Raw genomic sequence first — 57,671 nt, forward strand, 5'->3', positions numbered from 1 at the left:
CACGGGGAGTGCAAGATGTGGCAAAAAACAACAAACAAAAACCACCAAACACACTATTGAGTTCTCAAACAACAGACCCGATCTCACCGCGCAGAAATTCAGCGGCTAAAAGCCGCTCTCGTTCCTGCGGGCAGTGAGGAGCCCCACCTTAATGGGTTTCTCTCTCGGACTTTGTCTTCGCTTCCCGGCTCGGCCGTGTCGCTCTGACCTGGAATAAGTTACGTGCTTGGAAACTCCGAGTCAAATCGCCTGGTAGATGGCGGTTTCGGGAGCTTGCCGATCACCAGCGCCCGTCAGCCGACCCGCTGCACGCCGGCCACATTCCGCTTCCCACGGCGCACCACGAGCCAGCGCCCGAAGAGAAAGTCCGAATTGGCGGGCACCCATTCCTCGCTCGAGATCCGGACGTTGTTCACCGACACCCCGCCCTCGGCGATGGTGCGGCGTGCGGCGCCCTTACTGGCGGACAGCCCCGTCGCCACGAGGAGGTCGACAATTCCGTCGGGCCCACCCGGGCTCAGTTCGGCCACCGAGGCCTCGGTGAGCGCGGCGGCGAGCGTGGGCTCGTCCAATTCCGTCAGTTCGCCGCGGCCGAACAGCGCCTGGCTGGCCAGTTCGACCGACCGGGTGGCGGCCTCTCCGTGCACGAGCGTCGTCAACTCCTGCGCGAGCCGGCGCTGCGCGGCGCGTTCGTGAGCGCGTTCGGCGGTCGCTGTCTCGAGCTCGGCGATCTCGTCGGCGGTCAGGAAGGTGAACCAGCGCAGATAACCGATCACGTCGGCGTCCGCGGTGTTGATGAAGTACTGATACCAGGCATACGGGCTGGTGAGCTCGGGGTCGAGCCACAGATTGCCGCCGCCGGTGGACTTGCCGAACTTCTTGCCCTCGGAGTCGGTGACCAGAGGTGTGGTCAGCGCGTGGACCGTGGCACCCAGCTTCTGGCGCACCAGCCGGACCCCGGCGATGATGTTGCCCCACTGGTCGGAGCCGCCGACCTGAAGTGCGCAGCCGTGCCTGCGGTGCAGTTCCACGTAGTCATTGGCCTGCAGCAGCATGTAGCTGAACTCGGTGTAGGAGATCCCCTCCCCCTCGAGGCGGCGCCGCACGGTCTCGCGGTCGAGCATCACGTTGACCGAGAAGTGCTTACCGATGTCACGCAGGAACTCGATCGCCGACAACTCCCCCGTCCACGACAGGTTGTTCTCGACGACGGCGCCGGTCGGTGAGTCGTCGAACTCGACGAAGCGCTCCAACTGACCGCGGATCCGGTCGGCCCAATCGGCGACGGTGTCAGCCGTCTGCATGGTCCGTTCACCACTGTCCCGCGGGTCGCCGATCATGCCGGTGGCGCCCCCGGCCAGCACGATCGGCCGATGTCCGGCCTGCTGGAACCGACGCAGCGTCAACAGCGGCACCAGATGGCCGGCGTGCAGGCTCGGCGCGGTGGGATCGAACCCGGAGTAGACCGTGACCGGCCCGGCGGCCAACTGTTGGGCAAGGGTGTCACGCTCGGTGGACTGCGCGATCAGACCGCGCCAGTCCAACTCGTCGAGGATGGAGACCATGCCTCGATCTTTCCGCACTCGCCGCGCGGTCAGTCGCTGAGGCCATGCGCGGGCGCCCGCGGACTGCGCCGGTACGCCGAGACCTCGGGGTGTTCGGCCAGCCAGTACCGCCACGGCCGGTCGGCGGCCGAACTCACCCCGACCCGGGGGCCGGCGAGCGCCTGCCGCGTCGAGCCGAGTTCGAGCCGGACCGGACTCGACGGATCCAGAAGATCGATCCCGTTGTCGGACAACAGGATTCCCAGCGCGGAGCACAGGTTTCCGGGCCCGCGGCCCAGGGCCCGGTCCGCGACGGCTCCCCGACGCGCCCGCGCGACCTCGACTCCTTCGGTGATCAGGCCGGCCCTGAGAAGCACCGCGGCGGCGGTGCCGTCGGGCCCGCACGAAACGTTGGCGCACACGTGGATGCCGTGACTGCGGTAGGTGTAGAGGCGTCCGGCGGGACCGAACATGACGTCGTTGCGCACGGTGGGGCCGCGGTAGGAGTGCGCCGCGGGATCGGGCCAGGGGCCGTCGGGCGTACCGCCGTAGGCCTCCACCTCGACGATCAGTGCCGCGGCATCGCGCCCCCACAGGGTCGCGCCGAGCAGCAGTCGGGCGGCGGTCTGCGGATCGCTGGCCAGGGCCTTGACGCTCACCGCCGACATTCTGCCTCTTGACCCCGGACCCGCGGCGGCGAAGCATTCCTCACATGGGTTCACCGCGTGGTGAATTATCCCCACCGGCCGGCACCGCGCCCGCAATCTCGACAGACCGTCTCACGGTGATCCGGGGCCGTCGGCCGGCGCTGTCCGATGTCTGCGTCGACATCGCCGCCGGGACCGTCACAGGTCTGCTCGGCCCGTCCGGGTGCGGTAAGACGACGCTCATGCGCTGCATCGTCGGCACCCAGATCATCGCGTCCGGCACCGTCACCGTGCTCGGACAACCCGCCGGGTCGTCAGCCCTGCGGCATCGAGTCGGCTACGTCACCCAGAATCCGACCGTCTATTCCGACCTGCGGGTTCTCGACAACGTCAGGTACTTCGCGGCGCTGTACGGGCGCCCCGCGGCGCGCGCCGGCGAGGTCATCGACGCGGTCGGCCTGCGCAGTCACGCCGACGAGCGGTGCGCCAACCTGTCGAGCGGTCAGCGCAGTCGCGTCTCGCTGGCCTGTGCGCTGGTCGGCGACCCCGAACTGCTCATCCTCGACGAACCGACCGTGGGTCTGGACCCCGTGCTGCGGGTCGAGTTGTGGCAGCAGTTCGATGCACTCGCTCGCCGGGGCACCACCCTGCTGATCTCCAGCCACGTCATGGATGAAGCCGACCACTGCGCCGATCTGCTGCTCATGAGGCAGGGCCGCGTGCTGACCCAGACCACCCCCACCCGACTCCGAGAGGAGACCCGATGCGACTCGTTGGAGCAGGCGTTCCTGTCGGTCATTCGGCACAGCACCGCCGAGGGCCAGAACGCGACGGACTGACCCTGCGCCCCTACATCGCCACGACAGCGCGGATTCTGCGCCAGCTCGGCAACGACCATCGCAGTGTCGCGATGATCCTGATCGTCCCGGGCGCGGTGATCACGTTGATGTTCTTCATGTTTCAGGACGCACCCGGCCCGCCGGGCGGCCTTTCGCCGTTCAACAACGCGTGCCTGATCCTGTTGGGACTGCTGCCGCTGGTGGTGATGTTCCTCATCACGTCGATCTCGATGCAGCGCGAGCGCGTGTCGGGCACCCTCGAACGCATCCTGACCACGCCGCTGCGCCGCCTCGACCTGCTCGGCGGATACGGCACGGCGTTCTCGCTGGCGGCCGCGGCGCAGGCGACCGTCGCCTGCCTGGTCGCGTTCTGGGCGCTGGGTCTGACCACCGCGGGCAGCCCCGCCTGGGTGTTCCTGATCGCCATCATCAACGCCACACTGGGCGTCGGCCTGGGCCTGCTGTGCAGCGCATTCGCGCGCACCGAGTTCCAGGCAGTGCAGTTCATGCCGCTGGTGATCGTCCCGCAACTGCTCCTGTGCGGGATCATCGTGCCGCGAGCCGCGTTGCCCGGTTGGCTGCAGTGGGTCAGCGACCTGCTGCCCGCAACCTATGCGCTGGAGGCGCTGCAGGAGGTGGCCCGGCATCCCGCGCTGACCGCCACCGCGATCAGAGACATGGCGATCGTCATCGGGTTCGCGGCGGTGGCGATGATCCTGGCCGCCGCAACCCTGCGGCGACGGACCGCGTGATCACGTGACGAAGGTCGACGGCCGCAGACGCCGTGGCCGCCCCGCAGGTGCGTCGAACACCCGCGACCGGATCCTGCTCAGTGCTCGGGAGCTGTTCGCCCGCGACGGCACCACCGCCACCTCCGTCCGCGCCATCGCGGCCGAGGCCGGAGTCGATCCGGCCCTGGTGCATCACTACTTCGGCACGAAGGCTCAATTGATCGCCGCGGCCATCGACATCCCGATCGACCCGGAGCGGGTGCTGACAGTGCTGCGCGCGACCCCGGTTGAGGACCTCGGCCGCGCCGTGCCCGCGCTGATCCTGCCGTTGTGGGAGTCCGACCTGGGCGCACACCTCAAGGCCACCCTGCGCGCGGCGCTGGCCGGCGATCAGCAGTCGATCTTCGCCGGGTTTCTCCGCGAGATCGTCCTCATGGAGATCGCGCCACGTGTGGACGAGCCGCCCGGATCGGGACTCGTGCGGGCGGAATTCGCCGCCACCCAGATGCTGGGGGTGGTGATGGCGCGCTACATCTTCGAGCTGCAGCCGTTCGCCAGCGTGCCGATCCAAGAGGTCATTGAGACCATCGCGCCGACCCTGCAGCGCTACCTCACCGACGACATCGCCGCCGTCACGGATTAGGCGCCGGCCACCAGCCGGGCATGTTCCTCGTCGTCGACATCGCGCGCCTCGTCGATCAACAGGACGGGGATGTCGTCCTCGATGCGGTAGGCCCGACGCAGCCGGGGGTTGTACAGCACGTCGTCGGCGTGCACGAGCGGACCGCGGTCCTCGGGGCAGACCAGGATCTGCAGCAGTCGGTCGTCGAGCGACAACTCAGCGGCCCGGGATCGGGAAGATCGGATCGTCCTGCTGCATGGGGTTGCCCGGCGCCCAGTTCGGGTTGGAGGTGACACCCAGCTGAATCGGCGACTGACCGCCGGCACCGGCCATCTGCCGCTGCTGCTTGAGCTGATTGTTGACCGCACCCTGCAGGGCCTCGATCAGCGGCGCCTGGTTGGCGTTGCGGTCCATCGCAGCCTTGATGGCCTGATAGTCCGCGGGCTTGGGCTTGTACCCCTGAGCGCGCAGCTGCAACGAGGTGCGCAACAGGTTGGCGACCTGACCGGCGCCGGCTCCCGTGCTGTACTGCTGCGCGAGTTCATCCAGGACGTCCGCGTTCGCCGTGGCGGTGCCGAATCCGAGCGACCCCAGCGCGAGGCTCACCGTCATTGCGACGCCGGCCGCCCCGGCGACCGCCGCGCGGCGCAGGTGTGACGTCAACTTCTCAGTCATGCGATTCCTCCGAAGGGTGTCGTGGCGAGCCTAACAGCGCTGTCGGAGCCCGGCACGATCTCGTTACTGCCCACTGGCCAACTGCGAGCGGACCGCGGCGGTCAACCGTTTGAACTCTCCGCTCTCGGCGTCGAGATACCAGGCCTGCCGGCCAGCCTTCGGGACACCCGCCGCCACCAGGTCGTCCACGACGGGCCGGTACGTCACCGACAGCGGCAGATCCGCAACGACATGGACGATGTCCGGCGCAAGGCCCACGGCCAGGTCTGAGAGCGCATTGGTGAGGTCGGCGCTGGTCACCGTGGCGCCGGGGCGCAGGGTCACCGCGGTCACCGCGACCTGCGTGTCGCCGTCGCCCACCGAAGCCCCGTAGGTGACGGCCAGATCGACCGCTCCGATCAGACCGACGGCGTCGGTGACGGGTTCCGCGAAGACCACACCTCGTTCGGTGTGGATGACGCTGCCGCGGCTGCCGACCAGCCAGAAGTCACCGTCGGCGTCGCGACGGAACAGCGACTCCGTCGACACCCAGGTGTCGGCGGGCGCGAAGACGCCGCGTTTGACCGAGGCCGTCGGATCCACCGGGCCGCGCGGCCGAGCCAGCAGAACCCCGACCTCGTCGGTGCCCGCCACCTGCACGAAGCCCTGCTCGTCCTCGAGGATCAGGTCGCCGTCGGCGTCGTAGGCCGCCAACTCGATCTGGCCGCCGCCCGGCAGCGGGCGGCCCTTGCTGCCCACCTTGGCGCCCGAGACGTTCGCGAGCACCGCCTGCCCGTCCGTGGTGGCGTAGAACTCGACCACGCGGGCCGGCGCGAACGCCTCGGTCACGCGTTGCCACAGACCCGTGGGCATACCCGAACCGATGAACACGCGCACCGGATGGTTGCCGTGCAGCGCGAAGCCGGGATCGTCGATCACCTCGCGCAGCATGGTCCATGTGTAGGAGACCACCGTCACGCCGTAACGCCGCACATCCTGCACGAAGCGGTCGGGTTGCAGGCCCCGCGACAACGCGATGCGGGCGCCGCCGACCACCGCACCGCCCAGGGAGACCAGCAGTCCGGACTGATGGTGCAGCGGGGTGAGGCAGTAGACGGTGTCGCCACGTCCGATCGAGGCGGTCGAGGCCGTGCCGAACGCCGACAGTGCCCACCTGAAGTTGGTGATCTGCTTGGCGACGAGCTTGCCGCTCGACGTGCTGAACGCGATGAACGCGTGGTCACGGGCCAGACCGGGGTTGGGCCGGTACCAACCGGGCAGTTCGACCATGTCCGGGTCGATCTGCTCCATGTCGATGACGTCGGCGTCCTCGGCCAACTGCAGATCCCGCGACTCGCCGCCTCCGAGCACGAGCACCTGCAGCGACAGCCTGCTGGCAGCCTCCAGGTACGTCGGGTCGGTGAGGATCTCCGCCACACCGCCCAGGCGCGCGGCCTCCTCGAGGTCACCGTCGGGCGGCATCAGCACTGCGACGGCACCGAGTCGGGACAGCGCCGCGATCGCGACCAGCGCGCTGGGCCGGGTCTCCATCAGCACACCGACGTGGTCGCCCTGCCGGACACCGACGTTGATCAGGCCGCGAACCACGTTGTTGATGCGGCGGTCGACGGCCTCGTAGGTGTGCACGCGGCCGTCGAACAGCAGGAACTCACCGTCGGGCGCACCCATCGCCTGCTCGGCGATGATGCGTCCCAACGAGATTCGCGTGTGGTCGTTGATCTGACCCAGTCGGGCCAGCCGGGGAAGGGTGCGCGCGGTCTCAACGGCCAACGTGCGCATGGACTTTCCGGCGGCACCCACTGCACCGGCGGCGCCCCGCGCGAGTGACAGCGCAACCTCGGAGGCCTCCCCCACGCCGTGTGCGACGCGGGCGGCCAGCGGGACACCACTGTCGGTCTCGCTGCGGGCGGCGGGCTGGTCCTCCATCGGGCTGACGTTGGACGGCCGGGGGCCCTGACCCGCGTGCCACAGCACCCAGTCGGCCACCGTCGGCCAGGTGATCTCCGACGCCTTCGATCCGACCACGAGGCCGAAATGTCCTGCGCGCAGAAGTGTCTCGTAGACGTCGGCGTTGGGTGCGGCCTTGCGGATACCGCGCACAGAGGCGGGCTGCCCGATGTCGTCGACCTCGCCCACGAAAGCCAGCACCGGGCAGGTGATGTCGGTCAGCGTCACGAGTTGTCCGTTGATCGCGAAGCCGCCGGTCATCATGCGGTTGTGCGCGATGAACTGCTTGAGCAGTTCGGAGATCGCCGGTCCCGACCATGCGATCCAGCCCTCGGAGTCCAGGAACCGGCGCTGCTGTTCGCGCGGCAGAAGCGCCTCGCGGTCGTGCAGTTGGCGCAGGAAGTCCAGCCGGGCCTTGGCGGTCTTGAGCGGGTCCATCATCTGGAAACCTGTCCGCGCCATCCAGCCCTGGATGTCGAGTCGGTTGAAGACGTGGTCGGCCATGAAGTCCGCGGCCACCGCACCGAGGTTCGGCGGGATGCCCATGGGCAGCGCGGCGAGGGTGTCAACGGGGGAACCGAACGCGATGATGCTGGCGATGTCCTTGGACCGCCGGTAGGCCACCGTCTGGTAGCAGAACATGCCGCCCTGCGAGTAGCCGGCGACGTGCACGTCCTTGCCGGTGACCTTCTTGACGGTGTCGATGGCCTCGTTGAGGGCCTCCAGATGGTCGGCCAGCGTGCGCCGCATACCGCCCTCGACCTTGTCGGGTTCGCCGAAGTCGATGACCCACGGATCCAGACCCGCGACGTGCAGGATGCCCACCGCACCGTCCTCGCGGGTGACGTCCCACATGTCCGCCGACATCATCATGGGGTGCACCATCAGCACGGGCTCGCCGACGTGGCTGCGGCCCGGCCGGCTGTCCGGCGGGAAGTACCGGCGCAGCTTGTACATCGGGACGCTCTCGACGATCTGGTACGGCGAGGGCTGGCTGCCCGTCTCGAGCCCGCCGAGCCGCAACACCTCCAGCCCGTTCTGCGCGGTCGCGATCAAGCGCTCAACCGGTTTGGTCACCGCCGACAGATTCAATTCCACCCGCTGCTCCCTGCACTTGGTCGTATGCCCCGACAGGCCTGCACATTCTGGCACACCGCGTTGTCAGGGCCGGCGAATCGCGACGATGGGGTGCCACCGGCTAACGTCGGCGGCGATGGCACATCTACTCGGCGCCGAAGGCCTGCACCTGCAGTACCCGAACAAGGTCGTCTTCGACTCCGTCTCACTGGGAATCGACGACGGCGACCGGATCGGCATCGTCGGCCGCAACGGCGACGGCAAATCCAGCCTGATGGGCATGCTCACGGGTGCGGTGACCCCCGATGGGGGCCGTGTGACACGCCGTTCCGGGCTGCGTGTGGGCGCCTTGGCGCAGGCCGACATCCTCGGCGACGACGACACCGTCGGCCATGTCCTCGTCGGCGACACCCCCGAGCACGAGTGGGCCGGCAACCCCCGCGTGCGAGACGTCACCGCGGGCCTGGTCGCCGACATCGACTGGACCGCCACGGTCTCGACACTGTCGGGCGGGCAGCGCCGCCGGGTCCAGCTCGCCGCCCTGCTGATCGATGACTGGGACGTCATCGCGCTCGACGAACCGACCAACCACCTCGACGTCGAGGGCATCACGTGGCTGGCCGCCAACCTGCGGAACCGCTGGGCACGCAACACCGGCGGACTCCTGCTCGTCACGCACGATCGCTGGTTCCTCGACGAGGTCGCGACCACGACGTGGGAGGTGCACGACGGCATCGTCGAACCGTTCGACGGCGGCTACGCGGCGTATGTGCTGCAGCGCGTGGAACGAGACCGGATCGCCGCCGCCACCGAGGCCAAACGGCAGAACCTGATGCGCAAGGAACTCGCCTGGCTGCGCCGCGGGGCGCCCGCGCGCACCTCCAAACCCAAGTTCCGCATCGACGCCGCCAACGCGCTGATCTCCGATGTGCCGCCCCTGCGCAACAACGTCGAACTGGCCAAGCTCGCCACGGCACGGCTGGGCAAGGACGTCATCGACCTGCTCGACGTGTCGGTGTCATTCGACGGGCGCCCGATTCTGCGGGACGTGGAGTGGCGCATCGGGCCCGGTGAACGCACCGGCATCGTCGGCGCGAACGGCGCGGGCAAGTCCACCCTGCTTGGCCTGATCGCCGGAACCGTCACACCGGACTCCGGACGCGTCAAGCGGGGCAAGACGGTCCAGCTGGCGATGCTGGACCAGCAGGCGGGGATTCTCGCCGAGGTCGAGGGCGACCTGGTGCGCGAGGTGGTCGGGCGGCTGCAGACCAGCTACATGGTGGACGGGCGCGAGATGACACCCACCCAGCTGCTGGAGCGGCTGGGCTTTGCGCGCGACCAACTGTCGACCCGGGTGTCCGACCTCTCCGGCGGCCAGCGGCGCCGCCTGCAGCTGATGCTGACGCTGCTGTCCGAGCCGAACGTTCTGGTGCTCGACGAGCCCACCAACGACGTGGACACCGACATGCTGACCGCCACTGAAGACCTGCTGGACTCCTGGCCCGGGACGCTGATCGTCGTCTCGCACGACCGATACCTGCTCGAGCGCGTCACGGATCAGCAGTACGCGATCCTCGACGGTCGCCTGCGGCATCTGCCCGGCGGTGTCGACGAGTACCTGACCCTTGCCGGACGGCGGCCCGAGACGCCGGCCGCACGCCCCGCACCTGTTGCCGCGCAGGGTCTTTCAGGAGCTCAGCAGCGCGCCGTCGAGAAGGAGATCACCTCGATCGACCGGTCGCTGGCCAAGCTGTCGGACCGTATCGCGGCCAAGCATCAGCAGTTGGCCGACCACGATCAGTCCGACCACGTCGGACTCGGCAGGCTCACCGCCGAACTTCGCGAACTCGAGGATCAGGTCACCGAGCTGGAGTCGCGGTGGATCGAGTTGTCCGAGCAGCTCGAGCAGGCGTAGGCGAGGGTCAGTCCAGCACTCGATCCAGGAACGCGATCTGCTCGGCGAGGACCACTGCCCGCAGTTCCTCGCGGTAGAAGTCGAAATGCGTGGCGTCGTAGCGCCTCAGCTGTCCATGCGGGGCGCGTTGCGCCAGCACGCTCACACTCTCCGGCGACGTCTCGACGTCGTCGGTGCCGACACACACCAGCAGCGGGCACGCCACATGGGACGCGACGGTGTCCGGCCGGTAGCGCATCATGTCCAGCAGTGCCCGCGGTGCGGCTTCATTGCGCCAGGTCGGACTCGCCATACCGGCGATCACGTCCTGGGCGTCGGCGCCGGTCATGACCGCCAACTCCCCCGTCGCACCCACCAGGGGGATGCGGTGCGGCGGAAGGTGCAGGCGGCCGCGAAGCCAGTCGTCACCGAGGACCGCCAGCATTCGCAGTGTCCCGAGGACCGACCGGCCTTCGACGCGACGCGGGAAGCCGTTGAACGGCACCTGGGCGATGACGGCGACGATCCCGGGGTCCTGCGCGGCCGTGAAGATCACGTGTGCACCACCAAGTGAGGTGCCCCACAGGATGATTGACGCCGGATCGACGTCGTCGAGCTCGCGGGCGAAGGCCACCGCCGCGGCGATGTCGGCTCGTTGTGCACCGAGGTCGACGACCTGCCGGGGTGTGCCGTCGCTGAGGCCGAAACTGCGGTAGTCGAACGTCAGCGCGTGATAGCCGGCCGCCGCGAAGGCCTGCGCCGCGGCGGCCAGCGCCGGGGTGTCCTGCGTCCCACCGAATCCGGGGCACAGCACCACGCAGGGGCCGGGCCGGTTCGCGGCGCGGTGCAGATGGCCGACGCAGCGCACGCCGCCCGAATCGAAGGTGACCGCCTCGGCCATACGGCCACGCTACGCGTCGTCGCACTCCGCGGCGGACACCGTCCGCAGAATCACGGCCTGGCGCACCAGGAATCCCCGCTCGTCGAGCTTCTTCCGGCGCAGCCAGCCCGTCACCTCGGAGTTGCACTTGCTGGCGTTGCAGGAGCCGCACGCGGGCACGACGTTGTCGAGGGTGTAGCGCCCGCCCCGGGAGATCGCCAGCATGCAGTCCTTCTGCAGGTCCGCGTCGGCGGCGCCGCAGTAGGCGCAGCCGCCCCACGCCTGCTTCAGCGCGGACCACTGCTGCGGTGTCAGGTCGTGTTCGACCTTGGCCATGCGGCGTTTTCGGCGTCGGGCGTAGACCGCGGCCCGACTGCGGGGAGGCATGCGGAGAAGCCTAAGGCCGAAACGTCGGTGTCCGGGTCAGCGACTCAGCCGGATCCGCAGTTCCTCCGTCGCGGCGCGCACGACACCGAGCTGCCGGGCCACCTGTACCGGTGCGGTGCCGCCGCGCGAGTTGCGGGAGCGCACCGATCCCTCGACCGTGAGCACCTCGCGCACCTGCGGGGTCAACGCCGGGTTGATGGCCGCGAACTCCTCGTCGGTGAGTTCGTCGAGTCCGATCAGGCGCGCTTCGGCCGTCTTCACGGCCGCGCCGGCCGCCTCGTGTGCGACCCGGAACGGAACACCCTGGCGCACCAGCCATTCGGCGATGTCGGTGGCCAGCGTGTATCCGGCTGGGGCGAGCTCGGCCATCCGGGCCTCGTCGAAGGTCAGGGTGCCCACCAGACCGGCCATCGCGGGCAGCAGCAGCTCAAGCTGGGCCACGGAGTCGAACAGCGGCTCCTTGTCCTCCTGCAGGTCCCGGTTGTAGGCCAGCGGCTGCGCCTTGAGGGTGGCCAGCAGGCCGGTGAGGTTGCCGATCAGCCGACCCGACTTGCCGCGCGCCAGCTCGGCGATGTCGGGGTTCTTCTTCTGCGGCATGATCGAGCTGCCGGTCGACCACGAGTCGTGGAGTGTGACGTAGCCGAATTCGGTGGAGCTCCACAGAATGATGTCCTCGGCCAGCCGGGACAGGTCCACGCCGATCTGCGCGAAGACGAACGCGGCTTCGGCGGCGAAATCCCTTGCCGCGGTGGCGTCGACGGAGTTGTCCGCCGCCGACGCGAAGCCCAGGTCTGCCGCGATCGCGTCGGGGTCCAACCCCAGGGAGGAGCCGGCCAGCGCACCGGATCCGTACGGCGACACCGCGGTGCGATCGTCGAAGTCGGCGATGCGGTCGACATCACGCAGTAGCGGGTGAGCATGTGCGAGCAGATGATGCGCGAGCAGGATCGGCTGCGCCGACTGCAGATGCGTCTTGCCCGGCATGATCGCGGTGGGGTGCGCCGCGGCCTGGGTGGCCAGCGCGCCGACTACCTCGAGGACACCGTCGGCGACGCGGCGCACGGCGTCGCGCAGCCACATCCGGAACAGCGTGGCCACCTGGTCGTTACGGGACCGTCCGGCTCGCAGGCGGCCGCCGAGATCCGGCCCGACCCGGTCGATCAGGCCGCGCTCGAGCGCGCCGTGCACGTCCTCGTCGGTCGGGATGGGCCCGAAGCTGCCGTCGGCGACGTCTTGGCCCAGACTGTCGAGACCCGCGAGCAGGCCGTCGCGCTGCTCATCGGTCAGCAGGCCGGCCGCGTGCAGAACCTTGGCGTGCGCCTTGGACGCGGTGATGTCATACGGCGCCAGCGCCCAGTCGAAATGCGTCGACTTGCTGAGTGCGGCCAGCGCTGCGGACGGACCGTCCGCGAAGCGGCCGCCCCACAGCGCGCCCTCGTTGGTGCTCACTCATTGCTCCTCTTGCGCCGAGATCGACGTTTTGGCTGTTTCTACTCGCACTTCTGCGCCCAAACGTTCGTTTGGGCGCCTACAGGCCCAGGTCGCGCTTGGCCGAGATCTTGCTGCTCAACCCGTGCACATGCACGAAGCCCTTGGCCGACGACTGGTCGAAGGAGTCACCCTCGTCATAGGTGGCCAGGTTGAAGTCGTACAGCGAAGTCGGGCTGCGACGGCCGTTGACGGCGATGTGGCCGCCGTGCAGCACCAGCCGGATCTCGCCGGTCACGTGCTCCTGCGTGTGCGCGACGAAGCTCTCCAGCGCCCGCTTGAGCGGAGAGAACCACAGGCCGTCGTAGACCAGCTCGCCCCACTTCTGGTCGGTGTTGCGCTTGAAGCGGCCCAGCTCGCGCTCCAGGGTGACGTGCTCGAGTTCGGTGTGCGCGGTGATGAGCACCATCGCGCCGGGCGCCTCGTAGATCTCGCGGCTCTTGATGCCGACCAGGCGATCCTCGACGACGTCGAGGCGGCCGACCCCCTGCGCGCCGGCGCGCCGGTTGAGCTCGACGATGGCCTCGAGCACCGTGACGGGACGCCCGTCGATCGAGACCGGCACACCCTTCTCGAAGCCCACGATCACCTCGTCGGGGGTGCTCCAGTTGATCGTCGGGTCCTCGGTGTAGTCGTAGACGTCCTTGGTGGGCGCGTTCCACAGGTGCTCGAGGAAGCCGGTCTCGACGGCGCGGCCCCACACGTTCTGATCGATCGAGAACGGCGAGCGCTTGGTGACGTTGATCGGGATCGCGTTCTCCTCGGCGAACGCGATGGCCTTCTCCCGGGTCCAGGCGTAGTCGCGGACCGGGGCCAGCACCTCCAGATCGGGTGCCAGCGAGGCGAAGCCGACCTCGAAGCGCACCTGATCGTTGCCCTTGCCGGTGCAGCCGTGCGCGACGATGCCGCCGTTGTGCTCGCGGGCCGCGGCGACCAGATGCTTGACGATCAGCGGGCGGCTGATCGCCGACACCAGCGGGTAACGGTCCATGTAGAGGGCGTTGGACTGGATGGTCGGCAGGCAGTACTCGTTGGCGAACTCGTCGCGCGCATCGACCACCACGGCCTCGACCGCACCGCAGTCCAGCGCACGCTGACGCACGACCTCCATGTCCTCACCGCCCTGGCCGAGGTCAATGGCCACAGCCACCACTTCGCGGCCGGTCTCCTTGCCGATCCAGCTGATCGCCACGGACGTGTCCAGACCGCCGGAATACGCGAGGATGACACGCTCGGACATGGGTTGATCTCCTTTATTTCTACGGTTCTACTGCAGGTTTTCAAAGGTGTCGGCGAGCTCGGCACCAGTCATGGGCTCGCGCGCGACCACCAGGATCGTGTCGTCTCCGGCCACCGTGCCCACAACGTACGGCAACGACGCACGATCGATTGCGCTGGCCAGGTAGTGCGCCGCCCCCGGCGGGGTGCGCAGCACCGCCAGGTTGCCGCTGGAGTCGGTGGACACCAGCAGGTCGTTGAGCAGCCGAACCACGCGTTCGGTGCCCCCGGACACGCCACGCACGGGGCTGCCGTCCTCCGGGACGACGTAGGCGCCGCTGCCGCCGTCGGCTCCACGGAGTTTCACCGCACCGAGTTCCTCGAGATCGCGCGACAGCGTCGCCTGGGTGACCTCGATCCCCTCGGCGGCCAGCAGCGCGGCCAGTTCGCTCTGGCTGCGCACCGGCTGCGCGGACAGCAGCGCGACGATCCGCGACTGACGGCCCGCCCGGGTGGCGGCCACCTCGGGTGCGGACTTGGGTCCGGCCGTCATTGTGAGTGCTCCAACAACCACACGAGCAGCGCCTTCTGGGCGTGCAGTCGGTTCTCGGCCTCGTCCCACACCGCGCTCTGCGGACCATCGATGACGTCGTCGGTGATCTCGTGGCCGCGGTGCGCCGGGAGGCAGTGCAGCACGATGGCCTGCGGGTCGGCGTAGGAGAGCAGCGTCTCGTTGACCTGGAACGGGCGGAAGGGCCGCACGCGGTCCAGACCGTCGTTCTCCTGGCCCATCGAGGTCCAAGTGTCGGTGACCAGGACGTCGGCACCGTCGGCACCGGCGCGCGCGTCGCTGGTGAGCGTCACCGATCCCCCGGTCTCGGCGGCGCGCTGCTGCGCCGCGGCGACGAACTGCGGGTCGGGGTCGAAACCGGATGGCGCCGCGATCGTGACGTGCAGTCCGGCCGTGACTCCACCGAGCATCAGAGAGTGGGCCATGTTGTTGGCGCCGTCGCCGAGGTAGGTCATCTTCAGGCCCGCGAGTCTGCCGCGGCGCTCGGCCAGGGTCTGCAGATCGGCCAGCACCTGGCACGGGTGGAACTCGTCGGACAGCGCGTTGACGATGGGCACCGTCGATCCGGAGGCCATCGCGGTCAGGCGTTCCTGCGCGAAGGTGCGCCACACGATGGCGTCGACGTAGCGCGACAGCACCTGGCCGGTGTCCTCGAGGGTCTCCTCGCGGCCCAACTGGGTGCTGCGGCCGTCGACGACGATCGCGTGCCCGCCCAACTGCGCGATGCCCATCTCGAAGGAGAACCGGGTGCGCGTGGAGTTCTTCTCGAAGATCACCGCGACACCGCGCGGCCCCTCCAGCGGACGGCGACTGTAGGGCGCGGCCTTGAGGTCGGCGGCCAGTGCGAGGACTTCGGCCTGCTCGTCCGGCGTCAGGTCGTCGTCCCGCAGGAAGTGCCGAATACCGGTCTTCACAAGGGTTCCCGTCATGACGCCTCCGCTGCGGTGTCGAGCACGCCGGGCAGTGCGCCGACGAACTGGTCGATCTGGTTCTCGCTGATGATCAGTGGCGGGGCCAGTCGCACGACGTCGGGTGCCGCCGCGTTGACCAGGAAGCCGGCGTCGCGCGCCGCGGTCTCGACGGCCTTGGCCTTGGCCTCGGTCAGCACCACGCCGAGCAGCAGGCCGCGCCCCCGAACATGGCTCACCAGTGGGTGATTCAACGACTCGATGCCGTGGCTCAGGGTCTTGCCCAGCACATCGGTCCGGGTGATCAGGTCGTCGGCGGCCAGCGTCCGCAGCACCGCGAGCGCGGCCGCGGTGCACACCGGGTTGCCGCCGAAGGTGCTCCCGTGCAGGCCGGGGGTCATCAGGTCGGCCGCCGCACCGATGCCGATGCAGGCACCGATCGGCAGGCCGCCGCCCAGGCCCTTGGCCAGGGTGATGACATCCGGGGTGATGCCGTCGTGCTGATGGGCGAAAAACGCACCGGTGCGCCCGATTCCGGTCTGCACCTCGTCGAGCACCAGCAGGGCACCGTGCTCGGCGGTGATCTCCCGAGCCGCCGCGAGGTAACCCGCGGGCGGGACGACGACGCCGCCCTCGCCCATGATCGGCTCGAGGAACACCGCGGCGGTGGTGTCGGTGACCGCGGCGGCCAACGCGTCGGCGTCGCCGTAGGGCACGTGCGTGACGTTGCCGGGCAGCGGTTCGAAGGGCGCGCGCTTGCTGGGCTGACCGGTCAGGGCCAGCGAGCCCATGGTGCGGCCGTGGAATCCGCCTTCCGCGGCCACGATGTCCCTGCGTCCGGTCAACCGGGTGATCTTGAAGGCGACCTCGTTGGCCTCGGTGCCCGAGTTGCAGAAGAACACCCGCGCCTGCTGCTCGCCGCCGAGGTGTCCGACCAGCGTCTCGGCCAGCGCGATGCCCGGTTCCGTGGCGTAGAGGTTGGACGTGTGCCCCAGTGTGTTCAGCTGATTCGTGACGGCCTCGATCACGGCGGGATGCCGGTGGCCGAGCAGGTTGACCGCGATCCCGCCGAGCAGATCCAGGTAGCTCTTGCCGTCGGGGTCGGTGACCACCGCGCCGTCGCCGCTGGCCAGCGCCAAGGGCGGGGTGCCGTAGTTGTTCATCATCACGGCCGACCAGCGTTGTTGCAGGGTCTGGTTCTCGGTCATGGCAGTGCCCCCTCGGCGACCACTTTGGTGCCCGCTCCCTCGTCGGTGAACAGTTCCACGAGCACGCAGTGCTCGACCCGGCCGTCGATCACGTGCGCGCTGGGCACGCCCCCGGTGACCGCCCGCAGGCAGGCCTCGATCTTGGGCACCATGCCGGTCTCGAGTTTCGGCAGCAGTTGGGTCAGCGCGGCGGCGTCGATCTCGGTGACCAGTGAGTCCCGGTTGGGCCAGTCGGTGTAGAGCCCCTCGACGTCGGTGAGCATCAGCAGCTTCTCGGCGCCCAATGCCTCGGCCACGGCCGCGGCGGCGGTGTCGGCGTTGATGTTGTGCACCACGCCGTCGGCATCCGGGGCGATGGTGGAGATCACCGGGATACGGCCCGCGGCAATCAGATCCAGCACCGCGCCGGTCTCGACCTTGTCGACGTCGCCGACCAGACCGATGTCGGTGGACACGCCGTCGACCATGACGCTGCGCCGCACCGCGGTGAGCAGGTGCGCGTCCTCACCGGTGATGCCGACCGCGTACGGGCCGTGCGCGTTGATCAGGTTCACCAGTTCGCGGCCGACCTGACCGAACAGCACCATGCGGGCGACGTCGAGCACCTCAGGCGTGGTGACCCGGAACCCGCCCTTGAAATCGCCTGCGATGCCGAGCTTCTTGAGCATCGCGCTGATCTGGGGGCCGCCGCCGTGCACGACGACGGGGTGGATGCCGCAGTTGCGCAGGAAGACCATGTCCGCGGCGAACGCGGCCTTCAACGTGTCGTCGGTCATGGCGTTGCCGCCGTACTTGACCACGACGATCCTGCCGTGCAACCGCTTGAGCCACGGCAGTGCCGCCGCCAGCACCTGAGCCTTGGTCTGGGTTGAGGCGCTCATGAGCTGTACGCCGAGTTCTCTTCGACGTAGGCGTGGGACAGGTCGGTGGTGCGGATCGTGGCGCTGGCCTCACCGAGTCCCAGGTCGACCTCCACCGCGATGTCGGGTCCGGACAGGTCGACGTCACGCGCGCCCGGGACGCCGGCACCCTCGACACACACCGGGGAACCGTTGAACGACACCGTGATCCGGTTGTGTTCGATCGGGAACGGCACCATGCCCACGGCGGCCAGGACCCGCCCCCAGTTGGGGTCGGAGCCGAACAGCGCGGTCTTGACCAGACTGTCGCGGGCGATCACCCGGGCCGCGGTGACGGCGTCGTCCTCGCTGGGCGCTCCCGCGACGGTGATGAGGACGCGTTTGGTCACGCCTTCGGCGTCGGCCTGCATCTGCGCGCACAGGTCCTCACAGACCTGCCGCACGGCCGCGTCGAGCTCGTCCTGGCTGGGCCGGACCCCGCTGGCGCCCGAGGACAGCAGCAGCACCGTGTCGTTCGTGGAGCAGCTGCCGTCGATGTCGAGGCGGTCGAAGGTCTTGGCAGCGGCCGCGCGCAGTGCGGCGTCGAGCGCCTCGGCGTCGGCGACCGCGTCGGTGGTCAGCACCACCAGCATGGTCGCCAGCGACGGTGCGAGCATGCCGGCGCCCTTGGCCATGCCGCCGACGGTCCACTTGTCCCGGTGATGCAGCGCAGCCTGTTTCGGCGTGGTGTCGGTGGTCATGATGGCCCGCGCGGCCTCGTCACCGCCGGAGAGGCCACCGGCCATCTCATGCACGATCTCGGTCACGCCCGCGCGCAGGTTGTCCATCGGCAGCCGGTCGCCGATCAGGCCGGTCGAGCAGACGGCGACCTCGACGGCACCGGTCTCGGTGCCCCAGTCCGACAATGCCTCGGCGAGTGCCTCGGCGGTCGCGTGCGTGTCCTGGAAGCCGCCCGCACCGGTGCACGCGTTGGCGCCGCCGGAGTTCAGGATCACCGCGCGCAGCCGTCCGGTGGTGAGCACCTGCTGGCTCCACAGCACCGGGGCGGCCTTGACCTGGTTACGGGTGAACACACCGGCCGCGCCATGATCGGGGCCCTCGTTGAACACCAGCGCGAGGTCCAGGGCTCCGGACTTCTTGATCCCGGCGGCGATGCCGGCCGCGCGGAAGCCGGCGGGCGCGGTCACACCCTGGGTCCGCACCAACCGGGTCTCGTCGGCCGATGTGCTGGACAGTTCGGTCACGGTGCCACTCCCACAGTCGACAGTCCTTCGGTCTCGGGCCAGCCCAGGGCAAGGTTCATCGACTGCACAGCGGCGCCGCCGGTGCCCTTGGTCAGGTTGTCGATGGCGCACACCGCGACGAACGTCCGGGCGTCCTCATCGACGGCGATCGCGATCTGAGCGGCGTTGCTCCCCAGCACAGATCCGGTGCGCGGCAGTTGCCCCTCGGGCAGCAGATGGATGAACGGCTCGTCGGCGTAGGCCTTCTCGTACACCTCACGCAGCTGCGACACGGTCGCGGAGGTGGGTGCGGTGCAGGTGGCCAGGATGCCGCGCGAGGTGGGGATCAGCACGGGTGTGAACGACACCGTGACGTCACGGTCGGTGACGCGGCGCAGTCCCTGCGCGATCTCCGGGGTGTGCCGGTGCACACCGCCGATGTTGTAGGCCCGCGCCGAACCGATGATCTCGGAACCGAGCAGGTCGACCTTGGCCGACTTGCCCGCGCCGGACGTGCCGCTGACCGCGACGACCGTGACGGTGGGCTCGACCAGTCCGGACCCGACGGCCGGCAGCAGTGCCAGCAGCGCCGAGGTGGGATAGCAGCCCGGCACGGCGACGCGCTTGGTGCCGTTGAGCGCTTCACGCCCGCCCGGCAGTTCGGGCAGCCCGTAGGGCCAGCTGCCGGCGTGCGGGGAACCGTAGAACCGTTCCCAGGCCGCGGCGTCGGTGAGCCGGAAGTCGGCACCGCAGTCGATGACGAGCACTTCCGGGCCGAGCTGGTCGGCGATCGCGGCGGAGTGCCCGTGCGGCAGCGCCAGGAACACCACGTCGTGCCCGCGCAGCGTGTCGATGTCGGTGGGGTCCAGCACGCGCTGGGCCAGCGGGAGCAGATGCGGGTGGTGCTCGCCGACGGTGGTGCCCGCACTGGCGGCGGCCGTCAGCGCGCCGATCTGCAGGCGGCCGTCGGCGTATGCCGGGTGCCCCAGCAACAGTCGTAGGATCTCGCCGCCCGCGTATCCACTTGCGCCCGCCAGCGCCACCGAAACCATGCTCTAAATCTTTTCACCCGTATGCATAAATATGCAAATTCATTTCCGGGGCAGCGGCCGCCTCACGCCCCGCGCCTCCGCCGAACTTCACTCTTCTCGGTGGGAAGGGCTGATTCAGCGCCGCTGCTCGGCGCCGAGCAGTTCGCCGACCCGGGCCACGGCCGCATCGCGCGACGCGCTGGCCTCATCCTCGGTGAGGGTGCGATCACTGGCCCGGAAGCGCAGCGCCAGGGTCAGTGATTTGCGTCCCTCACCGATCTGCGGTCCGGTGTAGACGTCGAACAGGCTCACGTCCTCCAGCAGGTCACCGGCGCCCTCTCGAACCGCGTCGATGACCGCGGCCGCGGGCACGTCCGCGTCGACCACGAGGCTGACGTCCTGGAACACCGCCGGGAACGGCGACACCCGCGGCGCGGGCAGAACCTCGCGCAGGTCGATCGCGTCGAGGTCGAGTTCCATGGCGCACGTGCCCTTGGGCAGGCCCGAACGTTCGATGACGGCCGGATGCAGCTGACCCGCAAAACCCACCGAGACCTCGCCGACGAACACCTCCGCGCATCGGCCCGGATGCCACGGCAGCCGCTGTGCGGGCCGGAAGCTGACCTCCACCCCGCTGGCGCGGGCCACGGTGCGCACGGCCTCGAAGGCGTCGGCGGCCTCGACCGGCCGTCCCGGTCCCCACGGGCCGCGCGGCTCGCGCAGGCCGGTCAGCACCGCACCGACATGCTGGGGCTGTTTGGGCAGGGAAGCGTCGAGCGCCGCGATCTCCTCGTCGGTCGGGCGCCGGTCGGTCGGGATCAACTCGACGGCCCGGGTCTTCGACGTCGGCTCGACGACCTGCGCGATCGCGAACAGCGCGACGTCGACCGTGCCGCGGGCCACGTTGCGGCCCAGCGCCTCGAGGAGGCCGGGCAGCAGCGTGGTCGCCAGGTGCGGGCGGTCGGACTCCAGCGGGTTGAGCACCGAGGCGGTGTTACGCCGCGGGTCGTCGGCGGGCAGGCCCCAGGTGTCGAACACACCGGCCGGCAGGAACGGGGTCGGCAGAATCTCGACGAACCCCGACAGCGCCAGCGACTTGCCGACAGCGCGGCGGCGCTGCTGCGCCGCGGTGAGCCCGCGACCGGCGGGCGCCTGCGGCAGCACCGACGGGATGACGTCGAGACCCTCGAGCCGCAGCACCTCCTCGACGAGGTCGGCGGTCTGGACCAGGTCGGGCCGCCAGCTCGGCGGCGTGACGATCAGGATGGCCGGGTCGGCGTCGTCCTCGACGACGTCGGCGCCGATCTGCGTCAACCGCTTGAACGCCGCACCCTCGTGGTACTGCACGCCGGCGATCTGATCGGGCAGATCGAAGCGCATCCGCACCGGCGGCTGCGACCAGTCCTCGCGCGGCGGGTCCCCGCGCCAGTCCGTCAGCACCGGTTCGACGGTGCCGCCGGCGATGTCGGCGAGCAGCGCGGCGCAGCGATCCAGTGCGGCCACCGAGATGGCCGGATCGACCGACCGCTCATAGCGGCGTCCGGCCTCGCTGACCAGGTGCAGACGGCGCTGCGTGCGCGACACCGCGGCGGGATCCCAGATCGCGGCCTCGAGAAGCACGTCCGTGGAGTCGTCGTTGATCTCGGTGCTGCCCGCGCCCATCACGCCACCGATCGCGGCGGTGTTGACATCGTCGACGATCAGCACGTCGGCCGGATCGAGCTTGCGCTCGATGTCGTCGAGGGTCACGACGGTCTCCCCCGGCTTCGCGAACCGCACGGCGAAACCGCCGTTGATCCGGCTGCGGTCGTGCGCATGCATGGGGTGGCCCAGTTCGAGCATCACGTAGTTGGTCACGTCGACCGCGGGCGAGATGGGCCGGATGCCGGACAACATGAGCCGTCGGCGCAGCCACCACGGCGACGCGGCGTGCTGGTCGATGCCCGTGACCGGACGCAGCGCGAACCGGCTGACTCCGGTTGCGGGATCGACCGTCAACGGCCAGGCCTCACCCTCGGCGGGCAGCGCCGGCACGACCTCGGCCGGGTCGACGAACGGAAGGTCGTAGGCGCAGGCGATCTCGCGCGCGACACCCCGCACCGAGAGGCCGTAGCCGCGGTCGGGAGTGATCGCGAGGTCGAACACCACGTCGTCGAGGCCCAGGACCTCATGGGCGTCCGCGCCGGGTTCGGCGGTGCCCTCGGGCAGCACCAGGATGCCCGAGTGATCACTGCCCAGGCCCAACTCGGCGGCCGAGCAGATCATGCCGTCGGACGTGCGACCGTAGGTCTTTCGCGTCGCGATCGTGAAGTCACCGGGCAGTGTGGTGCCGGGCAGTGCCGCGACGATCAAATCGCCGACGACGAAGTTGGTTGCACCGCAGACGATGTCGCGAGGCTCGGCCTCACCGACGTCGACCCTGCAGGCCCGGATGGGCTTCTTGAACTCGGTGAGCTCCTCGATGTCGACGACCCGGCCGATCGTCAGTGGCCCGCTCACCGGGCCCAGGGTGATGACACCCTCGACCTCGTGACCGACCCGGATGAGCGCCTGTTCGAGGTCGGCGGGTTCGACGTCCCAGTCCGGGGCGCCCGCGCGCACGACCTCACGCAGCCAGCTGTAGGGAAGCTTCATCAGGCACCCACTCCGAACGGAAGGGAGAAGCGCACGTCGCCCTCGACCATGTCGCGCATATCCGGAATGCCGTTGCGGAACTGCAGGGTGCGCTCCAGGCCCATGCCGAACGCGAAGCCCGAGTACTCGGTCGGGTCGATGCCCGCGGCCCGCAGCACATTGGGGTTGACCATGCCGCAGCCTCCCCACTCGACCCAGCCCGCGCCGCCCTTCTTGCCGGCGAACCACACGTCGACCTCCGCCGACGGTTCGGTGAACGGGAAGAAGTGCGGACGGATCCTGGTCTTGGCCTCGGGGCCGAACTCCGAGCGTGCGAACGCGTCGAGCGTGCCCTTCAAATGCGCCATGGTCAGACCGCGGTCCACGGCCAGGCCCTCCACCTGGTGGAAGACCGGCGTGTGGGTCGAGTCCAGTTCGTCGGTGCGGAAGGTGCGCCCGATCGAGATGATGTACACCGGCAGCTCACGTTCGAGCAGGGCCCGCACCTGAACGGGTGAGGTGTGCGTGCGCAGAAGCTGCCGCGACCCCTCGGGGGCGACGTGGAACGTGTCCGATTCGCTGCGGGCGGGGTGGTCCGGCGGGAAATTCAGTGCATCGAAGTTGAACTGCTCGGTCTCGACCTCGGGACCCTCGGCCAGCTCCCAGCCCATCGCGACGAACGTGTCGGCCACGTGCTCGGCCAGGATCGTGATGGGGTGCCGGGCACCGACAGCGGTGCGCGTCGAGGGCAGCGTGACGTCGATGCGTTCGGCCACCAGCACCGCGGCGTCACGCTCAGCGCGCAGGACCTCCAGGCGGGCGTCGAACAGCTGCTGCGCCGCGGTGCGCGCGACGTTGACCCGTTTGCCGGCGTCGGCACGCTCGGTTTTGGGCAGGCTGCCCAGCGCCTGCCGGGCCAACGCGAGCGGCGCCCGGTCACCGAGGTGCTCGGTCTTGGCGCGAGCCAACTCGTCAAGGTCTGCCGCGGCCGCGAAGGCCTGTTCGGCTGCCGCCACCGCCTGGTCCAGCGTCTCGCCGGACAGATCCACTTCGTCACCCACGGGGTGAGAGCCTCCTGAAAACGTCGTGCGGCACGCCTGTGACGCAAGTGCCGATCATAGGTGACCGGCATTGATACCCTCGCGCCGTGGTACGCGCATCGATCGTTGCCGCAGTCGGGGCGACAGCGGTCATGCTGGGCCTGCTCGGTCTCACCGTCAACGCCGGGTGGTGGCTGCTGGCCGTACCGGTCGCCCTGCTCGCGGGCCTGGGAACCTGGGATCTGCTGCAGACCCGGCACGCGATCCTGCGGGCCTACCCGATTCTGGGGCATGTCAGATTCCTGATGGAGCTCATCCGCCCGGAGATTCAGCAGTACTTCATCGAGTCCAGCACCGACGGCAGACCGTTCGACCGTGAGATCCGCGACATGGTCTACGAGCGCGCCAAGGGCACCAAGAGCGACGAACCGTTCGGCACCGAACGCGACGTCAACGCGCTGGGTCACGAGTTCCTGCGGCACTCGCTGCGGGCCAGATTCGCCTCCGACGTCGCGCCACGGGTGCGCCTCGGGGGCCCCGACTGCACCCAGCCCTACGACATCGCGCTGCTCAACGTCTCCGCGATGAGCTTCGGGGCGTTGTCTTCGAACGCGATCCTTGCCCTCAACGGCGGCGCGGCCCGCGGTGGGTTCGCGCACGACACCGGCGAGGGCGGTATCAGCCCGTATCACCTGGCCCCCGGCGGCGACCTGATCTGGGAGATCGGCTCGGGCTACTTCGGCTGCCGCGACGCCGCGGGCGGGTTCGACCCCGCCGCGTTCGCCGAGAAGGCCGCGCTCGACGCGGTCAAGGCCGTGTCGATCAAGCTTTCGCAGGGCGCCAAACCGGGGTTGGGGGGCGTACTGCCCGGCCCCAAGGTCAGCGCCGAGATCGCCGCGACCCGCGGTGTCCCTCCGGGCCGGACGGTGGTGTCACCGCCGGCGCACAGTGCGTTCTCCACGCCGCTGGAACTCGTCGGCTTCATCGCGGCCCTGCGCCGACTGTCGGGCGGAAAGCCCGTCGGGTTCAAACTCTGCGTCGGTGCTCGCACGGAGTTCCTGTCGATCTGCAAGGCCATGCTGGCCACCGGGGTCACGCCGGACTTCATCATCGTCGACGGCTCCGAGGGCGGCACCGGTGCCGCGCCGCAGGAGTTCGAGGACTTCGTCGGGATGCCGCTGACCGAAGGCCTGATGCTGGTGCACAACGCCCTGGTCGGCGTGGGTCTGCGGGACCGGATCCGCATCGGGGCCTCCGGCAAGGTCGCCAGCGGCGTCGACATCGTCTCCCGAATCTGTCAGGGTGCCGACTTCACGCTGTCGGCGCGGGCGATGATGTTCGCGGTCGGCTGCATCCAAGCGCTCAAGTGCAACACCAATCACTGCCCCACGGGTGTGGCCACGCAGGACAGGGCGCGCGCCCGCGCGCTGCATGTCCCCGATAAGACGCTGCGCGTCACCAACTTCCAGCGCGCCACGGTCGCCAGCGCTGCGCAGATCGTCGCCTCGATGGGCCTCGACGGCTTCCACGAACTCGACCCGTCGATGCTCAACCGGCGCATCGAAGGCCAGCGCACCCTCACCTACGCCGAAATCTACGAGTGGCTGTTGCCGGGCGAACTGCTCGAGGACCCGGTGCCGGAGTCATGGCGCACGGACTGGATCGAGGCGAGCGCCGAGGAGTTCCGGTAGGCCGCGGCGTCAGTCGTCGGACTCGTCGTCGGGTGTGCTGTCGCGCCGGGACCGCAGCCGGTACATCGTCAGGTCGGCGGGGACGCCGCTGGCGGGCCGGCCGAACATCTGGCGCCGGACTCGCCGGGCCGTCACTCCCAGGTCACTGAGTTCGTCGTCGGTGATCAGCGCCAACGTTGCATCCGAGACGACCACACCGCCGCGGGTGGCTCGGTCCATCACCCGGGCCGCGATGTTGACGTCGACACCGAGCCAGTCCGAGCCGATCCGCTGCGGCCTCCCGGTGTGGATGCCGACCCGCATTCTCGGTGTGTAGCCCTGCACCTCAACGCCTTTGAGCGCATCGCGGGCGGCCAGTGCGGCACCGACGGCGACCGCGGGACGGGTGAACACCGCCATGATGCCGTCGCCCATGCGTTTGACGATGTGTCCGCCGCGTTCGAGCAGCGGCGGTTCGACGGTCGCGGCGACGCGGCGCAGCAGCAGCAGCGTCGCCTCATCCCCCTGCTCCAGCGACCACGCCGAGAACCCGACGAGATCGGTGAAGACGATGGTGACCTCGGAGTTGGCGGGTCGGCGGGACACCCGTTCGGTGAGCGCCTGCCACATCTGGAGGCCCGCCAGGCCGACCTCGCGGGAGGCCGCGTCACGGTCTGGCAGCAGGCGGCCGGCGGTTCGGGCCGCAGCCCGGGGAGCTCCATCGCCGGCCACCGACAGCGGATCGCCGAACTCGGGGTCACCGGGAAGCATCCGGCGCGCACGCCGAACGAACGCGACCAGGTCGGGATTGCGGTTGGTCTGGCGAATCCAGTTGACGGCCCTGCGCTGGGCGACCTCGGCAGCATCCGGGGGTGGCGCGGATCCCGATTCCTCGGCGTCGGAATGCGGGTTGGACTCCACCGCGTCAGGTTAGGTGGTACCGCGGGCACCGGGCAACGACAGCGCACCCGCAGCACCGATTGATTTCACATTCCCGCTGGTCACGCGCGCGCGACAGGTGGATCGCCGGTGGGTAACGGTCCGACGCGCGAGAGCGGATTTTCTTGACAACCACAGTTGTCAGACTTATGTTCGAGCTGCCCGGCCACCGAGCAGGAGGACCGATGACCACCACTGCGTCACACGTCGACGATGCCGACCCGGCGAACCCACTGGGACCCGATTCGCTGACGTGGAAATACTTCGGAGATCTGCGCACCGGGATGCTGGGAGTGTGGATCGGCTCGATCCAGAACATGTATCCCCAACTGGGGGCGGGCGTCGAGGACCACTCGATCCTCAAGCGCGAGCCGCTGCAGCGCGTCGCCCGGTCGGTCTACCCGATCATGGGGGTGGTCTACGACGGGGACCGAGCGGCGCAGACCGGCGCACAGGTGCGCGGTTTCCACAACACCATCAAAGGCACCGACGCGAAGGGCCGGCACTATCACGCGTTGAACCCGGAGACCTTCTACTGGGCGCATGCGACATTCTTCATGCTGATCATCAAGACCGCCGAGTACTTCTGCGGTGGTCTGACCGAGGCCGAGAAGCGGCAGTTGTTCGACGAGCACGTGCAGTGGTACCGGATGTACGGGATGAGCATGCGCCCGGTGCCCGAAACCTGGGAGGACTTCCAGGACTACTGGGACCGCAAGTGCCGCGAGGAGCTGGAGATCAACCAGGCCACACTGGACATCTTCGAGATGAAGATCCCCAAGCCGAAATTCGTGCTCATGCCGACGCCGGTGTGGGAGCAGATGTTTCGGCCCATGGTGGCGGCGCAACGGTGGATCGCCGCGGGTGTGTTCGACCCCGTCGTCCGTGAGCGTGCCGGCATGCGCTGGACGCCCGGCGACGAGGTACTGCTTCGGCTGTTCGGCAAGGCCGTTTCGATGGCGTTCACGGCGGTGCCCGACGAGGTCCGCCTGCACCCCCGCGCGCTGGCCGCCTACCGCCGCGCGGAGGGTCGACTGCCCGCCGACGCACCGCTGGTCGAGGCGCCGTTCTTCATGGACCCACCTCGGGATCGCCGGGGCCTGCCGATGCACTACGTGCCGCGGCGCCGGTCCCCGTTCCGACCGCCGATCCCGGCACCGCCGAGCCCGAAGGCGCTCGCGGAGCGCGCCGGTTCCCTTGTGCACAGCACGTTCTCACTCGCGGGCCTGCGCCCCGCGAGGGCCCGCGGACGCGCCGCGTAGTCTGCTGTCCATGATCGAGTGGTCCGAAACCGACCTTGCCGTCCGCGACGCCGTCCGCCAGTTCATCGACAAGGAGATCCGCCCGCATCTCGACGAACTCGAGAGCGGCGACATGGAGCCCTATCCCCTGATCCGGAAGCTGTTCGCGACATTCGGGATCGACGCGATGGCCAAGGAGTCGCTGGACAAGCGGCTGGCCAAGCTCCGCGCCGGGGGCGAATCGAAGTCCCGCGGCGGAGGCGGGATGTTCGGCAACTCCTCGGGCGGTATGGGCTTCGTCGTGATCAGCGAACTGTGCCGGGTCTCGATGGGCCTGGTGACCGGCATGGGCGTGAGCCTGGGCCTGACCGTGCCCACGATCCAGAGTCGCGGCACCCTGGCCCAGCAGGAGCGATGGCTGCCCGGCCTGGTCACCTACGAGAAGATCGGCGCGTGGGCCATCACCGAACCCGACTCCGGTTCGGATGCCTTCGGCGGGATGAAATCCTATGTGACACGTGCCGCCGACGGTTCAGGCGACTACATCCTCAACGGCCAGAAGACGTTCATCACCAACGGACCCGACGCCGACGTCGTGGTGGTCTACGCCAAGCTCCAGGAGGACGGGGCGGGCGACTCCCCCGCGGACAAGCGCAACCGCAAGGTGCTGACCTTCGTGCTGGACCGCGGCATGGAAGGCTTCGTGCAGTCGAAACCGTTCCGCAAGATGGGGATTCACTCATCGCGCACCGGCGAGCTGTTCTTCAACAACGTCCGGCTGGGCCGCGATCGCCTGCTCGGTGAGACCGAGGACAACAGTGCGGGCGACGGCCGCGAAAGCGCGCGCTCCAGCTTCTCGACCGAGCGGATCGGCGTGGCCGCCATGGCGCTCGGCGTGATCGAGGAGTGCCTGCGGCTGTCGGTGGACTACGCCAAGAGCCGCACGCTGTGGGGCAAGGAGATCGCGCAGTTCCAGCTGATCCAGCTGAAGCTGGCCAACATGGAGGTGGCTCGGATGAACGTGCGGAACATGCTGTTCCGCGTCATCGAGTCCCAGCAGACCGGCGTCCCGATCTCCCTGGCCGAGGCGTCGGCGATCAAGTACTACTGCTCCCAGGCCGCGACCGACGTCGCGATGGACGCCGTGCAGCTGTTCGGCGGCAACGGCTACATGACCGAGTACCGCGTCGAGCAGTTGGCCCGCGACGCCAAGTCGCTGATGATCTACGCCGGCAGCAACGAGGTGCAGATCACCCACGTGGCACGCGGCCTGCTCTCGGACTGAGGAGCTGCGCGCGCCGGGAGACTCAGCGCCCGGCGCGGGCGCTCTGATACAGGCAGATGGCGGCCGCGGCAGCCACATTGAGGCTTTCGGCGTCACCGGGCATCTCGATGCGGACCCGGTGATCGGCCGCGGCGGCGATCTCGGCGGGCAGGCCGTGCGCCTCGGGGCCGAACAGCCACGCGGTCGGCCCGCTCAGGTCGGCGTCACCCAGTTCGGTCTCACCGTCCAACGTCGTGGCCAACACCTGCAGCCCCGCGCGCTTGAGCGCGGCGAGGACGGCCTCGGTGTCGGGTTCGACCACGACGGGTACGGCGAAGATGCTGCCGGTCGAGGACCGCAGGCACTTGCCGTTGTAGGGGTCCACGCTGTGGCCGGAGAGCACCACACCGGCCGCCCCCATCGCGTGCGCGAGCCTGATCAGGGTGCCCGCATTGCCGGGTTCGGACATTCCGACGGCGACCGCGACCAGTTGGGCGTCGGCCAGGACGGTCGACAACGCGGGCTCAGGGGTCTCGCACACCGCGACCAGGCCCGTGGGAGTCACGGTGTCGGACAGCGCTTTCGCGGCCCGCTCGGTGATCGTGTGCACGCGTTGTCCGACCAGAAGATCCGCGTGCCGCTCGGCTGCGGCCTCGGTGGCGAACACCTCCACCACCACGCCCGCGCGCACCGCGGCTTCGACGAGATTGGGTCCCTCGGCCAGGAAGCGCCCGGCACGACGACGGCCCGCGAGCCGCAGCAGCTTGGCTGCCGCGACCACGCGGGCCGATCGTTCAGTGAGCGCGCTCAGGCGGCCTCTCCGGCAGGAGCGTTGACATCCTCCGGCAGGGCGGCCTTGGCCACCTCGACCAGTGCGGTGAACGCGGCGGCGTCGCTGACCGCGATCTCGGCGAGGTTCTTGCGGTCCACCTCGACACCAGCGAGCTTGAGGCCCTGGATCAGGCGGTTGTAGGTGATGTCGTTGGCGCGGGCCGCGGCGTTGATACGCGAGATCCACAGCTTGCGGAACTCACCCTTGCGGGCCCGGCGGTCCCGGTAGGCGTAGGTCAACGAATGCAGCTGCTGCTCTTTGGCCTTGCGGTAGAGCCGCGAACGCTGGCCGCGGTAGCCCTTCGATGCCTTCAGTACTGTGCGGCGCTTCTTCTGGGCGTTGACTGCCCGTTTCACGCGTGCCATGGAGTGTTCCTATCGTCGGTCAGAGAAAGTCGAGATTGTCGGGCTGTTCGGCGGTCAGCCGTTCAGCATCGCGTTGACGCGCTTGGTGTCGTTGGCCGACACGACTGCGCGGCCGTCGAGACGACGCGTGCGCTTGGTGGCCTTGTGCTCGAGCAGGTGCCGGCGGTTGGCCTTCTGGCGCACGATCTTGCCGGTTCCGGTGCGACGGAACCGCTTCGATGCACCGCTGTGGGTCTTGGCCTTGGGCATGGGTCCTCAGTTCTGTGGTTGCTCTGGTGTGTCGGTGGGCTGCGTGTCCGCTCCGCCTGCCGCGCCTGGGCGCGGGGTCGGTGCGTCGGCGTCGTGCGCGGCCTTGGCGCGAGTCTTCGCGCCGCGGTGCGGTGCCAGCACCATCGTCATGTTGCGGCCGTCCTGCTTGGCGGACGTCTCGATGAAGCCGTACTCGGCCACATCGGCGCCCAGACGCTGCAGGAGTCGGAAGCCCAGTTCGGGTCGCGACTGCTCGCGACCGCGGAACATGATCGTCACCTTGACCTTGGACCCCGCCTCGAGGAAGCGGATGACGTGACCCTTCTTGGTCTCGTAATCGTGGGGGTCGATCTTGGGACGCAGCTTCTGTTCCTTGACGACGGTCTGCTGCTGGTTCTTGCGAGACTCGCGCGCCTTCTGTGCCGTCTCATACTTGAACTTGCCGTAGTCCATGATCTTGCACACCGGCGGCTTGGCGTCGGGTGCAACTTCGACAAGATCGAGATCGGCATCCGCGGCGACGCGGAGTGCATCTTCGATGCGCACGATGCCTACCTGCTCACCCCCCGGTCCGATCAGTCGGACTTCAGGTACACGAATGCGCTCGTTGACGCGGGTCTCAGTGCTGATGGGGCCTCCCTGGTTCATTCACTTCAGGAGTCCCGCCGCCACCCCTTGCCACCAGGCGTTATCAGCAAAAAACCCTGCCGAAGCAGGGCCCAGATGCCGACCGATCACAGCAGACGCTGCCTGTTGCGGGGCGTGCCCGCGACAGAACCGACATCATCGATGTCGGTGACCGGACCGCTGTACCCGTAAGGTCAGCGGTGGGAGTGGGACTCCACTTGTCGTGTCCCCGGTTTTCACCCGGGACGGTCGCGCATGGAAGTCTAGCAGGCATGACCGATGATTCCAGAATCGCGCCCGAAGCGTCCGGCGAGGCAGATCCGTCCCAGGCCCCGGTCCGGGAGCTCGCCGAGATTCCCGCGGTCGAAGTCATCACCCGCTCGGCGGTGATGCTGATGAGCGCCGCCGCCGAGAAGATCGGCCTCTCGCACGACGACCCCGAGGCCAGTCCGCACCGCGATCTCGACGAGGCGCGCCGCCTGATCACCGCACTCGCCGGGTTGGTGACGGCCTCGGCGGAGTATCTCGGCCCGCACGCGGGCCCGGTCCGTGACGGCCTGCGCAGCCTGCAGTTGGCCTTCCGCGAGGCCAGCGCCGCGCCTGAGGAACCCGGCAAGGGACCGGGCGAGAAGTACACCGGCCCGGTCTGGTAGCCGCGTCCGACGCCCCATAGGCCGCCACTGCGAATATCGTTGCGGCCTATGACTGTCACCGCGCGTCCTGTGACACAGGCCGCCTCGCGATTCCACTGGGTGCCCGCTGCCGCCGGTTGGACGGTGGGCGTCATCGCGACGCTCTCCCTGATCGCCAGTGTGTCGTCGTCCGTGCGGTGGCTCATCCGCATCCCGCGAGAGTTCGTCAACGACTACCTGTTCAACTTCCCGGACACGAGCTTCGCGTGGGCTTTCGTGCTGGTCCTGCTGGCCGCGGCACTGGCCGCCCGCAAGCGGATCGCCTGGTGGATTCTGCTGCTGTACATGGTGGCGGCCATCGTCGTGAACGTCGGCGACCTGCTCACCGGCGACGAGTCGTTCCTCTCTGAGATCGGCGAGGTCATCGGCCTCGTGGTGCACGTCGCCGCGATCGTGCTGCTGCTGCTGGCCCGCAATGAGTTCTGGGCCCGGGTACGCCGCGGCGCACTGCTCAAGGCGGCAGCGGTGCTGCTCACCGGGATGGCCATCGGCATCCTCGTCGGCTGGGGCCTGCTGGAGCTGTTCCCCGGCAGCCTCGAACGCGGTGAGCGGTTGGGATACGCGGCCAACCGGGTGTTCTTCTTCGCCGGCGTCGACGCCGACCTGTTCAACGGTCACCACCCGCACGTGTTCGTCAATGCGATGCTCGGCCTGTTCGGCGCGCTCGCACTGATGGCCGCGGCCATCGTGCTGTTCCAGTCCCAGCGCGCCGACAACGCCCTGACCAGTGACGACGAAACAGCGATCCGTCGGCTGCTCGACACCTACGGCAAGAACGACTCGCTGGGATATTTCGCGACTCGCCGGGACAAGTCGGTGGTCTTCGCCCCCGACGGGCGCGCCGCGGTCACCTATCGAGTCGAGGTCGGAGTCTGTCTGGCCAGTGGCGACCCGATCGGCGACCCGCGGGCATGGCCGCAGGCGATCGCGGCCTGGCTTCGGCTGTGCCAGACCTACGGGTGGGCGCCGGGTGTCATGGGCGCCAGTTCCGCTGCGGCACAGGCCTTCCGCAATGCGGGGCTGTCGGCGTTGGAGCTGGGCGACGAGGCCATCCTGCATCCGGATGTCTTCAAACTCTCCGGCCCCGACATGAAACCCGTGCGGCAGGCCGTCACCCGTGCTCGTCGCGCCGGGCTCACGGTGCGCATCCGTCGGCACCGGGAGCTGTCGGCCGAGGAGATGAGTCAGGTCATCACGCGCGCCGACGCCTGGCGCGACACCGAGACGGAGCGCGGATTCTCGATGGCGCTCGGCCGGCTCGGAGACCCCGCCGACGGTGACTGCCTTCTGGTCGAGGCCGTCCGCGGGGACGGGGAGGTCGGCGGGGAGGTGGTCGCCATGCTGTCGCTGGTGCCGTGGGGCACCAATGGGGTGTCGCTGGACCTGATGCGCCGCTCCCCCGGGTCACCGAACGGCACCATCGAACTGATGGTCAGCGAGCTGTGCCTGCAGGGCGAGAATCTCGGCGTCAGCCGAATCTCGTTGAACTTCGCGATGTTCCGCTCGGCGTTCGAGGAGGGCGCCCAACTGGGCGCGGGGCCGGTCGCCCGGCTGTGGCGCGGCCTTTTGGTCTTCTTCTCACGCTGGTGGCAGCTTGAGACGCTCTACCGGTCGAACATGAAGTACCTGCCGGAGTGGGTGCCGCGTTACGCGTGCTACGAGGACGCCCGACTGGTCCCCCGCGTCGGGGTGGCCTCGGTGATCGCCGAGGGATTCCTGGTGCTGCCGTTCGGTAAGCGCACTCGCCAGCACACCGGCCACCACACGTCGGCGCCGGAGTCGCTGGTCCACCCCGCCACGCCGGCGCCCGAGCCCGTGACCGAGGAGCTCGGGGGGCGCCTGCCCGAGCAGGTGCGGGTCCGGATGGACAAACTCAGAACACTGCAGGCTGCGGGGGTCGACGCCTACCCCGTCGGCGCCGCGCCCAGCCACATGATCGCCGAAGCCCTCGACGAGGACGACGGCGCCGAGGTGACGGTCTCGGGACGGATCCTGCGGCTGCGCGACTACGGCGGAGTGCTCTTCGCCTCGCTGCGGGACTGGTCCGGCGACGTTCAGCTGCTGCTGGACAGTTCGGTGATGGACTCCGAGTCCGGGACCGCGGCCTTCACGGCGGCGATCGATCTCGGCGATCTGGTGGAGGTCAGCGGCACGATGGGCGCCAGCCGGTCGGGCACCCGCTCGGTGCTGGTGCGGCGGTGGCGGCTGACCGGAAAATGCCTGCGGCCCCTGCCGGACAAATGGAAGGGGCTCACCGACTCCGAGGCCCGCGTGCGGACACGCTACGTCGACCTCGCGATCAACACCGAGTCCCGCGACCTGATCAGGGCGCGCAGTCAGGTGTTGCACGCGATCCGGGAGACGTTGTTCGACAAGGGATTCCTCGAGGTCGAGACGCCCATCCTCCAGCAGATCCACGGCGGCGCGAACGCACGGCCGTTCGTCACCCACATCAACGCCTACGACTTGGACCTGTACCTGCGCATCGCGCCGGAGCTGTATCTCAAGAGGCTGTGCGTCGGCGGTGTGGAAAGGGTCTTCGAACTCGGCCGCGCGTTCCGCAACGAGGGGGTGGACTTCAGCCACAACCCCGAGTTCACGCTGCTGGAGGCGTATCAGGCGCACGCCGACTACCTGGTGTGGATCGACGGCTGCCGCGAGTTGATCCAGAACGCCGCGCTGGCCGCCAACGGCGCGCACGTGGTGATGCGTCCCCGCGACGACGGCACCCTGGAACCGGTCGACATCTCGGGCCAGTGGCAGGTCAAGACCGTGCACGACGCGGTGTCGGAGGCGCTGGGCGAGGCCGTCGGCGTCGACACCGACCTCGCGACCTTGCGCCGGCTCTGCGATCGGGCCCAGATCCCCTACCAGACCCATTGGGACGAAGGGGCCGTCGTGCTCGAGATGTATGAGCACCTCGTCGAGGACCGCACCGAGGCACCGACGTTCTACACCGACTTCCCCACCTCGGTCTCGCCGCTGACGCGTCCGCACCGGTCTCGTCCCGGGGTCGCCGAGCGGTGGGATCTCGTGGCCTGGGGCGTCGAGTTGGGCACGGCCTACAGCGAACTGACCGATCCGGTCGAACAGCGTCGACGTCTGCAGGCGCAGTCGCTGCTGGCGGCCGACGGCGACCCCGAGGCCATGGAACTCGATGAGGATTTCCTGCAGGCCATGGAGTACGCGATGCCTCCGACGGGTGGTCTCGGAATGGGCGTGGACCGCGTCGTCATGATGATCACCGGTCGCAGCATCCGCGAGACCCTGCCGTTCCCGTTGGCCAAACCGCGTTAGCTGACAGTCGGCGGCCAAGGCCTGCAGGCACTTCACAGCCGGCGGTAAGCATCGGGGTCCACGATGGTTGTCGTGACACCGTTGCAGCATCACATCTCCCTGATGCACGGCTGGGTGCCGTTCACCGTCCAAGCGTTGACCGTGGCGGTTCTGCTGGCGGCCATCGGGTGGCGCAGCCGCAGATGGCGCGTGCTGTGCGTGCCCGCGGCGGCGCTGGCGGGGGTGGGTGCCGCGGTGTGGTCGCACTGGCGTATCGCCTCCGATGGGCTGGCCAGTGACCCCGCACCGCACCGCCTGTGGGTGTGGATCGCCGTGAGCGCGGCGGCCGTCGTCCTGCTGGTGCTGGGCTGGCACCGTGCGCCGTGGTGGCGCCGCGGGGCGGCGTTGCTGTCGGTGCCGCTGTGTCTGCTCAGCACCGCCCTGGCTCTCAACTTCTGGGTGGGCTACTTCCCCACCGTGCAGAACGCGTGGAATCAGTTGACCGCCGGTCCGCTGCCCGACCAGACGGACCAGGCCGCAATCGCGGCGACCGCCGAGCAGTCACAGCAGCGTCACACGTTGCCGGCGAGGGGCAGCGTGGTCCCCGTGAGCATCCCCTCGACCGCGTCGGGGTTCAAGCATCGGGGTGAACTCGTGTACCTGCCGCCCGCGTGGTTCGCGAGCACACCGCCGCCGAAGCTTCCGACCGTGATGATGATCGGCGGCGAGTTCAACACTCCGGCGGACTGGTTGCGCGCGGGCGGTGCGATCTCCACGATCGATTCGTTCGCCGCCGCGCACGGCGGCAACGCGCCGGTGTTCGTCTTCGTCGACTCCGGAGGGGCGTTCAACAACGACACCGAATGCGTCAACGGACCACGCGGCAACGCCGCCGATCACCTCACGAAAGACGTTGCACCGTTTGTGGAGTCCAGGTTCGGCGTCAGCGCGGACCGGGCGAACTGGGGTGTCGTCGGATGGTCCATGGGCGGCACCTGTGCGGTGGATCTGGCCACGATGCACCCCGACATGTTCAGTTCGTTCGTCGACATCGCCGGTGACCTCGCGCCGAACTCCGGCACCAAAGCGCAGACCATTCAGCGGCTCTTCGGCGGCGATGCGGCCGCGTGGACCACCTACGACCCCACCTCCGTCATCACCAGACACGGCCGCTACCAGGCGGTCTCCGGGTGGTTCGCGATCTCGGGCAACCCGCAGCCACCCCGCAGCGGCGCGGGCGCTCCCGTGGCCGAGGACGCCGTCGGACTCGGGGGCCGCGACGCCACGGGCAACCCCGGCGATCAGACCACGGCCGCCCAATCACTGTGTGCGCTGGGCAGTGCCAACGGCATCACGTGCGCGGTGGTGGCCCAGCCCGGCAAACACGACTGGCCGTTCGCCTCCCGGGTGTTCACCGCGGCGCTGCCGTGGCTCGCCAGCGCGATCGACACGCCCGGCGTCCCGGCTGTCGCGCTGCCCGGACACACCGCCACATCAGCGCCGCCGGCCACCGAGACCGTCGCCGACCAGCAGCCACTCGCCGCCGGGGGCAGATGACCGGAGCCGGGGGCTGGTCGGCGCTACTGTTGAACCATGCCCGATGAGGAGCCCACACCGCGGGACGCGCCGGACACCTTTCAGACCGCCGAGGATCCGGCCGCGGCACCGACTCCGGCCGCCGTGCCGGATCCCGGCTACACCGACCGCGGCGTCCCCACCTTCGAATCGGTCCGAGAGAAGATCGAGACCCGCTACGGCACGTCCATCGGGGCACACGAGTTGGCCTCTGAGACGCCCGAGGCGCGACGGGTCGAGGAGCAGTACGAAGCCCGCCAGAAGGCGGCAGCCGAGCGCCTTGAGCAGATTCGGAAGTCGATGACGGAGAACGACTCCGACGAGGGACGCTCCTGAGCGGTGCGCACCTTCTCACCCGAGCAGCGACGCGCTCGACTGGCGCACCGCCACTTCCTGACGGGTGACCTCACGCCCGGAGTCACGGATCTCACGCGGTCACTGGTGGGGCTGCACGCCACCGACCCGGCCACGCCCTACCTGTCGTTGTGGGCTCGGGTGCCGGAGTTCCGCGTCGAGCATCTGGACACCGAACTCTGCGATCGGCGGTCCGTGGTCAAACACCTCGCGATGCGGCGAACACTGTGGGTGCTGCCCGCCGACCTGCTGGGCGTGGTGCAGTCGGCGGCCAGCGACCGTGTCGCCGACAACGAACGGCGCAGACTGATCGCCGACGTCGAGAAGGCCGGCGTCGCCGACGACGGCGCGGCCTGGCTGGAGACCGCGAGGCTGGCCGTGCACCGGCACCTCGGCGTGCACGGGCAGGCGAGCAGCACCGAGTTGCGTGCCGCGCTGCCGGAGTTGGCCGGCACCTATGACCCCGCACCCGGTAAGCGGTGGGGTGGTCAAACACATCTGGCGCCAAGGATTCTCACGTTCCTGTCCGCGAACGGCGAGCTGATGCGGGGCCCGAATGACAGCACCTGGACCAACTCCCGTCCCCGATGGGTCACGTCCGACGCCTGGCTGGGTCGGGCCGCCGAACCGGCCGATCACGACGCGGCGCGCAATGACCTGGTGCGGCGCTGGCTGCACGCGTTCGGTCCCGCCACCGAAGCAGACGTCAAGTGGTGGTTCGGCACAACGCTGACGGCCACCCGCCAGGCCCTCGCCGCGCTCGAGGCCGTCGAGGTCGACCTGCACGGCGCCCCCGGATATGTGCTGCCCGGCGACCTCGAGGACGATCCCATGCCACAGCCGTGGGCCGCGCTGCTTCCCGGGCTGGATGTGACGGCCATGGGCTGGGCGCAGCGGGATTGGTACCTGGGAGAACACAAGCCGCACGTGTTCGACCGCAACGGCAACGCCGGACCGACTGCGTGGTGGAACGGCCGCATCGTTGGCGGCTGGCATCAGGACAAGGACGCACGCGTCGAGGTGACGCTGGTCGAGGACGTCGGACGGGAGGGCCGTGACGCGTTGTCCCGCAAGGCCGATGAGCTGACCGCCTGGCTGGACGGCACTCGGATCAGCCCGCGGTTCCCGTCGCCGCTGTCGACGTCTGCCCGGTGACCCGCTCTCGGCGGGAGAGCACCAGCGGTGCACCGTCGGTGATCGCGATGGTGTGTTCGCTGTGGGCGGTGCGGGATCCGTCCGCCGAGCGGATGGTCCACCCGTCGGGGTCGTAGACGATTCTGTCGGTGCCCGCGGCGAACCACGGTTCCAGCGCCAGCGTCAGGCCCGGCTGCAGTCGCAGCCCCCGCCCCGCGCGCCCGGCGTTCGGGACGTGCGGATCCTCGTGCATGGTGCGCCCGAGCCCATGACCGCCGAAGTCGGTGTTGACCCGGTAGCCGTAGTCGGCGGCAACGGCACCGATCGCGGCGGAGATGTCGCCCAGCCGATTTCCCGGCAGTGCCGCCGAGATGCCTGCGGCCAGGGCCTCCTCGGTGGCCTTGATCAGGCGCTGATCCTGGGGCCGCGGGGTGCCGACGATGATGCTGCGGGCGCTGTCTGCCACCCAGCCGTCGATGGACACCGCGATGTCCATGCTCAGCAGGTCCCCGTCGAGCAGGACGTAGTCATGCGGAAGTCCGTGCAGCACCGCATCGTTGACCGACAGACAGATGACGTTGCGGAACGGCCCGCGCCCGAAGGACGGCGCGTAGTCCCAGTAGCAGGATTCTGCGCCGCGCGCTGCGATCAGGTCCCTGGCCCGATGCTCGAGGTCGAGCAGGTTGACGCCGGGACGGGCGCGCTGCGCGAGATCGTCCAGCAGTTCAGCGATGAAGCTTCCGGTGACGTCCATCGCCGCGATCTCGCGGGGTGTCTTCAGTTCCACCACCGGGGTGGCCTCCTCTGCGGTCAAGAGCGGTATGAAAATACCAGCCTAACCGAAGGCGTCGGTATTTTCATACCGGGTCGGATAGGCTGACCCCATGGTGCGTCTCCCCCTGACCGCAGAACAGCTCGCCGCCGGTAAGCGCATCGGCAAGCAGTTGCGCGATGCGCGGGGCGGGCGCACGCTCGCCGACGTGGCCGAGGCGGCCGGCATCTCCCCGGAGACGCTGCGCAAGATCGAGACGGGCCGGTTGGCTACCCCGTCGTTCACGGCGGTCGCGGCCCTGGCGCGCGTGCTGAGCCTGTCCCTCGACGAACTCGCCGAGATCTGCCTCGAGCACGAGGACCTTCAGCAGACCGGCTGAGGCCCTACGCGCTGACCTTGCGTTTGCGGGCGGCCTTCTTGGGTGCGGGCGGCGCGGGTTTGGCCGCCAGCACCTCGGTGAGGAACTTTCCGGTGTAGCTCTCCGGCACGGCGGCGACGTCTTCCGGTGTGCCCTCCGCGACGACGGTGCCGCCACCGGCTCCGCCCTCCGGGCCCATGTCGATGATCCAGTCCGACGTCTTGATCACATCCAGGTTGTGTTCGATCACGATGACCGAATTGCCTTTGTCGACAAGGCCGTTGATGACCTTGAGCAGCTTGCGGATGTCCTCGAAGTGCAGGCCGGTGGTCGGTTCGTCGAGGATGTAGACCGTCCGCCCGGTGGACCGCTTCTGCAGTTCGGCCGCCAGTTTCACGCGCTGTGCCTCACCGCCGGAGAGCGTCGGCGCGGGCTGGCCCAGGCGGACGTAGCCGAGACCGACGTCGACCAGGGTCTTGAGGTAGCGGTGGATGCCGGTGATGGGCGCGAAGAACTCGGCGGCCTCCTCGATCGACATGTCGAGGACCTCGGAGATGGTCTTGCCCTTGTAGTGCACCTCGAGGGTCTCGCGGTTGTAGCGCGCACCGTGGCACACCTCGCAGGGCACGTACACGTCGGGCAGGAAGTTCATCTCGATCTTGATGGTGCCGTCACCCGAGCAGGCCTCGCAGCGGCCGCCCTTGACGTTGAACGAGAACCGGCCCGGCTGGTAACCGCGCACCTTGGCCTCGGTGGTGGCCGCGAACAGCGTCCGGATCTTGTCGAAGACGCCGGTGTAGGTGGCCGGGTTGGACCGGGGTGTGCGCCCGATCGGCGACTGGTCGACGCGCACGAGCTTGTCGAGGTTGTCCAGGCCGTTGATCCGGGTGTGCCGGCCGGGAACCTGCCGGGCACCGTTGAGCTTGTTGGCCAGCACCGTCGCCAGGATGTCGTTGACCAGCGTCGACTTGCCGGAACCGGAGACGCCGGTGACCGACGTCAGCACCCCGAGCGGGAACGACACGTCGATGTCTTTGAGGTTGTGCTCGCGGGCGCCGACGACCGTCAGCTGCCGACGCCTGTCGACCGGGCGGCGGATCTCAGGAACCGCGATGCTCTCCCGGCCCGACAGGTAGGCGCCCGTGATCGACGCCGGGTTCTTCAGCAGGTCCGCGTAGGGACCGCTGTGCACGACGGTGCCGCCGTGTTCACCGGCCGCCGGCCCGATGTCGACCACCCAGTCCGAGTGCGCGATGGTGTCCTCGTCGTGCTCGACGACGATCAGCGTGTTGCCCAGATCCCGCAGCCGCGTGAGAGTCTCGATCAGCCGGCGGTTGTCCCGCTGGTGCAGACCGATCGACGGTTCGTCGAGCACGTAGAGCACCCCGACGAGGCCGGACCCGATCTGGGTGGCCAACCGGATGCGCTGGGCCTCCCCGCCCGAGAGGGTGCCCGCCGCACGCTCGAGCGACAGGTACTCCAGGCCGACGTCGAGCAGGAACCCGAGCCGGGACTGCACCTCCTTGAGCACCTGCCCCGCGATGGCCTGCTCGCGCGGGCCCAGCGTCAGTGCGTTCAGGAAGTCCGAGCAGTCCGCGATCGAGAGCGCACAGACTTCGGCGATGGACTTCGCGCCCCGGTCCCCCGCCGCCAGCGTGACCGCGAGGATCTCGGGCTTGAGCCGCGTGCCGTTGCACTCCGGGCACGGGATGTCCCGCATGAAGCCCTCCAGCCGCTCCTTCATCTGCTCGGAGTCGGTCTGTTCCATGCGGCGCTGCAGGTAGGCCATGACGCCCTCGAAGTCGGCGTAGTACGACCTGGTACGCCCGTACCGGTTTTTATACCGGACATGAACCTGGTGGTCAGAGCCCTCGAGGATGGCCTTACGCGCCTTGGCCGGCAGCTTCCTCCACGGGGTGTCGACGTCGAAGCCCATGGCCTCGCCCAGGCCCGCCATCATGCGTGTGAAGTACTCGGCACTCTGCCCGATCGACCAGGGCGCGATGGCCCCCTCGGCCAGGGTCATGTCCGGATCGGGCACCACGAGTTCGGGGTCGACCTCCTTGCGGATGCCGAGGCCGATGCACTCCGGGCACGCGCCGTAGGGCGAGTTGAAGGAGAAGGACCGGGGTTCAAGATCGTCGACCGCCAGCGGGTGGGCGTTGGGGCACGCGAGCTTCTCGGAGAACCGCTGTTCGCGGTGCGGGTGGTCATCCTCGCGATCGACGAACTCCAGCACCACGATGCCGTCGGCGAGGCCCAGCGCCGTTTCGACCGAATCGGTGAGGCGCTGCTTGGCCGACGCCTTGACCGTCAGGCGGTCGACCACGACCTCGATGTCGTGCTTCTCCTGCTTCTTCAGCTTCGGCGGGTCGGACAGCGAATGCACCACACCGTCGACGCGCACACGGCTGTAACCCTGGCTGTTGAGCTTGTCGAACAGGTCGACGAACTCACCCTTGCGGGTGCGGACCACGGGCGCCAGCACCTGGAAACGCAGGCCCTCATCCATGGCCAGGACCTGGTCGACGATCTGCTGAGGCGTCTGCCGGGCGATCTTCTCACCACAGACCGGACAGTGCGGCGTGCCCGCGCGCGCATACAGCAGACGCAGGTAGTCATACACCTCGGTGATGGTGCCGACCGTGGACCGCGGGTTGCGGTTGGTGGACTTCTGGTCGATCGACACCGCCGGGGACAGGCCCTCGATGAAGTCGACGTCCGGCTTGTCCATCTGGCCGAGGAACTGACGCGCGTAGGCCGACAGCGACTCGACGTAGCGGCGCTGCCCCTCGGCGAAGATCGTGTCGAACGCCAGCGACGACTTGCCCGAACCCGACAGGCCGGTGAAGACGATCAGGGCATCACGAGGCAGGTCAAGATCGACGCTGCGCAGATTGTGTTCGCGCGCGCCCTTGACTATGAGGCGGTCAGCCACCCGGACCCTTTCTCAGTACTTCCCCGACGGACATGCTCGCCGGTATCCCCGACCCTCGTCCATGCTAGGTGCCCCTACCGACAAGCCTTCAGGGGCCAGTAGCGTGATTTCCATGACCACCATCGCGGACACCTACACCGGTCACGTCGAATCAGGCACCGGGGCCCGCCGGGACCTGCCCGGCGCGAGCATCCTGAAGGTCTCGGTCGGCCCCATGGACAACAACGCGTACCTGATCACGTGTTCCGCGACGGGCAAGACACTGCTGATCGACGCCGCCAACGACGCCGACACCCTGCTGGAGGTCATCCGCGAGCATGCCCCCGACGTGGCCCTGATCGTGACCAGCCACCAACACTTCGATCACTGGCAGGCGCTCGAGGCGGTGGCCGCCGCGACGGGCGCCCCCACCGCGGCGCACGAACTCGACGCCGAACCGCTGCCGGTGACCCCCGACCGGATCCTGGCCGACGGCGACACCGTCACGGTCGGCGACCTCACGTTCTCAGTCATCCACCTTCGGGGCCACACCCCAGGGTCGGTCGCCCTGGCACTGTCCGGCGACGCCACCGGCGGGGTCACCCACCTGTTCACCGGTGACTGCCTGTTCCCGGGCGGGGTCGGCAAGACCTGGCAGCCCGGCGACTTCGAGCGACTGCTCGACGACGTCAGCACCAAGGTGTTCGACGTCTACGACGACGACACGGTGATCTATCCCGGCCACGGCGACGACACCACGCTGGGTGCCGAGCGGCCTCATCTCGCGGAGTGGCGCCAGCGCGGTTGGTGAGTCAGGGCTTCCCGCCGGACACCCCGCCGCCGGACACGTCGGCGTCGCTGGGCGCGTATTCGGCGCTCGCCCAGATCACCGTTGATGGGTTGGCCTTCTCGCCCTTTTCCAACGAGTCGATGTGCGACAGCGGATCCGCGATCACGTCCCTCGTCCCGAAGAACGGCAGCACGACCGGCGCGTCCAGGAATGGGCTGTCGATCACGTGAAGCACGCGCAGGACGGGATGGTCGGACACCAGGTCGTGGACGATGCCCGTGGAGGCGATCTGCGTGTCTGAGCACAGGACGTGGGTGCCGGGCATCCACTCATGGGACTGTCTCGAATTGAGTTGGAACTGCATCGAATCGTAGGTGTACGAGTACTGCGGGTCGTAGCACGTCGTCGTGTCCTCAACGGCGCGCTGTGTCACCAGCACGCCATATACAGACAACCTCGCAAGCCGGTCGACCCGCGTATCGATGTCGACGATCGCCTGATACACCTCGGTGCCACCGGGAGCGAGGAATGTGCCGAGCGAGGCGAAGTTCTCGGCGTAGAGGAGCCGGGATTCGGCGAACCCACTGGGCTGCAGGCGGAAGTCAACGCCCGCAAAGCCCACGAACGGATTCACACCCGCGGCCACCGCGTCCCGAGTGGGCTCCCGCGCGGGCGTGTCCCGCGGGAACGACACGACCCCCATGACACCACCGCGCATGTCGGCCTGCACCGTGCCGCGGTTGTGCAGGGTGACCTTCGCGAGAGCGTGGACGATGGGCCCGCTGGAGCCCATCGGTGTCAACTCGGCCTGCACATTGACCAGCGGCCGTGAACTCCGGGGCAGGTAGTCCGTCTGCATCCAGAACTGGGCAAGACCAACAAGCGGGAACAGCGCCGCCACCAACGCCGCACCCTTGGTGACCGCACTGCCCGCGTGGCGACCCAGGTGACACACCCAGAGCACCGCGATCGCGCCGGCGGCCAGCGCCACCCCTGTGACGCCCAGCAGTTGGCTCACCGGGCTGCGATGGTCAACCAACCACACGTAACCCGCCAACGTGATGATGAACAGCTGACTCACCAGCGTCACGATCAGTGCGCTGGTGGAGCGCCGCAGGATCGCCACCAGCGCGAGCGCGCACGTGATGCCGATTCCGAACAGCAGCACTGTGCCGATCAGATCCCACACCTCGGTGGTCAACGTCGCATTCTCGATTGCGAGCCAGAGCACCACGGCCGTGCACAGGCCGACCCAGACGATGAGCAACCCCCGCAGTGGGCGGCTCAGATCACCGATACCGAACTCCGTGTCGGCCACCGTCTCGCGACTGGGCGGGCTCTCGACAGAACCATTGCCCGCGCCGACCTCAAGTTTGACCTGCATGTCGGCACGTTAAATCCGCCGACGCTCAGGTCGGCACGTAGTGGGCTACGCGATTATGTGGACTGCGGGTGACTATGTGGTGTGCACGATGAGCACGTCGACCTTGGACCGGCGCGCCACGTTGGCGGGCACCGAGCCCAGCAGGCGGCCCGCGATGGTGCTCAGACCCACGTTGCCGACGACCAGCAGGTCCGCGTTGACCTCTTCGGCCAGGTCCACGAGGGCGTCGACCGGAGCGCCGACGATGGCCTTCTCCTCGATGTTGGTGGCTCCGGCGGCCTTGGCGCGGTCGCGCGCCTCGCGCAGGATCGCATAGATCGGCGCGTTGCCCGACATCTTGTAGCCCTCGTCCTTGAGGACGTCCGCGGCCCGCGAGTCGTCATGCGACGGGAAATATGCGGTCGCGACGATGACCTTCGCGTCGGGATCCGAGGCGAGCGCGCCGGCCCGGTCGACTGCACGCAACGACGAATCCGAGCCGTCGGTACCGACCACCACGGTCTTATAGCCGCTCATCCATACCCTCCCAAAAAGGTCCGATGTCTCAGGCGTCTCAGGAACGCCAACTCCGAACATTAACCCGTCACGTTGTCGCGATGGGCGCGATTGGCGACACCGTTGCCGCGTTTCCGTGCTAGTTTGCCCCGCTAGCTGCGGGAATTCACCTGTTCCGACGCAACGGTGAGCTTTCTGACACTGGCGCGCCGCACCCGCCTCCGCCCTCACACGGGACCGCCCTATGACTCACTTCACACGTCACCGCGCGTGGAAGGGTCTGGGCCTCACGGGGTCTCGCCGCGCGATCCGCCGACATGGACGTTACTGTGTGGCTCCCGTCCCAGCGCACAACGGAACACCGCGTGGTCCTGACCTCACTGCACGACCCGACCTCCGAAGACATCGAGGTCAACTCCGACCGGCCCCGCCGCCGAAGCTCGGTCACCGACGCGATGCTCGCGGCGGTCGGAGCCATGGCCGTCAGCACGATCTGGATCGACCGTCCCTCGCTCTGGTACGACGAGGCGGCCACCATTTCGGCGGCCACCCGTCCGCTGCACGAACTGTGGTCGCTGCTGCAGAACATCGATGCGGTGCATGGGTTGTACTACCTGCTGATGCACGGGTGGCTGCTGTTGGCGGCGCCTTCGGAGACCTTTCTGCGACTGCCCAGTGTGATCGCCGTCGGTGTCGCCGCCGCCGGCGTTGTCGTTCTCGGCAGACAACTTTCGACGCGGGCGGTGGCACTCACGGCCGCAGCGGTTTTCGCGTTCCTTCCCCGGGTCACGTGCGCTGCGATCGAGGCGCGGTCGTATGCACTGTCGATGGCGGCGGCCGTCTGGCTGACAGTTCTTCTGGTGCAGGCGATTCGGCGGGGCGGGGTCTGGATGTGGGCGGCGTACGGCGCCGCCTTGACGGTGTCGACGGTGCTCAACGTGTACGTGCTGTTGATCGCGGCAGCGCACGGTCTGACGGCCGTGCTGCTGGGCGGGCGCCGCGGTTTCGCGCACTGGTGCGCCGCGACCGGCATGGCAGTGATCGCCGTCGCCCCGTTCCTGTCCTACAGCAGATCCCAGATGCGCCAGGTGGGTTGGATACCGCCGCTGCGGCAGCGCACCTTCGGTGAAGTGTTGGTGGACCAGTACTTCGATCACAGTGCCGCGGCGGCCGTGCTGGCCGCGGTGTTGATCATCGCTGCGGTGCTGATGCGCCGCCCTTCGCCGGCGCTGCCCGAGGGCAAGGCTCGGGTCCCGGTCGCGCTGGCCCTCATGTGGATCCTGTTCCCCACCGCTGTGCTGCTGGGGTGTTCGGCACTCCTGGCACCGGTGTACTGGCCGCGCTACCTGACGTTCACCGCGCCCGCCGTGGCGCTGCTGCTCGGGGTCGCCATCGTCGCGATCGCCCGCACGCCGTGGCGCACGGTCGCGGTGCTCGCGCTGTGCCTGGTGGTGGCGGCACCGAATCTCCTTCTGGTGCAGAGGGGTCCGTACGCGAAGGGGCAGATGGACTACAGCCAGGTGGCCGATGTCATCGATGAGCATGCCTCGCCGGGTGACTGCCTCGTCCTGGACAACACCGTGCGCTGGGAGCCCGGACCCATTCGCCCACTCACGGCCGCACGACCGTCCGTGTACGCCAAACTCGTCGACCCCGGCCGTGGCCGAACCGCATTGGATCGAAACATGCTGTGGGACAGGCACAGGTCGATCTGGTCCTGGCGCGACCGGATCCCGTCGTGCCCGGCGCTGTGGACGGTGTCCGAACGCGATCAGACACGTCCGGACCACGAAGCCGGACCGCGTCTGGATCCCGGCCCCCGGCTTGAGCGGGCGCCGGCCTACCGCGCGCCCGCACAGTTCGGGTTCCACATCGTGGAGCGCTGGCAGTTCAGCTTCGCCCAGGTCACCAGATCTCTGCGATGAACGCCGATCCTCATGCCAAGATCAACGGCATGGGATTCCTCATCCGCACCGTACTGACCGGACTCGCGCTCTGGGTGGTGACGCTGATCGTGCCCGGCGTGTACTTCGTCGGCGGCGACGAGACCTGGCAGAAGATCGGCATCATTCTGGTGGTCGCGGTGATCTTCGGCGTGGTCAACGCCATCATCAAACCCATCGTGCAGATCGTGGCGATCCCGCTCTACATCCTCACCCTCGGCCTGATCCATGTCGTGATCAATGCGCTGATGCTGTGGATCACGTCCTGGATCACCCGCAACACCACGCACTGGGGTCTGGACATCGACCAGTTCTGGTGGACGGCCATCTGGGCGGCCATCGTGCTGTCGCTGGTCAGCTGGGCGCTGTCGGTGCTGATCCGCGACACCCCGGTGGGCAGCAGTCGCTGATCGACGACTGGTTCTCATGCGAGCGAGTGACGGGATTCGAACCCGTGTAAACGGCTTTGCAGGCCGGTGCCTAGCCACTCAGCCACACCCGCACTGACACCCACTGTGCCGCAGGCCCGCAGCGCAGCCCACCGTTTACCTCACGCTGATCGAAGCTCCTCGTGACCGCGGCTGGCGCGGTGAGCCGCGAAGCAGGCCACCACCGCCAGCAGCGCGAATGTCGTGAACATCCACCGCGCCGCCGCCGCATCGCCGTGCTCGGACAGGTTCACCACGACTCCGGCCACCCCGGCGCCGAACGCGCCGCACATCAACTGCACGGTGTTGATGGCGGCGGCCGCGGTGCCGCCCTCAGCGGTGTCGGCAACACCGCCCATGGCCCACGCCGACAGGTGCGGCCACGCCATGCCGATGCCGACGCCCGTCACGGTCAGAGCGAAGACCCACGCCGCCACCACCCAGAGCGAGGCCCCCTCACGCTGGGTCAGCGCGGCGATCACCAGACCTGCGGTCATCACCATGGGCGCCACCATGACGATGCGCGCGATGACGCGGGTGCGGTCCACCGACGCCGACACGATCTCGCTGACCGACCAGCCCACCGAGAGCGCCACACCGAGAAAGCCGGCGGCGACCGGAACCAGACCCGCAAGCCGTTGCCCGAACAGAGGCACGTACATATCGGCCATGGTCGCGGCCATCATCAGACCCAACGTGAGATAGATCCACTTCAACGGCCCAGGCCGGAACGCGGTGGCCGGCAGAACGCTTGCCGCACAACGCCGATCGACCAGCAGAAACGCCGCGACCAGGGCAACGCTCGCAGCGAGCAGTGCCGCCGTGGCGGCGATATTCCGCGGTATGCCCGCGACGCTGACCAGCAGCGCCGCGGCTCCCAACAGCAGCAGCGACCACACCGGAATGTTCCACGCGGTCGGCCTGCTCTCAGCGGACCGGCCGGGCAGCACGACGGGAACCAGGACGGCCATCAGCACGGTGACGATGGCCAGCGCGCCAAATGCCCACCGCCACAACCCGAACTGCGCGAACAGCCCGCCTGCGGCCGGGCCCACGATGGTGCCGACTCCCCACATCACCGACACCAGTGCCGACGCCCTGGTCCACAGCCATTGCGGCAGTAGGGCATTGATCATGGCATAACCGAGACCGGCCAGCAGACCACCGGCCGCGCCCTGGACCACCCGTCCGACCAGCAGCAGTTCCATGCTGGGCGACACGGCGCACAGCACGCTGCCCAGACCGAACACCGCCAACGTCGGCAGGTAGGCCCACCGGGGCCCGAACCGTGCCACCAGCGCGCTGACCGTCGTGGCCGCCGCCACCGAGGCCACCAGGTACACCGTCGTCACCCACGCGTAGAACCGCTGGCCGCCGATGTCGGCCACCGCGCTGGGCAGCAGAGAGATCGTCAGGAACTCGTTGATCGCGTACAGGCCGACCCCGCCGGCCATCACCACCGACGCGCCGAGGTGGCGCGGTCCCAGCAGATCACGCCACCGACCGGTGGGGACGGTCGCGGGCTCGGTCAACGAATCACTTCAATCCCGCGGCATCCATACCGCGCAGCTCCTTCTTCAGGTCGGCGATCTCGTCGCGGATGCGGGCGGCCAACTCGAACTGCAGATCCCGGGCCGCAGTCATCATCTGCTCGGTCAGATCCTTGATCAGGTCCGCGAGTTCGGCCCTCGGCATGCTCTTGGTGTCGCGGCCCTCGACGATTCCGGCGCTGACCGCGCGCCCCGGTTCGCCCTGGGCCCGGCGCCCGCGTGACCGGTTGCGGCCCGAACCCCCGACTTCGACGGTCTCGGAGTCGTCGGCCTCGCGGTACACCTGATCGAGGATGTCGGCGATCTTCTTGCGCAGCGGCTGCGGGTCGATTCCGTGCTCTTCGTTGTAGGCGATCTGCTTGGCGCGGCGCCGTTCCGTCTCGTCGATGGCCTCCTTCATCGAGTCGGTGATCTTGTCGGCGTACATGTGCACCTCGCCGGAGACGTTGCGCGCCGCGCGACCGATGGTCTGGATCAGGCTCCGCGGTGAGCGCAGGAAGCCCTCCTTGTCGGCATCGAGGATCGCCACCAACGACACCTCGGGCAGGTCCAGGCCCTCCCGCAGCAGGTTGATGCCGATCAGCACGTCGTACTCGCCTTGGCGCAGTTGGCGCAGCAGTTCGACACGGCGCAGGGTGTCGACCTCCGAGTGCAGGTAGCGGACTCGGATCCCCATCTCAAGCAGATAGTCGGTCAGGTCCTCGGCCATCTTCTTGGTCAGCGTGGTGACCAGGACGCGCTCGTCGCGTTCGGCGCGCAACCGGATCTCGCCGATCAGATCATCGATCTGCCCCTTGGTGGGCTTCACCACCACCAGGGGGTCGACCAGGCCGGTGGGGCGAATGACCTGCTCGACGAACTCACCTCCGGTCTGGCTGAGCTCATAGGTGCCCGGGGTCGCCGAGAGGTAGACGGTCTGCCCGATCCGGTCGGCGAACTCCTCCCACGTCAGCGGACGGTTGTCGACGGCCGAGGGCAACCGGAAGCCGAAGTCCACCAGGTTGCGCTTGCGCGACATATCCCCCTCGTACATGCCCCCGATCTGCGGCACAGTCACATGCGACTCGTCGATGACGAGCAGGAAATCCTCCGGGAAGTAGTCCAGCAGCGTGGCCGGCGCAGATCCGGCGGGCCTGCCGTCGATGTGCCGCGAGTAGTTCTCGATGCCCGAGCAGAACCCGACCTGCTTCATCATCTCGATGTCGTAGTTGGTGCGCATCCGCAACCGCTGGGCCTCGAGCAGCTTGCCCTGCCCCTCGAGCTCGGCCAGCCGTTCCTCGAGTTCGGCCTCGATGGTGGAGATGGCCTGCGCCATGCGCTCCGGCCCAGCGACGTAGTGCGTGGCCGGGAAAACCCGCAGCGAGTCCACCTTGCGGATGACGTCGCCGGTCAGCGGGTGCATGTAGTACAGCGCCTCGATCTCATCGCCGAAGTACTCGATGCGCACCGCGAGTTCCTCGTATGACGGGATGATCTCCACGGTGTCGCCACGGACCCGGAACGTCCCTCGGGTGAAGGACATGTCGTTGCGGGTGTACTGCACGTCGACCAGCAGGCGCAGCAGCCCGTCGCGGGGCACCTCGTCACCGACGTTGAGCTCGACCGATCGGTCCAGGTAGGACTGCGGCGTGCCCAGGCCGTAGATGCACGACACCGAGGCCACCACAACGACATCGCGCCGCGACAGCAGACTGGACGTGGCTGAATGCCTCAGGCGCTCGACGTCGTCGTTGATCGAGCTGTCCTTCTCGATGTAGGTGTCCGTCTGCGCGATGTACGCCTCAGGCTGGTAGTAGTCGTAGTACGAGACGAAGTACTCGACGGCGTTGTGCGGCAGCATCTCCCGCAGCTCATTGGCGAGCTGGGCCGCCAGTGTCTTGTTGGGAGCCATGACGAGGGTGGGGCGCTGCAGCCGTTCGATCAGCCATGCCGTGGTGGCCGACTTGCCGGTGCCGGTGGCGCCCAGCAGCACCACGTCACGCTCGCCCGCCCTGATGCGGCGTTCCAGGTCCTCGATCGCGGCGGGCTGGTCACCGGCGGGTTGGTACTCGCTGACGACCTCGAACCGACCGCCGACACGCACCACGTCCTCGACCGCGCGGTACTCCGAATGCGCAAGCACGGGATGTTCGGTAGCGAAAGCCATGAAACCAAGGGTAGGCGGGGGTGCCGACAAGTTCACCGGATGTCCTCGCGCGCATTAGTCTGACCCGGTGCCCGAACCCGCGCGCATCGCACTCCGGGTGCTCGGTCTGGTGCTGCTGATGCTCAGCCTGGCCTGTCTGGTGCTCATCTTCTGGCCCGGCCCGGCCAGAGTCGCCGAGACCCTCGGGCAGACATGCGCGAGCGACCGCCACGGTTCATCCCACCAGTGCTCGTGGCTCGACGCGGCCGATCTGCTGTGGACCGGTGTCTGGCTGCCCCTGGTGCTGGGCGCGGTGCTGCGGATCGCGACACGTCCGGCCGCCAGGGCCCCACGCACCATCGATCTGCGGCGCATAACGCGGAAGTTCGGGTCCTAGACTGAGCGACATCCACCCTCCCAAGAACGAAACCTTCGACCTCGCCGCGCGAACCAACACCGATCCGAAAGGCATCGTCCGCGCGGTGGATGTCTACACCCTGGCGCCGTGGGGCGGCCTGTACATGGCCAGACCGACGCCGGGCCGGCCTCAGTTCCACTACCTGGAGTCCTGGCTGCTTCCCAGCCTCAGCCTGCGGGCAAGCGTCTTCCACTGGAATCCAGGCCACGAGCGTGACCAGGACTTCTACCTCGACGTCGCGGCGATCACGGTGCGCGGCGACACGTGGCGCACCGAGGACCACTACCTCGACCTGGTGGTGCACACGGGTCAGCGCACCGACCTCGTCGACGTCGACGAACTGCTCGAGGCCCACCGCATGGGCCTGCTGTCCCCCGAGACCGCCGAGCATGCGCTGCGCACCGCGGTCTCGGCGATCGACGGGCTCGCACGGCACGGCCATGATCTGCACGCCTGGCTCGGCCGTAACGGCATGGAACTCTCGTGGCGATAACGCGTAGTGTGCCTAACTGTGAAGTCCACCGCAGGAGTCGCCGCCACCCTGGCGGCGGGTTTAGTGTGCGCGACCATCGCACCGGCGGCGTGGGCCGATCCTGGATCGGAGCCCACCCCTGAGCCGGTGCCCGCCGGGCAGACGACACCCGAGGATCAGCTGCACAACGTGACGTATCGGGCCCGCGTCGACGGCGTCTCGCGCGGTGCGCTCATCACCTACAAGATCAACGACTCGCAGGTGCAGAGCGTCGACCCGACCATGCTGCCGGGCCGAGTCTTCGAGGCACAGACGGTGTTGTCCGACGCCGACCTGGCGGGCATGCAGATCTCGATCCAGTGGCCGTACTCGGCCAACCTGCACTGCGAGATCCTGGTCAACGATCAAATCGTCGCGCAGGCCGACGAGTGGATCAAACCGCGCCTCACACCGGCCAACGACGATCCGGACTACGGCCGTCTGGCCTGCGGTGCGCCCCTGGTGAGCCCGTCCGACCTCGGCACCGGTGGCGCCGCCCCGGTCGCTCCGGCGGACCCGGCCACCGAGCCGGCACCCGAGACTCCGCCCTCCGCCTGAGCCTTCAGGTCTGCGTCATCACCAGGAACGTCACGTAGGCCAGGTAGGCGGCCACCATGGCGCCGCCCTCGCCGCGCCCCACCCTCCGGCCCGAGAGGAAGATCGGGATACACGCGAGCGCCACCACCGCCATGACCGGAATGTCGATACGCACCAGGTCGGGCTCGAGTTCGAGAACGCGCCCGCTGGCCATCACGGTCACACCGAGGATCAGCAGGATGTTGTAGACGCTGCTGCCGAGCAGGTTGCCGATCGCGATGTCCCGTTCGCCGCGGATCGTGGAGACGATCGTCGTGACGAGTTCGGGTGCCGACGTGCCGATGGCCACGATGGTCAGGCCGATGAACGCATCCGACACCCCGAACGCCTTCGCGACGCCGACGGCACCATCCACCAGCCAGTCGGCCCCGACGACCACCACGCCGATGCCGACGATCAGCAGTCCCAGGCTCCGCAACAGGTCGCGACGCGTCGCCGCGGCCGGTTCGTCCTCGGGCACGGCGAACTCGCCCGCGAACTCAGCCTGGATCGCCCTGCTCTCCCGGCGCGCGCTGAACACCAGGACGACGGTGTAGGCGACCGCGCCCACCGTCAGCACGACGCCCTCGACGAACGACAACCTGCCGTCGGCGGCCAGTGCCCACAGCAGGACCGCGGCCGCGGTCATCATCGGCAGGTCAAGCCGAAGCGTCCTCATCTCCAGAACCAGCGGGGCGATCAGGGCGGACAACCCGAGGATCAGCAGCAGGTTGACGATGTTGGTGCCCGCGATGTTGCCCACCGCCAGCGAGGCGTTGCCGTCGGAGGCGGCCCGGATTCCCACCGCGAGTTCGGGCATGCTGGTGCCGATCGACACCACGGTCAGGCCGACCAGAATCGGCGGGATGCCGAGCATCGCGGCCAGTCGGGCGCCGCCCCTGACCAGCCACTCCGACCCAACGATCAACGCGCCCAGCCCGGCGGCGAACCAGGCCAGATCCGCCGCCATCAGCGTGGACGCCAACCGGTGGTGTCGGCCCACTCCCACGCGCGCCGGTACGCGTCCAGGAACCAGGGCTCCTTGGCCTCGGCGTAGGCACCACGGTCGTGCGCTCCGGCCGTGGCCGCGGCACGCTTGGCCGCCACATAGTCCTCGCGTGCGCCCGGATTGGCCGCCAGCCAGTCGGTGAACAGCAGCGCGAACTGCTGATTGGGCCACCCGTCGACACGAACATGGACGTGGGTTGGGCGGCCAGGGTCCGCCGAGGCGAAGTACCGCTTGTGCCACAGTTCGTCGCCGTGGGTGCCGTCGAATTCGCCGACGGTGCTGCGACCGTTGTCCTTCGGCACATCGGAGGTGACGGTGCCGACGCGCGGATAGCCCGCGTCGAGCAGCGGACCCGTCAGGTCATCCGCCGTCGCCAACGAATCGACCGTGATCTGGATGTCGATGACGTCCTTGGCGTCGGTGCCGGGAACCGCGGTGGACCCGATGTGGTCGATGCGGATCGCACGGTGACCGCACGCGGTGTTCAACCGTGCCAGGATGCGCTTGGCCTGATCGGGCCAGGTGGCGTCGTAGGAGACCAGTCGGGTTGATTCGTCGGCGGGTCGCGTCGTCGCGACGTTGTGCGCGAACGGCAGGATGCGCTCATACCAGAGACCGCGTGCGCGTTCGGCCAGATCACCCGCCGACCCCGAGTTGTCCAGCCACACGTCGGCCACGGCGCGGCGCTGCTCCTCGGTGGCCTGCGCGGCGATGCGTGCCCGAGCGTCGGCCTCACTGAACCCGCGGTACTCGATGAGCCGCTTGACCCGGGTCTCCTCGTCGGCGTGCACGATCACCACCAACGGGAACATCGGCGCCATCTGCGATTCCACCAACAGCGGGATGTCCTCGACGATGACCGCATCGTCGGCGGCGGCCGCGATGAGTTCCGAACGGCGCCTCCCCACCAGGGGATGGACGATGCCGTTGAGGGTGGCCCGCTTCTCCTCGTCGCTGAAGGCTATCGCCGCCAGAGCCGGCCGGTTGAGCGCGCCGGCCAACGGGCCGCTGTCGTGCAGGATGTCGTGCCCGAACGCGTCGACGAGTTTGGCCAGTCCCTCGGTGCCGGGTTCGACGACTTCGCGGGCGATCACGTCACCGTCGACGACGATGCCCCCGCACTCGCTGAAAGTCGCCGACACCGTGGACTTTCCGGCGCCGATGCCGCCCGACAACCCGATACGAAACATCTCGACAGTCTTGCAGGCTGGTCAAATGCAGAACTCCCCGGCCCTGACGGACCGGGGAGTTCTGTTGACGCTGAAGAGCGCTAGGCGTTGCCCGCGAGCTTCTCACGCAGAGCGGCCAACTGCGCATCGCTGGCGAGCGATCCACCGGCCGACTCCTCCGAGCGAGACGAACCGTTCGACGGACGCGCGGCCTCTTCGGCCTCGGCGGCGGCGAACTTCTCCATCTGCGCGGTGTGCATCTTGTGCCGACGCTCGGCCTCGGCGTAGCGGGCCTCCCACTCGTGGCGCTGCTTGTCGAAACCTTCGAGCCATTCGTTGGTCTCGGCGTCGAAGCCCTCGGGGAAGATGTAGTTGCCCTGCTCGTCGTAGCTGTCGGCCATGCCGTACTTCGACGGGTCGAACTCGTCGGTGTAGTCCTCGTTGGCCTGCTTGAGGCTCAGCGAGATCCGGCGACGCTCGAGGTCGATGTCGATGACCTTGACCATCGCGTCGTCGCCGACGGCGACAACCTGGTCCGGGACCTCGACGTGGCGCTCAGCCAGCTCGGAGATGTGCACCAGGCCCTCGATGCCCTCCTCGACGCGGACGAACGCACCGAACGGAACGAGCTTGGTGACCTTGCCCGGCACGATCTGCCCGATGGCATGCGTGCGGGCGAAGTGGCGCCACGGATCTTCCTGAGTGGCCTTGAGCGACAGCGAAACCCGCTCGCGGTCCATGTCGACGTCGAGAACCTCGACGGTGACCTCGTCGCCCACCTGGACGACCTCGGACGGATGGTCGATGTGCTTCCAGGACAGCTCGGAGACGTGCACCAGGCCGTCGACGCCGCCGAGATCGACGAAGGCGCCGAAGTTGACGATCGAGGACACGACGCCCTTGCGGACGGCTCCCTTGGTGAGCTGGTTGAGGAACTCGCTGCGGACCTCGGACTGGGTCTGCTCCAGCCAGGCGCGACGCGAGAGCACGACGTTGTTGCGGTTCTTGTCGAGCTCGATGATCTTGGCCTCGATCTCCTTGCCGATGTACGGCTGCAGATCGCGGACGCGGCGCATCTCCACCAGCGATGCGGGCAGGAAGCCGCGCAGGCCGATGTCGAGGATCAGGCCGCCCTTGACGACCTCGATGACGGTGCCCTTGACGGCCTCGTCCTTTTCCTTGAGCTCTTCGATGGTGCCCCAAGCACGCTCGTACTGCGCGCGCTTCTTGGACAGGATGAGGCGGCCTTCCTTGTCCTCCTTGGTGAGGACCAGAGCTTCGACCTCGTCGCCGACGGACACAACCTCATTGGGGTCGACGTCGTGCTTGATGGACAGCTCACGGGAAGGGATGACGCCTTCGGTCTTGTAACCGATGTCGAGAAGGACTTCGTCACGGTCGACCTTGACGATCGTCCCTTCGACGATGTCGCCATCGTTGAAGTATTTGATGGTCTTGTCGATGGCGGCGAGAAAATCCTCAGCCGAGCCGATGTCGTTGACGGCTACTTGCGGCGAGGTGACGGAGGGACTTGGCATGTGGTGGGTTGCTCCGGACAGGTTTACTCGAAGGGACAGTTCTTTTGGCTTGTGACGCGCGGATTCGGTCTCGAACAGATTCGGTCTCGAACCCCCACGTCGAACTCGGGTGATAAAGCACACACGAGTACCCCATGAGACTACTCGACTGGGCACACGCTGGACAAACTCGGGCCACACCAATGCCCGCCCGTCCCGCCTGTAACAGCGGATTCCGCCGCTGACCTCCTCTAATCTCCTTGAGGTGCACTATCCCGCGCTGCCGACGCATCCGCTTCCGCCGCTGAGTCCCGCCCTGCCCACGAAGGTGCGCAAGGTGGGCGCGCCCCTGGCCGCGATCATCGCTCTGGGCACCCTCGTGGCGCTGATCCTCATCCTGATCACCGTGACGAACCCCGCCGGTGCGGTGATCGGACTCGTCCTGACCAGCGTGGCGATGACCGTCGTGGTCGGCGCCTATCTGTGGCTGGACCGCTGGGAACCCGAGCCGCCCCGACTGCTGATCCTGGCATTCCTGTGGGGCGCATCGATCGCTGTCGTGCTGTCCGTGGTGCTCGAGGTGGTGTTCGAGGCCGCGGTCAACCCCGAGTCCACGACCGAGTCCAACACCAGCTTCTTCACCGTGGCGATCGGCGCGCCGCTCATCGAGGAGGCCGCCAAGGGGCTGTTCCTGCTTCTGATGATGACCGGACGGCGACGGCACGAACTCAACTCGCTGACCGACTGCCTGGTGTTCGCCGGCCTGGTCGGCGCGGGATTCGCCTGGATCGAGGACATCTTCTACATCGCCAGCGGCGAGACGTTGGGCGCATCGCTGGCCACCGCGGCCCTGCGCCTGGTCATGGCGCCCTTCGCGCACTCCCTGTTCACCACCCTGACCGCGATCGGCGTGTACTTCGCCCTGCACCAGCGGCAGCGCATCGTGCAGGTGGCGTGCATCGTGGCCGGCTACCTGGCCGCGGTGTTCCTGCACGGTCTGTGGAACGGATCGGCACTGTTGGGGCCCGGCGCGTATCTCGGCGTCTACCTGCTGTGGATGGTGCCCATGTTCGCGCTGGCCATCGTCCTGGCCGTGCGGAGCCGTCGTCGCGAGCAGGAGATCGTCGCCGCGAAGCTGCCCGGCATGGTCGCGGCCGGGCTGGTGAGCCCCAACGAGGCGACGTGGCTGGGTTCGCTGCGCAATCGCCGGGCCGCGGTCGCGACCGTGGCCAGCCATGCCGGACGGTCCGCGGCCCGCGGGGTCCGGCACTTCTCCGCGCAGGTCGTCGAGTTGGCGTACGCGCAGGACCGGATCGACCGCGGCTTCGGCGACGAACGCGTGGTGGCCTACCGAAACGAGGAGACCTACCGCCTCTACGCCGCACGCGCCTACGCCGCACCGACGCTGGGCTGGCTGGCGAACTACCGGGCGCCGCAGTAGACCCGCAGCAGCTCAGTGCGCCGCGGCGTCCCAGCTGCGTCCGAATCCCACCGACACCTCCAACGGCACGTCCAGCGGGTAGGCGCCGCCCATCTTGTCGCGGACCAGCGCCTCGACCTGCTCCCGCTCGCCGTCGACGACCTCGAGCAGCAGTTCGTCGTGGACCTGCAGCAGCATGCGGGACCGCAGCTTCGCCTCGGTCAGCGCTTTGTCCACCTCGATCATCGCGACCTTGATGATGTCGGCCGCGCTGCCCTGGATCGGGGCGTTGAGCGCGGCCCGCTCGGCGGCCTCACGGACATTGCGGTTGCTGCTGTCCAGTTCGGGCAGGTAGCGGCGGCGCCCGAGCACCGTCGAGGTGTAGCCGTCCTTGCGGGCCTGCTCGACCACGGACTGCAGGTAGTCACGCACCCCGCCGAACCGGGCGAAGTACTGGTCCATCTGCGCCTTGGCCTCTTCGGTGGAGATCTTCAGCTGCGAGGCCAGCCCATACGCCGACAGGCCGTACGCCAGGCCGTAGGACATCGCCTTGACCCGGCGGCGCAGCTCGGGGGTGACCTCGGCGATGTCGACACCGAATGCGCGCGAGGCGACGAACGAGTGCAGGTCCTCGCCGGTGTTGAACGCCTCGATCAGCCCCTCGTCCC

The 57,671-nt window shown here is 68.5% G+C and carries 52 protein-coding genes and 1 tRNA gene (1 of these 53 running past the window's edge); 20 read left to right on the forward strand and 33 right to left on the reverse strand.

What is annotated here, in order from left to right; genetic code table 11:
* Positions 1 to 293: 293 nt before the first annotated feature.
* Entirely contained in the window at positions 294 to 1,565 is a 1,272-nt protein-coding gene (tyrS, locus tag A5727_RS10665; RefSeq protein WP_068248701.1) for a tyrosine--tRNA ligase, read from the reverse strand.
* 29 nt (positions 1,566 to 1,594) lie between these two features.
* Positions 1,595 to 2,203 (reverse strand): DNA-3-methyladenine glycosylase, encoded by a 609-nt coding sequence (locus A5727_RS10670; protein WP_068248805.1) that lies wholly within the window; start codon positions 2,201 to 2,203, stop codon positions 1,595 to 1,597.
* Between the two features lie 53 nt (positions 2,204 to 2,256).
* Between A5727_RS10670 and A5727_RS10675 the strand changes: the two genes are divergently transcribed.
* The 3 genes from A5727_RS10675 to A5727_RS10685 are packed head-to-tail and all read left to right on the forward strand — an operon-like array spanning position 2,257 to position 4,404.
* Positions 2,257 to 3,030, forward strand: a complete 774-nt coding sequence (locus tag A5727_RS10675; protein WP_068248703.1) for an ABC transporter ATP-binding protein — start codon at positions 2,257 to 2,259, stop codon at positions 3,028 to 3,030.
* A gap of 2 nt (positions 3,031 to 3,032) precedes the next feature.
* On the forward strand, positions 3,033 to 3,782 hold the full coding sequence (locus A5727_RS10680) for an ABC transporter permease (RefSeq protein WP_502687672.1): 750 nt from the start codon (positions 3,033 to 3,035) through the stop codon (positions 3,780 to 3,782).
* Between the two features lie 4 nt (positions 3,783 to 3,786).
* Positions 3,787 to 4,404 (forward strand): TetR/AcrR family transcriptional regulator, encoded by a 618-nt coding sequence (locus A5727_RS10685; protein ID WP_068248706.1) that lies wholly within the window; start codon positions 3,787 to 3,789, stop codon positions 4,402 to 4,404.
* On the opposite strand, the gene A5727_RS10690 is transcribed toward A5727_RS10685, so the two are convergent.
* The 3 genes from A5727_RS10690 to A5727_RS10700 all read right to left on the reverse strand — a co-directional run bounded on the left by A5727_RS10690 (position 4,401) and on the right by A5727_RS10700 (position 8,103).
* Positions 4,401 to 4,598 (reverse strand): Trm112 family protein, encoded by a 198-nt coding sequence (locus A5727_RS10690; RefSeq protein ID WP_068248708.1) that lies wholly within the window; start codon positions 4,596 to 4,598, stop codon positions 4,401 to 4,403. The genes A5727_RS10685 and A5727_RS10690 overlap by 4 nt on opposite strands.
* A 1-nt stretch (position 4,599) precedes the next feature.
* Positions 4,600 to 5,058: a hypothetical protein gene (locus A5727_RS10695; protein WP_068248711.1), complete on the reverse strand. Its 459-nt coding sequence runs from the start codon at positions 5,056 to 5,058 to the stop codon at positions 4,600 to 4,602.
* A 63-nt stretch (positions 5,059 to 5,121) separates the two neighbouring features.
* The gene (locus A5727_RS10700; RefSeq protein WP_068248712.1) at positions 5,122 to 8,103 is read right to left on the reverse strand and encodes an acyl-CoA synthetase; all 2,982 of its coding nucleotides are present in this window, start codon (positions 8,101 to 8,103) and stop codon (positions 5,122 to 5,124) included.
* A gap of 115 nt (positions 8,104 to 8,218) precedes the next feature.
* On the opposite strand from A5727_RS10700, the gene A5727_RS10705 reads away from it, so the two are divergent.
* Positions 8,219 to 9,997, forward strand: coding sequence for an ABC-F family ATP-binding cassette domain-containing protein (locus tag A5727_RS10705; protein WP_068248714.1), 1,779 nt, complete (start codon positions 8,219 to 8,221; stop codon positions 9,995 to 9,997).
* A gap of 7 nt (positions 9,998 to 10,004) precedes the next feature.
* Here A5727_RS10705 and A5727_RS10710 read toward each other — a convergent pair whose 3' ends face one another.
* From A5727_RS10710 to pheS, 12 genes are all read right to left on the reverse strand, one after another.
* Positions 10,005 to 10,877 (reverse strand): alpha/beta hydrolase, encoded by an 873-nt coding sequence (locus A5727_RS10710; protein ID WP_068248716.1) that lies wholly within the window; start codon positions 10,875 to 10,877, stop codon positions 10,005 to 10,007.
* A 9-nt stretch (positions 10,878 to 10,886) separates the two neighbouring features.
* Positions 10,887 to 11,243 (reverse strand): HNH endonuclease, encoded by a 357-nt coding sequence (locus tag A5727_RS10715; RefSeq protein ID WP_082949734.1) that lies wholly within the window; start codon positions 11,241 to 11,243, stop codon positions 10,887 to 10,889.
* A gap of 36 nt (positions 11,244 to 11,279) precedes the next feature.
* Positions 11,280 to 12,692, reverse strand: a complete 1,413-nt coding sequence (gene argH / locus A5727_RS10720; protein WP_068248720.1) for an argininosuccinate lyase — start codon at positions 12,690 to 12,692, stop codon at positions 11,280 to 11,282.
* 79 nt (positions 12,693 to 12,771) lie between these two features.
* Positions 12,772 to 13,971: an argininosuccinate synthase gene (locus tag A5727_RS10725; protein ID WP_068248722.1), complete on the reverse strand. Its 1,200-nt coding sequence runs from the start codon at positions 13,969 to 13,971 to the stop codon at positions 12,772 to 12,774.
* Between the two features lie 27 nt (positions 13,972 to 13,998).
* A complete protein-coding gene (locus tag A5727_RS10730; RefSeq protein WP_068248724.1) occupies positions 13,999 to 14,502 on the reverse strand; it encodes an arginine repressor in 504 nt (167 codons plus the stop codon).
* On the reverse strand, positions 14,499 to 15,449 hold the full coding sequence (argF, locus tag A5727_RS10735) for an ornithine carbamoyltransferase (protein ID WP_068248726.1): 951 nt from the start codon (positions 15,447 to 15,449) through the stop codon (positions 14,499 to 14,501). The genes A5727_RS10730 and argF overlap by 4 nt, the downstream gene beginning before the upstream one ends.
* The gene (locus A5727_RS10740; protein WP_068248729.1) at positions 15,446 to 16,636 is read right to left on the reverse strand and encodes an acetylornithine transaminase; all 1,191 of its coding nucleotides are present in this window, start codon (positions 16,634 to 16,636) and stop codon (positions 15,446 to 15,448) included. The genes argF and A5727_RS10740 overlap by 4 nt, the downstream gene beginning before the upstream one ends.
* A complete protein-coding gene (argB, locus tag A5727_RS10745; RefSeq protein ID WP_068248731.1) occupies positions 16,633 to 17,517 on the reverse strand; it encodes an acetylglutamate kinase in 885 nt (294 codons plus the stop codon). Before argB ends, A5727_RS10740 begins: the two co-directional genes overlap by 4 nt.
* A complete protein-coding gene (gene argJ, locus A5727_RS10750; protein ID WP_502687673.1) occupies positions 17,514 to 18,731 on the reverse strand; it encodes a bifunctional glutamate N-acetyltransferase/amino-acid acetyltransferase ArgJ in 1,218 nt (405 codons plus the stop codon). Before argJ ends, argB begins: the two co-directional genes overlap by 4 nt.
* A 5-nt stretch (positions 18,732 to 18,736) precedes the next feature.
* Positions 18,737 to 19,771, reverse strand: a complete 1,035-nt coding sequence (gene argC / locus A5727_RS10755) for an N-acetyl-gamma-glutamyl-phosphate reductase (protein WP_068248735.1) — start codon at positions 19,769 to 19,771, stop codon at positions 18,737 to 18,739.
* A 114-nt stretch (positions 19,772 to 19,885) separates the two neighbouring features.
* Complete coding sequence (gene pheT, locus A5727_RS10760) at positions 19,886 to 22,384, reverse strand: phenylalanine--tRNA ligase subunit beta (protein WP_068248737.1); 2,499 nt, start codon at positions 22,382 to 22,384, stop codon at positions 19,886 to 19,888.
* Positions 22,384 to 23,424: a phenylalanine--tRNA ligase subunit alpha gene (gene pheS / locus A5727_RS10765; RefSeq protein ID WP_068248739.1), complete on the reverse strand. Its 1,041-nt coding sequence runs from the start codon at positions 23,422 to 23,424 to the stop codon at positions 22,384 to 22,386. Before pheS ends, pheT begins: the two co-directional genes overlap by 1 nt.
* A 131-nt stretch (positions 23,425 to 23,555) precedes the next feature.
* On the opposite strand from pheS, the gene A5727_RS10770 reads away from it, so the two are divergent.
* Positions 23,556 to 25,094: an FMN-binding glutamate synthase family protein gene (locus tag A5727_RS10770; protein WP_068248741.1), complete on the forward strand. Its 1,539-nt coding sequence runs from the start codon at positions 23,556 to 23,558 to the stop codon at positions 25,092 to 25,094.
* 9 nt (positions 25,095 to 25,103) lie between these two features.
* Here A5727_RS10770 and A5727_RS10775 read toward each other — a convergent pair whose 3' ends face one another.
* The gene (locus tag A5727_RS10775) at positions 25,104 to 25,994 is read right to left on the reverse strand and encodes an adenylate/guanylate cyclase domain-containing protein (protein ID WP_068248743.1); all 891 of its coding nucleotides are present in this window, start codon (positions 25,992 to 25,994) and stop codon (positions 25,104 to 25,106) included.
* A 203-nt stretch (positions 25,995 to 26,197) separates the two neighbouring features.
* Between A5727_RS10775 and A5727_RS10780 the strand changes: the two genes are divergently transcribed.
* Together A5727_RS10780 and A5727_RS10785 are read left to right on the forward strand one after the other, a co-directional pair.
* The gene (locus A5727_RS10780) at positions 26,198 to 27,274 is read left to right on the forward strand and encodes an oxygenase MpaB family protein (protein ID WP_068248808.1); all 1,077 of its coding nucleotides are present in this window, start codon (positions 26,198 to 26,200) and stop codon (positions 27,272 to 27,274) included.
* A gap of 10 nt (positions 27,275 to 27,284) precedes the next feature.
* Complete coding sequence (locus tag A5727_RS10785) at positions 27,285 to 28,538, forward strand: acyl-CoA dehydrogenase family protein (protein ID WP_068248745.1); 1,254 nt, start codon at positions 27,285 to 27,287, stop codon at positions 28,536 to 28,538.
* A gap of 22 nt (positions 28,539 to 28,560) precedes the next feature.
* Here A5727_RS10785 and A5727_RS10790 read toward each other — a convergent pair whose 3' ends face one another.
* From A5727_RS10790 to infC, 4 genes are read right to left on the reverse strand one after another with little or no spacing between them, the layout of a single operon-like run.
* A complete protein-coding gene (locus A5727_RS10790) occupies positions 28,561 to 29,328 on the reverse strand; it encodes a TrmH family RNA methyltransferase (RefSeq protein ID WP_231992031.1) in 768 nt (255 codons plus the stop codon).
* Positions 29,325 to 29,714: a 50S ribosomal protein L20 gene (gene rplT / locus A5727_RS10795; RefSeq protein ID WP_068248749.1), complete on the reverse strand. Its 390-nt coding sequence runs from the start codon at positions 29,712 to 29,714 to the stop codon at positions 29,325 to 29,327. The genes A5727_RS10790 and rplT overlap by 4 nt, the downstream gene beginning before the upstream one ends.
* A 54-nt stretch (positions 29,715 to 29,768) precedes the next feature.
* Positions 29,769 to 29,963, reverse strand: coding sequence for a 50S ribosomal protein L35 (gene rpmI, locus A5727_RS10800; protein WP_068248751.1), 195 nt, complete (start codon positions 29,961 to 29,963; stop codon positions 29,769 to 29,771).
* Positions 29,964 to 29,969: 6 nt separating this feature from the next.
* On the reverse strand, positions 29,970 to 30,593 hold the full coding sequence (gene infC / locus A5727_RS10805) for a translation initiation factor IF-3 (protein WP_197507642.1): 624 nt from the start codon (positions 30,591 to 30,593) through the stop codon (positions 29,970 to 29,972).
* Between the two features lie 269 nt (positions 30,594 to 30,862).
* Between infC and A5727_RS10810 the strand changes: the two genes are divergently transcribed.
* The 5 genes from A5727_RS10810 to A5727_RS10830 all read left to right on the forward strand — a co-directional run bounded on the left by A5727_RS10810 (position 30,863) and on the right by A5727_RS10830 (position 37,642).
* Positions 30,863 to 31,243: a DUF1844 domain-containing protein gene (locus tag A5727_RS10810; protein WP_068248755.1), complete on the forward strand. Its 381-nt coding sequence runs from the start codon at positions 30,863 to 30,865 to the stop codon at positions 31,241 to 31,243.
* A 48-nt stretch (positions 31,244 to 31,291) separates the two neighbouring features.
* Positions 31,292 to 34,579 carry a bifunctional lysylphosphatidylglycerol synthetase/lysine--tRNA ligase LysX gene (gene lysX, locus A5727_RS10815; RefSeq protein WP_068248757.1) on the forward strand — a complete coding sequence of 1,096 codons (3,288 nt, stop codon included), beginning with the start codon at positions 31,292 to 31,294 and terminating at the stop codon, positions 34,577 to 34,579.
* 63 nt (positions 34,580 to 34,642) lie between these two features.
* A complete protein-coding gene (locus A5727_RS10820) occupies positions 34,643 to 36,115 on the forward strand; it encodes an alpha/beta hydrolase (RefSeq protein WP_197507639.1) in 1,473 nt (490 codons plus the stop codon).
* Positions 36,116 to 36,151: 36 nt separating this feature from the next.
* On the forward strand, positions 36,152 to 36,469 hold the full coding sequence (locus tag A5727_RS10825) for a hypothetical protein (protein ID WP_068248759.1): 318 nt from the start codon (positions 36,152 to 36,154) through the stop codon (positions 36,467 to 36,469).
* A 3-nt stretch (positions 36,470 to 36,472) separates the two neighbouring features.
* The gene (locus tag A5727_RS10830) at positions 36,473 to 37,642 is read left to right on the forward strand and encodes a winged helix DNA-binding domain-containing protein (protein ID WP_068248761.1); all 1,170 of its coding nucleotides are present in this window, start codon (positions 36,473 to 36,475) and stop codon (positions 37,640 to 37,642) included.
* Here the strand turns inward: A5727_RS10830 and map are convergent.
* Complete coding sequence (gene map / locus A5727_RS10835; protein ID WP_068248812.1) at positions 37,599 to 38,411, reverse strand: type I methionyl aminopeptidase; 813 nt, start codon at positions 38,409 to 38,411, stop codon at positions 37,599 to 37,601. The two genes, A5727_RS10830 and map, sit on opposite strands and share 44 nt — an antisense overlap.
* A gap of 94 nt (positions 38,412 to 38,505) precedes the next feature.
* Between map and A5727_RS10840 the strand changes: the two genes are divergently transcribed.
* Entirely contained in the window at positions 38,506 to 38,772 is a 267-nt protein-coding gene (locus A5727_RS10840; RefSeq protein WP_068248763.1) for a helix-turn-helix domain-containing protein, read from the forward strand.
* A 4-nt stretch (positions 38,773 to 38,776) separates the two neighbouring features.
* Here the strand turns inward: A5727_RS10840 and uvrA are convergent, their stop codons facing one another.
* Positions 38,777 to 41,689, reverse strand: a complete 2,913-nt coding sequence (gene uvrA, locus A5727_RS10845) for an excinuclease ABC subunit UvrA (RefSeq protein WP_068248765.1) — start codon at positions 41,687 to 41,689, stop codon at positions 38,777 to 38,779.
* A 112-nt stretch (positions 41,690 to 41,801) separates the two neighbouring features.
* On the opposite strand from uvrA, the gene A5727_RS10850 reads away from it, so the two are divergent.
* Positions 41,802 to 42,479, forward strand: coding sequence for an MBL fold metallo-hydrolase (locus A5727_RS10850; RefSeq protein WP_068248767.1), 678 nt, complete (start codon positions 41,802 to 41,804; stop codon positions 42,477 to 42,479).
* A gap of 1 nt (position 42,480) precedes the next feature.
* Here the strand turns inward: A5727_RS10850 and A5727_RS10855 are convergent, their stop codons facing one another.
* Together A5727_RS10855 and A5727_RS10860 are read right to left on the reverse strand one after the other, a co-directional pair.
* A complete protein-coding gene (locus tag A5727_RS10855) occupies positions 42,481 to 43,842 on the reverse strand; it encodes a hypothetical protein (RefSeq protein ID WP_068248769.1) in 1,362 nt (453 codons plus the stop codon).
* 72 nt (positions 43,843 to 43,914) lie between these two features.
* On the reverse strand, positions 43,915 to 44,358 hold the full coding sequence (locus tag A5727_RS10860) for a universal stress protein (protein ID WP_068248771.1): 444 nt from the start codon (positions 44,356 to 44,358) through the stop codon (positions 43,915 to 43,917).
* A 344-nt stretch (positions 44,359 to 44,702) separates the two neighbouring features.
* Here A5727_RS10860 and A5727_RS10865 point away from each other — a divergent pair, with 344 nt between their 5' ends.
* A complete protein-coding gene (locus A5727_RS10865; RefSeq protein WP_197507640.1) occupies positions 44,703 to 46,262 on the forward strand; it encodes a glycosyltransferase family 39 protein in 1,560 nt (519 codons plus the stop codon).
* Positions 46,263 to 46,291: 29 nt separating this feature from the next.
* Complete coding sequence (locus A5727_RS10870) at positions 46,292 to 46,690, forward strand: phage holin family protein (protein WP_068248816.1); 399 nt, start codon at positions 46,292 to 46,294, stop codon at positions 46,688 to 46,690.
* A gap of 21 nt (positions 46,691 to 46,711) precedes the next feature.
* Here the strand turns inward: A5727_RS10870 and A5727_RS10875 are convergent.
* From A5727_RS10875 to uvrB, 3 genes are all read right to left on the reverse strand, one after another.
* Positions 46,712 to 46,782, reverse strand: a tRNA-Cys gene (locus tag A5727_RS10875).
* A gap of 48 nt (positions 46,783 to 46,830) precedes the next feature.
* A complete protein-coding gene (locus A5727_RS10880) occupies positions 46,831 to 48,240 on the reverse strand; it encodes an MFS transporter (RefSeq protein WP_068248773.1) in 1,410 nt (469 codons plus the stop codon).
* A gap of 4 nt (positions 48,241 to 48,244) precedes the next feature.
* Entirely contained in the window at positions 48,245 to 50,404 is a 2,160-nt protein-coding gene (gene uvrB, locus A5727_RS10885) for an excinuclease ABC subunit UvrB (RefSeq protein WP_068248775.1), read from the reverse strand.
* Between the two features lie 67 nt (positions 50,405 to 50,471).
* On the opposite strand from uvrB, the gene A5727_RS10890 reads away from it, so the two are divergent.
* Genes A5727_RS10890 through A5727_RS27840 form a run of 3 tightly spaced genes read left to right on the forward strand, consistent with a single transcriptional unit; the run spans position 50,472 to position 51,870 of the window.
* Entirely contained in the window at positions 50,472 to 50,780 is a 309-nt protein-coding gene (locus A5727_RS10890; protein ID WP_068248777.1) for a hypothetical protein, read from the forward strand.
* Positions 50,781 to 50,790: 10 nt separating this feature from the next.
* The gene (locus A5727_RS10895) at positions 50,791 to 51,294 is read left to right on the forward strand and encodes a ribonuclease FAU-1 family protein (RefSeq protein ID WP_082949735.1); all 504 of its coding nucleotides are present in this window, start codon (positions 50,791 to 50,793) and stop codon (positions 51,292 to 51,294) included.
* Positions 51,295 to 51,312: 18 nt separating this feature from the next.
* Entirely contained in the window at positions 51,313 to 51,870 is a 558-nt protein-coding gene (locus tag A5727_RS27840; RefSeq protein WP_068248779.1) for a hypothetical protein, read from the forward strand.
* Positions 51,871 to 51,874: 4 nt separating this feature from the next.
* Here A5727_RS27840 and A5727_RS10905 read toward each other — a convergent pair whose 3' ends face one another.
* From A5727_RS10905 to rpsA, 3 genes are all read right to left on the reverse strand, one after another.
* The gene (locus A5727_RS10905) at positions 51,875 to 52,858 is read right to left on the reverse strand and encodes a calcium/sodium antiporter (protein ID WP_068248820.1); all 984 of its coding nucleotides are present in this window, start codon (positions 52,856 to 52,858) and stop codon (positions 51,875 to 51,877) included.
* A complete protein-coding gene (coaE, locus tag A5727_RS10910; RefSeq protein ID WP_068248781.1) occupies positions 52,858 to 54,087 on the reverse strand; it encodes a dephospho-CoA kinase in 1,230 nt (409 codons plus the stop codon). Before coaE ends, A5727_RS10905 begins: the two co-directional genes overlap by 1 nt.
* A gap of 80 nt (positions 54,088 to 54,167) precedes the next feature.
* On the reverse strand, positions 54,168 to 55,604 hold the full coding sequence (gene rpsA, locus A5727_RS10915; protein WP_068248783.1) for a 30S ribosomal protein S1: 1,437 nt from the start codon (positions 55,602 to 55,604) through the stop codon (positions 54,168 to 54,170).
* A 244-nt stretch (positions 55,605 to 55,848) separates the two neighbouring features.
* On the opposite strand from rpsA, the gene A5727_RS10920 reads away from it, so the two are divergent.
* The gene (locus tag A5727_RS10920; protein ID WP_068248785.1) at positions 55,849 to 57,024 is read left to right on the forward strand and encodes a PrsW family intramembrane metalloprotease; all 1,176 of its coding nucleotides are present in this window, start codon (positions 55,849 to 55,851) and stop codon (positions 57,022 to 57,024) included.
* A 12-nt stretch (positions 57,025 to 57,036) separates the two neighbouring features.
* Here the strand turns inward: A5727_RS10920 and polA are convergent, their stop codons facing one another.
* Positions 57,037 to 57,671, reverse strand: the final stretch of a protein-coding gene (gene polA / locus A5727_RS10925; protein ID WP_231992032.1) for a DNA polymerase I. Its footprint extends 2,029 nt past the window's final position; the window shows 635 of its 2,664 coding nt (coding positions 2,030-2,664); its start codon lies off the right edge, out of view — the gene reads right to left on this strand; its stop codon occupies positions 57,037 to 57,039.

The sequence above is a fragment of the Mycobacterium sp. ACS4331 genome (assembly GCF_001667265.1).
Lineage (GTDB): Bacteria > Actinomycetota > Actinomycetes > Mycobacteriales > Mycobacteriaceae > Mycobacterium.

Coding starts and splice junctions, on each gene's coding strand:
- A5727_RS10810 (WP_068248755.1), top strand. CDS start 30,863: ATGACCGATGATTCCAGAATCGCGCCCGAAGCGTCCGGCGAGGCAGAT.
- A5727_RS10820 (WP_197507639.1), top strand. CDS start 34,643: ATGGTTGTCGTGACACCGTTGCAGCATCACATCTCCCTGATGCACGGC.
- argB (WP_068248731.1), bottom strand. CDS start 17,517: ATGAGCGCCTCAACCCAGACCAAGGCTCAGGTGCTGGCGGCGGCACTG.
- lysX (WP_068248757.1), top strand. CDS start 31,292: ATGACTGTCACCGCGCGTCCTGTGACACAGGCCGCCTCGCGATTCCAC.
- A5727_RS10905 (WP_068248820.1), bottom strand. CDS start 52,858: ATGGCGGCGGATCTGGCCTGGTTCGCCGCCGGGCTGGGCGCGTTGATC.
- A5727_RS10675 (WP_068248703.1), top strand. CDS start 2,257: ATGGGTTCACCGCGTGGTGAATTATCCCCACCGGCCGGCACCGCGCCC.
- coaE (WP_068248781.1), bottom strand. CDS start 54,087: ATGTTTCGTATCGGGTTGTCGGGCGGCATCGGCGCCGGAAAGTCCACG.
- uvrB (WP_068248775.1), bottom strand. CDS start 50,404: ATGGCTTTCGCTACCGAACATCCCGTGCTTGCGCATTCGGAGTACCGC.
- rpsA (WP_068248783.1), bottom strand. CDS start 55,604: ATGCCAAGTCCCTCCGTCACCTCGCCGCAAGTAGCCGTCAACGACATC.
- A5727_RS10725 (WP_068248722.1), bottom strand. CDS start 13,971: ATGTCCGAGCGTGTCATCCTCGCGTATTCCGGCGGTCTGGACACGTCC.
- A5727_RS10740 (WP_068248729.1), bottom strand. CDS start 16,636: ATGACCGAGAACCAGACCCTGCAACAACGCTGGTCGGCCGTGATGATG.
- A5727_RS10695 (WP_068248711.1), bottom strand. CDS start 5,058: ATGACTGAGAAGTTGACGTCACACCTGCGCCGCGCGGCGGTCGCCGGG.
- A5727_RS10780 (WP_068248808.1), top strand. CDS start 26,198: ATGACCACCACTGCGTCACACGTCGACGATGCCGACCCGGCGAACCCA.
- rplT (WP_068248749.1), bottom strand. CDS start 29,714: ATGGCACGCGTGAAACGGGCAGTCAACGCCCAGAAGAAGCGCCGCACA.
- A5727_RS10840 (WP_068248763.1), top strand. CDS start 38,506: ATGGTGCGTCTCCCCCTGACCGCAGAACAGCTCGCCGCCGGTAAGCGC.
- A5727_RS10860 (WP_068248771.1), bottom strand. CDS start 44,358: ATGAGCGGCTATAAGACCGTGGTGGTCGGTACCGACGGCTCGGATTCG.
- A5727_RS10770 (WP_068248741.1), top strand. CDS start 23,556: ATGCTGGGCCTGCTCGGTCTCACCGTCAACGCCGGGTGGTGGCTGCTG.
- A5727_RS10715 (WP_082949734.1), bottom strand. CDS start 11,243: ATGCCTCCCCGCAGTCGGGCCGCGGTCTACGCCCGACGCCGAAAACGC.
- A5727_RS10710 (WP_068248716.1), bottom strand. CDS start 10,877: ATGGCCGAGGCGGTCACCTTCGATTCGGGCGGCGTGCGCTGCGTCGGC.
- A5727_RS10705 (WP_068248714.1), top strand. CDS start 8,219: ATGGCACATCTACTCGGCGCCGAAGGCCTGCACCTGCAGTACCCGAAC.
- tyrS (WP_068248701.1), bottom strand. CDS start 1,565: ATGGTCTCCATCCTCGACGAGTTGGACTGGCGCGGTCTGATCGCGCAG.
- A5727_RS10825 (WP_068248759.1), top strand. CDS start 36,152: ATGCCCGATGAGGAGCCCACACCGCGGGACGCGCCGGACACCTTTCAG.
- rpmI (WP_068248751.1), bottom strand. CDS start 29,963: ATGCCCAAGGCCAAGACCCACAGCGGTGCATCGAAGCGGTTCCGTCGC.
- A5727_RS10850 (WP_068248767.1), top strand. CDS start 41,802: ATGACCACCATCGCGGACACCTACACCGGTCACGTCGAATCAGGCACC.
- A5727_RS10785 (WP_068248745.1), top strand. CDS start 27,285: ATGATCGAGTGGTCCGAAACCGACCTTGCCGTCCGCGACGCCGTCCGC.
- pheT (WP_068248737.1), bottom strand. CDS start 22,384: ATGAAGCTTCCCTACAGCTGGCTGCGTGAGGTCGTGCGCGCGGGCGCC.
- A5727_RS10870 (WP_068248816.1), top strand. CDS start 46,292: ATGGGATTCCTCATCCGCACCGTACTGACCGGACTCGCGCTCTGGGTG.
- A5727_RS10855 (WP_068248769.1), bottom strand. CDS start 43,842: ATGCAGGTCAAACTTGAGGTCGGCGCGGGCAATGGTTCTGTCGAGAGC.
- A5727_RS10730 (WP_068248724.1), bottom strand. CDS start 14,502: ATGACGGCCGGACCCAAGTCCGCACCCGAGGTGGCCGCCACCCGGGCG.
- argC (WP_068248735.1), bottom strand. CDS start 19,771: ATGGTTTCGGTGGCGCTGGCGGGCGCAAGTGGATACGCGGGCGGCGAG.
- argF (WP_068248726.1), bottom strand. CDS start 15,449: ATGACGGGAACCCTTGTGAAGACCGGTATTCGGCACTTCCTGCGGGAC.